Annotated in this window: 53 protein-coding genes (2 of these 53 running past the window's edge); 19 read left to right on the forward strand and 34 right to left on the reverse strand. The window is 69.0% G+C overall.

The window, feature by feature from the left end; all coding sequences use genetic code 11:
- The 3 genes in view from EDF39_RS07065 to EDF39_RS07075 are tightly spaced (each overlapping or abutting the next) and all read left to right on the forward strand, a layout consistent with a single transcriptional unit that may run on beyond the window.
- Positions 1-1,706 carry the end of a PKD domain-containing protein gene (locus tag EDF39_RS07065; RefSeq protein ID WP_123941677.1) on the forward strand. It extends 3,526 nt beyond the left edge of the window, so the window shows 1,706 of its 5,232 coding nt (coding positions 3,527-5,232); its start codon lies off the left edge, out of view; the stop codon is at positions 1,704-1,706.
- The gene (locus EDF39_RS07070) at positions 1,703-2,764 is read left to right on the forward strand and encodes a glycosyltransferase (RefSeq protein WP_233572996.1); all 1,062 of its coding nucleotides are present in this window, start codon (positions 1,703-1,705) and stop codon (positions 2,762-2,764) included. The genes EDF39_RS07065 and EDF39_RS07070 overlap by 4 nt, the downstream gene beginning before the upstream one ends.
- Positions 2,761-4,131, forward strand: coding sequence for a lipopolysaccharide biosynthesis protein (locus tag EDF39_RS07075; protein ID WP_233572997.1), 1,371 nt, complete (start codon positions 2,761-2,763; stop codon positions 4,129-4,131). The genes EDF39_RS07070 and EDF39_RS07075 overlap by 4 nt, the downstream gene beginning before the upstream one ends.
- Here EDF39_RS07075 and EDF39_RS07080 read toward each other — a convergent pair.
- On the reverse strand, positions 4,111-5,040 hold the full coding sequence (locus EDF39_RS07080) for a glycosyltransferase (protein WP_123941679.1): 930 nt from the start codon (positions 5,038-5,040) through the stop codon (positions 4,111-4,113). The genes EDF39_RS07075 and EDF39_RS07080 overlap by 21 nt on opposite strands.
- 35 nt (positions 5,041-5,075) lie before the next feature.
- Between EDF39_RS07080 and EDF39_RS07085 the strand changes: the two genes are divergently transcribed.
- Positions 5,076-6,068 carry a glycosyltransferase family 2 protein gene (locus EDF39_RS07085; protein WP_123941681.1) on the forward strand — a complete coding sequence of 331 codons (993 nt, stop codon included), beginning with the start codon at positions 5,076-5,078 and terminating at the stop codon, positions 6,066-6,068.
- Between the two features lie 31 nt (positions 6,069-6,099).
- On the opposite strand, the gene EDF39_RS07090 is transcribed toward EDF39_RS07085, so the two are convergent.
- Together EDF39_RS07090 and EDF39_RS07095 are read right to left on the reverse strand one after the other, a co-directional pair.
- On the reverse strand, positions 6,100-7,467 hold the full coding sequence (locus EDF39_RS07090) for a polysaccharide biosynthesis tyrosine autokinase (protein ID WP_123941683.1): 1,368 nt from the start codon (positions 7,465-7,467) through the stop codon (positions 6,100-6,102).
- A 196-nt stretch (positions 7,468-7,663) separates the two neighbouring features.
- Complete coding sequence (locus tag EDF39_RS07095) at positions 7,664-8,776, reverse strand: acyltransferase family protein (protein ID WP_123941685.1); 1,113 nt, start codon at positions 8,774-8,776, stop codon at positions 7,664-7,666.
- 116 nt (positions 8,777-8,892) lie between these two features.
- Between EDF39_RS07095 and EDF39_RS07100 the strand changes: the two genes are divergently transcribed.
- Complete coding sequence (locus EDF39_RS07100) at positions 8,893-9,957, forward strand: acyltransferase family protein (RefSeq protein ID WP_123941687.1); 1,065 nt, start codon at positions 8,893-8,895, stop codon at positions 9,955-9,957.
- Here EDF39_RS07100 and EDF39_RS07105 read toward each other — a convergent pair.
- Positions 9,954-10,727: a putative protein N(5)-glutamine methyltransferase gene (locus EDF39_RS07105; RefSeq protein ID WP_123941689.1), complete on the reverse strand. Its 774-nt coding sequence runs from the start codon at positions 10,725-10,727 to the stop codon at positions 9,954-9,956. The genes EDF39_RS07100 and EDF39_RS07105 overlap by 4 nt on opposite strands.
- Before the next feature lie 72 nt (positions 10,728-10,799).
- Between EDF39_RS07105 and EDF39_RS07110 the strand changes: the two genes are divergently transcribed.
- Positions 10,800-11,624: a hypothetical protein gene (locus tag EDF39_RS07110; RefSeq protein ID WP_123941691.1), complete on the forward strand. Its 825-nt coding sequence runs from the start codon at positions 10,800-10,802 to the stop codon at positions 11,622-11,624.
- 5 nt (positions 11,625-11,629) lie between these two features.
- Here the strand turns inward: EDF39_RS07110 and EDF39_RS07115 are convergent, their stop codons facing one another.
- Both EDF39_RS07115 and EDF39_RS07120 read right to left on the reverse strand, forming a co-directional pair.
- The gene (locus EDF39_RS07115) at positions 11,630-12,094 is read right to left on the reverse strand and encodes an SUKH-4 family immunity protein (RefSeq protein ID WP_123941693.1); all 465 of its coding nucleotides are present in this window, start codon (positions 12,092-12,094) and stop codon (positions 11,630-11,632) included.
- Positions 12,095-12,263: 169 nt separating this feature from the next.
- Positions 12,264-12,476 carry a DUF1653 domain-containing protein gene (locus EDF39_RS07120; protein WP_233572999.1) on the reverse strand — a complete coding sequence of 71 codons (213 nt, stop codon included), beginning with the start codon at positions 12,474-12,476 and terminating at the stop codon, positions 12,264-12,266.
- Positions 12,477-12,626: 150 nt separating this feature from the next.
- Between EDF39_RS07120 and EDF39_RS07125 the strand changes: the two genes are divergently transcribed.
- From EDF39_RS07125 to EDF39_RS07145, 5 genes are all read left to right on the forward strand, one after another.
- Positions 12,627-13,652, forward strand: a complete 1,026-nt coding sequence (locus tag EDF39_RS07125; RefSeq protein ID WP_123941695.1) for a substrate-binding domain-containing protein — start codon at positions 12,627-12,629, stop codon at positions 13,650-13,652.
- Between the two features lie 169 nt (positions 13,653-13,821).
- A complete protein-coding gene (locus EDF39_RS07130; protein ID WP_123941697.1) occupies positions 13,822-15,468 on the forward strand; it encodes a xylulokinase in 1,647 nt (548 codons plus the stop codon).
- Complete coding sequence (locus tag EDF39_RS07135) at positions 15,465-16,187, forward strand: L-ribulose-5-phosphate 4-epimerase (RefSeq protein ID WP_055959882.1); 723 nt, start codon at positions 15,465-15,467, stop codon at positions 16,185-16,187. Before EDF39_RS07130 ends, EDF39_RS07135 begins: the two co-directional genes overlap by 4 nt.
- Positions 16,184-17,698: an L-arabinose isomerase gene (araA, locus tag EDF39_RS07140; protein WP_123941699.1), complete on the forward strand. Its 1,515-nt coding sequence runs from the start codon at positions 16,184-16,186 to the stop codon at positions 17,696-17,698. Before EDF39_RS07135 ends, araA begins: the two co-directional genes overlap by 4 nt.
- Positions 17,699-17,768: 70 nt before the next feature.
- A complete protein-coding gene (locus tag EDF39_RS07145; RefSeq protein ID WP_123941701.1) occupies positions 17,769-19,187 on the forward strand; it encodes a glycosyltransferase family 87 protein in 1,419 nt (472 codons plus the stop codon).
- Positions 19,188-19,197: 10 nt separating this feature from the next.
- Here EDF39_RS07145 and EDF39_RS07150 read toward each other — a convergent pair whose 3' ends face one another.
- From EDF39_RS07150 to EDF39_RS07170, 5 genes are all read right to left on the reverse strand, one after another.
- Positions 19,198-20,601 carry an O-acetylhomoserine aminocarboxypropyltransferase/cysteine synthase family protein gene (locus tag EDF39_RS07150; RefSeq protein ID WP_233573000.1) on the reverse strand — a complete coding sequence of 468 codons (1,404 nt, stop codon included), beginning with the start codon at positions 20,599-20,601 and terminating at the stop codon, positions 19,198-19,200.
- A gap of 228 nt (positions 20,602-20,829) precedes the next feature.
- Complete coding sequence (locus tag EDF39_RS07155) at positions 20,830-21,537, reverse strand: GntR family transcriptional regulator (RefSeq protein WP_123941702.1); 708 nt, start codon at positions 21,535-21,537, stop codon at positions 20,830-20,832.
- Positions 21,518-22,219, reverse strand: coding sequence for a GntR family transcriptional regulator (locus tag EDF39_RS07160; protein WP_123941704.1), 702 nt, complete (start codon positions 22,217-22,219; stop codon positions 21,518-21,520). Before EDF39_RS07160 ends, EDF39_RS07155 begins: the two co-directional genes overlap by 20 nt.
- A gap of 273 nt (positions 22,220-22,492) precedes the next feature.
- Complete coding sequence (locus EDF39_RS07165) at positions 22,493-23,179, reverse strand: endonuclease/exonuclease/phosphatase family protein (protein ID WP_228514196.1); 687 nt, start codon at positions 23,177-23,179, stop codon at positions 22,493-22,495.
- Positions 23,180-23,256: 77 nt separating this feature from the next.
- Positions 23,257-23,883 (reverse strand): TetR/AcrR family transcriptional regulator, encoded by a 627-nt coding sequence (locus EDF39_RS07170; RefSeq protein ID WP_123941706.1) that lies wholly within the window; start codon positions 23,881-23,883, stop codon positions 23,257-23,259.
- A 100-nt stretch (positions 23,884-23,983) separates the two neighbouring features.
- Here EDF39_RS07170 and EDF39_RS07175 point away from each other — a divergent pair, with 100 nt between their 5' ends.
- Together EDF39_RS07175 and EDF39_RS07180 are read left to right on the forward strand one after the other, a co-directional pair.
- Entirely contained in the window at positions 23,984-25,429 is a 1,446-nt protein-coding gene (locus tag EDF39_RS07175) for a DHA2 family efflux MFS transporter permease subunit (protein ID WP_233573001.1), read from the forward strand.
- A 107-nt stretch (positions 25,430-25,536) separates the two neighbouring features.
- Entirely contained in the window at positions 25,537-26,064 is a 528-nt protein-coding gene (locus tag EDF39_RS07180; protein WP_055959859.1) for a GNAT family N-acetyltransferase, read from the forward strand.
- Between the two features lie 1,234 nt (positions 26,065-27,298).
- Here EDF39_RS07180 and EDF39_RS07190 read toward each other — a convergent pair.
- From EDF39_RS07190 to EDF39_RS07200, 3 genes are read right to left on the reverse strand one after another with little or no spacing between them, the layout of a single operon-like run.
- On the reverse strand, positions 27,299-28,591 hold the full coding sequence (locus tag EDF39_RS07190; RefSeq protein WP_123941712.1) for a M1 family metallopeptidase: 1,293 nt from the start codon (positions 28,589-28,591) through the stop codon (positions 27,299-27,301).
- Positions 28,588-32,613 carry a Pls/PosA family non-ribosomal peptide synthetase gene (locus EDF39_RS07195; protein WP_123941714.1) on the reverse strand — a complete coding sequence of 1,342 codons (4,026 nt, stop codon included), beginning with the start codon at positions 32,611-32,613 and terminating at the stop codon, positions 28,588-28,590. The genes EDF39_RS07190 and EDF39_RS07195 overlap by 4 nt, the downstream gene beginning before the upstream one ends.
- Positions 32,610-33,218, reverse strand: coding sequence for a 4'-phosphopantetheinyl transferase superfamily protein (locus EDF39_RS07200; protein WP_123941716.1), 609 nt, complete (start codon positions 33,216-33,218; stop codon positions 32,610-32,612). Before EDF39_RS07200 ends, EDF39_RS07195 begins: the two co-directional genes overlap by 4 nt.
- 86 nt (positions 33,219-33,304) lie before the next feature.
- On the opposite strand from EDF39_RS07200, the gene corA reads away from it, so the two are divergent.
- Together corA and EDF39_RS07210 are read left to right on the forward strand one after the other, a co-directional pair.
- Positions 33,305-34,303 (forward strand): magnesium/cobalt transporter CorA, encoded by a 999-nt coding sequence (gene corA / locus EDF39_RS07205; RefSeq protein WP_123941718.1) that lies wholly within the window; start codon positions 33,305-33,307, stop codon positions 34,301-34,303.
- A gap of 176 nt (positions 34,304-34,479) precedes the next feature.
- Positions 34,480-34,842, forward strand: a complete 363-nt coding sequence (locus EDF39_RS07210; protein WP_123941720.1) for a hypothetical protein — start codon at positions 34,480-34,482, stop codon at positions 34,840-34,842.
- 36 nt (positions 34,843-34,878) lie between these two features.
- On the opposite strand, the gene EDF39_RS07215 is transcribed toward EDF39_RS07210, so the two are convergent.
- Positions 34,879-35,208, reverse strand: coding sequence for a hypothetical protein (locus EDF39_RS07215; protein WP_199726156.1), 330 nt, complete (start codon positions 35,206-35,208; stop codon positions 34,879-34,881).
- An 82-nt stretch (positions 35,209-35,290) separates the two neighbouring features.
- Positions 35,291-35,983 carry an SDR family NAD(P)-dependent oxidoreductase gene (locus EDF39_RS07220; RefSeq protein WP_123941722.1) on the reverse strand — a complete coding sequence of 231 codons (693 nt, stop codon included), beginning with the start codon at positions 35,981-35,983 and terminating at the stop codon, positions 35,291-35,293.
- 102 nt (positions 35,984-36,085) lie between these two features.
- Between EDF39_RS07220 and EDF39_RS07225 the strand changes: the two genes are divergently transcribed.
- The gene (locus tag EDF39_RS07225; protein WP_123941724.1) at positions 36,086-36,991 is read left to right on the forward strand and encodes a helix-turn-helix transcriptional regulator; all 906 of its coding nucleotides are present in this window, start codon (positions 36,086-36,088) and stop codon (positions 36,989-36,991) included.
- Positions 36,992-37,030: 39 nt separating this feature from the next.
- Here the strand turns inward: EDF39_RS07225 and EDF39_RS07230 are convergent, their stop codons facing one another.
- The 6 genes from EDF39_RS07230 to EDF39_RS07255 form a co-directional block, all read right to left on the reverse strand.
- Positions 37,031-37,519: a glutathione peroxidase gene (locus tag EDF39_RS07230; RefSeq protein ID WP_123941726.1), complete on the reverse strand. Its 489-nt coding sequence runs from the start codon at positions 37,517-37,519 to the stop codon at positions 37,031-37,033.
- 123 nt (positions 37,520-37,642) lie between these two features.
- Positions 37,643-38,533 (reverse strand): ABC transporter permease subunit, encoded by an 891-nt coding sequence (locus EDF39_RS07235; protein ID WP_123941727.1) that lies wholly within the window; start codon positions 38,531-38,533, stop codon positions 37,643-37,645.
- A complete protein-coding gene (locus tag EDF39_RS07240) occupies positions 38,530-39,477 on the reverse strand; it encodes an ABC transporter ATP-binding protein (RefSeq protein ID WP_123941729.1) in 948 nt (315 codons plus the stop codon). The genes EDF39_RS07235 and EDF39_RS07240 overlap by 4 nt, the downstream gene beginning before the upstream one ends.
- A gap of 223 nt (positions 39,478-39,700) precedes the next feature.
- Positions 39,701-39,901 (reverse strand): hypothetical protein, encoded by a 201-nt coding sequence (locus EDF39_RS07245; RefSeq protein ID WP_123941731.1) that lies wholly within the window; start codon positions 39,899-39,901, stop codon positions 39,701-39,703.
- 152 nt (positions 39,902-40,053) lie between these two features.
- Entirely contained in the window at positions 40,054-41,391 is a 1,338-nt protein-coding gene (locus EDF39_RS07250; RefSeq protein WP_123941733.1) for a M18 family aminopeptidase, read from the reverse strand.
- Between the two features lie 152 nt (positions 41,392-41,543).
- Complete coding sequence (locus EDF39_RS07255) at positions 41,544-42,344, reverse strand: alpha/beta fold hydrolase (RefSeq protein ID WP_158613183.1); 801 nt, start codon at positions 42,342-42,344, stop codon at positions 41,544-41,546.
- Positions 42,345-42,401: 57 nt separating this feature from the next.
- Here EDF39_RS07255 and EDF39_RS07260 point away from each other — a divergent pair, with 57 nt between their 5' ends.
- The gene (locus EDF39_RS07260) at positions 42,402-43,094 is read left to right on the forward strand and encodes an NAD(P)H-hydrate epimerase (RefSeq protein ID WP_123941737.1); all 693 of its coding nucleotides are present in this window, start codon (positions 42,402-42,404) and stop codon (positions 43,092-43,094) included.
- Positions 43,095-43,209: 115 nt separating this feature from the next.
- Here EDF39_RS07260 and EDF39_RS07265 read toward each other — a convergent pair whose 3' ends face one another.
- Together EDF39_RS07265 and EDF39_RS07270 are read right to left on the reverse strand one after the other, a co-directional pair.
- Entirely contained in the window at positions 43,210-44,649 is a 1,440-nt protein-coding gene (locus EDF39_RS07265) for an MFS transporter (RefSeq protein WP_123941739.1), read from the reverse strand.
- A 221-nt stretch (positions 44,650-44,870) separates the two neighbouring features.
- Positions 44,871-45,530, reverse strand: coding sequence for a PadR family transcriptional regulator (locus tag EDF39_RS07270; RefSeq protein ID WP_123941741.1), 660 nt, complete (start codon positions 45,528-45,530; stop codon positions 44,871-44,873).
- A gap of 179 nt (positions 45,531-45,709) precedes the next feature.
- On the opposite strand from EDF39_RS07270, the gene EDF39_RS07275 reads away from it, so the two are divergent.
- Entirely contained in the window at positions 45,710-46,702 is a 993-nt protein-coding gene (locus EDF39_RS07275) for an alpha/beta fold hydrolase (protein WP_123941744.1), read from the forward strand.
- A gap of 62 nt (positions 46,703-46,764) precedes the next feature.
- Here EDF39_RS07275 and EDF39_RS07280 read toward each other — a convergent pair whose 3' ends face one another.
- From EDF39_RS07280 to EDF39_RS07290, 3 genes are all read right to left on the reverse strand, one after another.
- Complete coding sequence (locus tag EDF39_RS07280; protein WP_123941746.1) at positions 46,765-47,382, reverse strand: hypothetical protein; 618 nt, start codon at positions 47,380-47,382, stop codon at positions 46,765-46,767.
- 4 nt (positions 47,383-47,386) lie between these two features.
- Positions 47,387-47,665 carry a hypothetical protein gene (locus EDF39_RS07285; RefSeq protein ID WP_123941748.1) on the reverse strand — a complete coding sequence of 93 codons (279 nt, stop codon included), beginning with the start codon at positions 47,663-47,665 and terminating at the stop codon, positions 47,387-47,389.
- A gap of 98 nt (positions 47,666-47,763) precedes the next feature.
- Positions 47,764-48,621: a CoA ester lyase gene (locus EDF39_RS07290; protein WP_055959803.1), complete on the reverse strand. Its 858-nt coding sequence runs from the start codon at positions 48,619-48,621 to the stop codon at positions 47,764-47,766.
- A gap of 161 nt (positions 48,622-48,782) precedes the next feature.
- On the opposite strand from EDF39_RS07290, the gene EDF39_RS07295 reads away from it, so the two are divergent.
- Entirely contained in the window at positions 48,783-50,177 is a 1,395-nt protein-coding gene (locus tag EDF39_RS07295; protein WP_123941750.1) for a hypothetical protein, read from the forward strand.
- Between the two features lie 97 nt (positions 50,178-50,274).
- Here the strand turns inward: EDF39_RS07295 and EDF39_RS07300 are convergent, their stop codons facing one another.
- The 7 genes from EDF39_RS07300 to EDF39_RS07330 all read right to left on the reverse strand — a co-directional run.
- Positions 50,275-51,063, reverse strand: coding sequence for a hypothetical protein (locus tag EDF39_RS07300; protein ID WP_123941752.1), 789 nt, complete (start codon positions 51,061-51,063; stop codon positions 50,275-50,277).
- A gap of 20 nt (positions 51,064-51,083) precedes the next feature.
- A complete protein-coding gene (locus EDF39_RS07305; protein WP_123941754.1) occupies positions 51,084-51,287 on the reverse strand; it encodes a hypothetical protein in 204 nt (67 codons plus the stop codon).
- A 399-nt stretch (positions 51,288-51,686) separates the two neighbouring features.
- Entirely contained in the window at positions 51,687-52,085 is a 399-nt protein-coding gene (locus EDF39_RS07310; RefSeq protein ID WP_123941756.1) for a DUF2809 domain-containing protein, read from the reverse strand.
- Between the two features lie 64 nt (positions 52,086-52,149).
- Positions 52,150-53,028 (reverse strand): SseB family protein, encoded by an 879-nt coding sequence (locus EDF39_RS07315; protein WP_123941758.1) that lies wholly within the window; start codon positions 53,026-53,028, stop codon positions 52,150-52,152.
- Positions 53,029-53,171: 143 nt separating this feature from the next.
- A complete protein-coding gene (locus EDF39_RS07320) occupies positions 53,172-53,981 on the reverse strand; it encodes an alpha/beta hydrolase (protein WP_158613184.1) in 810 nt (269 codons plus the stop codon).
- A 107-nt stretch (positions 53,982-54,088) separates the two neighbouring features.
- Complete coding sequence (locus EDF39_RS07325) at positions 54,089-54,304, reverse strand: hypothetical protein (RefSeq protein ID WP_055959785.1); 216 nt, start codon at positions 54,302-54,304, stop codon at positions 54,089-54,091.
- 86 nt (positions 54,305-54,390) lie between these two features.
- A protein-coding gene (locus EDF39_RS07330) for an N-acetyltransferase (protein ID WP_123941762.1) crosses the window boundary here: on the reverse strand, positions 54,391-54,967 show its 3' portion. 62 nt of this gene lie beyond the right edge of the window; the window shows 577 of its 639 coding nt (coding positions 63-639); the start codon falls outside the window, past its right edge; the stop codon is at positions 54,391-54,393.

Genomic DNA, 54,967 nt, shown 5'->3' on the forward strand with positions numbered 1-54,967 from the left:
CCTCGGTCACCGTCACGGCTCCGCGCGTCAACGCCCCGCCGACGGCCGCATTCACGGCGACCACGACGAACCTCGGCGTGAGCGTGAGCGGTGCCGCCTCCACCGACTCGGATGGCAGCATCTCGTCGTACGCCTGGGACTTCGGCGACGGATCGTCGGCGACGACCGCGACTGCTAGCCACACGTACATCGCGGCGGGCACCTACACCGTCACCCTGACGGTGAAAGACAACGAGGGCGCCAGCGGAACGACCAGCAAGACCGTCACGGTCGCTCCGCCCGCCAACGTGCCGCCGACCGCTGCGTTCTCCACGAGCTCGAACGCTCTCGTCCTCTCGGCCGATGCCGCGACGTCGAGTGACTCCGACGGCACCGTGGCCTCCTACGCCTGGGACTTCGGCGACACCAAGACCGCCACGGGCAAGACGGTGACGCACACCTACCAGTCGGCCGGCACCTACACGGTGACGCTGACGGTGACCGACAATCAGGGCGCCACCGGCGTCTCGACGAAGACTGTGACTGTGGACAAGGCGCCGAATGTCGCGCCGACAGCCTCGTTCACGTCGTCGGCCTCGGGTCTCGGTCTCAGCGTCGATGGGTCCACGTCGAGCGATCCCGACGGCACGGTCGTCTCGTACGGCTGGAGCTTTGGAGATGGCACGGCGACGTCGACCACCACGACGCCGAATACGAGTCACACGTACACGGCGTCCGGCACGTACGCGGTCAAGCTGACCGTGACGGACGACTCCGGAGCCACTGCCGTGCAGACGCAGAACGTGACGATCACGGCCCCGGCAGTCAACCAGCCGCCGGTCGCGGCCTTCACCTCGACGGTGACCGACCTCAAGGTCGCGCTCGACGGCAGCGGGTCGACCGACGCCGACGGCAGCATCGCTTCGTACGCCTGGAACTTCGGTGACGGCGCGACGGATACCGGGAAGACGACGAGTCACACCTATTCGACGGCCGGTACCTACACGGTCTCGCTCAACGTGACGGACGACAAGGGCGCCACCACCACGAAGACCGCCACGGTCACCGTGACGGCTCCCGCGGCAGTTCCGTTCGCTCTCGATGCCTTCGGCCGCACGGTCAACAACGGCTTCGGCACCGCCGACGTGGGTGGCGCATGGAGCCGGATCGGGTCGGCTTCGGCTCTCTCGGTCTCGGGTGGCGCCGGCAAGGTGTCGCTCAGCGGACCCGGTGCGCAGGCCGGTGCCGAGCTCGCCTCCGTCAAGCAGACCGCCACGGACTACCGACTCCAGTTCAGTCTCGACAAGGCGGCGACCGGCGGCGGAACCTACATCTCGGCCATCGGGCGCAAGATCTCGACGAACAACGAGTACCGGGCGGCAGTGCGACTGCTGAGCAACGGCACGGCGACGGTCGGCCTGAGCGCCTTCCCGAACTCGGCCACGGCAATCGCCCTCACGAAGGACACGCTCGTCCCGGTGACGGTCTCGGCGGGGAGCTCGCTGAGCATGCGGGTGCAGGTCACCGGAACCAGTCCGACCCTGGTCCGCGCCAAAGTGTGGGCCACGGGCACCGCGGAGCCGACCGCCTGGACGGTCAGCGCCACCGACTCGTCGGCGACTCTGCAGACCGCCGGTGACGTCGGGGTCCTCGCCTACGAATCCGGGAGCGCCACGAACGGTGCTCAGGTGGTGAGCTTCCAGCAGCTGAGCGGCTTCAAGCCGTGAGTTCGACCGTCTCCAGTCGCCGTGGCCGGGGGGAGGGCAGCGCGTTCATCGTGCAGCAGTCCTTTCCCCGGCCTCGGCCGACGACGAACCCGTACCTGGTGATGCTCGGGGACGCGGTCTCGGCGCAGCCCGGTGTGACCCTCCGCACCTTCTCCTGGAAGTCGGCCCTGCTGACTCGCAGCGACGTCTTCCACGTGCACTGGCCCGAGATTCTCGTCTCGGGCCAGAGCCCGGTGAAGAAGCTCGTCCGACAGGTGCTCACGGTTGCGCTGGTAGCCAAGCTCGCCGTGACGCGCACGCCCATCGTCCGCACGCTGCACAATCTCGAGCGCCCGTCGGGCATCTCGCGCCGCGAGGTCGCGCTGCTGGCGTTGATCGAGCGGCGGACGACTCTCTGGATCCGCTTGAACGACGAGACCCCGACCCCCTCGGGGCAGGCATCCGAGCTCATCCCGCACGGCCATTACCGCGACTGGTTCGAGCGGTTCGACAAACCGGACGCCCTGCCCGGCCGCATCGGCTTCGTCGGGCTCATCCGCCGCTACAAGGGCGTGGAGCGACTCGTCGAGGTGTTCCGCTCGGTGCCCGGTTCGGCCAGCCTTCACGTGGCCGGCAAGCCCAGCACCGATGAGCTGGCCGACCATCTGCGGGGTCTCGCCGACGACGACACGCGCATCAGCCTCGATCTGCGGTTCCTCAACGAGGCCGATCTGGTCGAGAGCGTGCGCCGCTCCGAGCTCGTCGTCCTGCCCTATCGCGAGATGCACAACTCCGGGGGCGTCCTGACGGCCCTGTCGCTGGACCGCCCCGTGCTCGTGCCGCAGAATTCGGTGACCGAGCGTCTCGCCGCCGAGGTAGGCCCCGGCTGGGTCCACCGCTACGAGGGCGACCTGTCGACGGACGACATCGTCACGGCACTTCAGGATCCGCGCCCGGCCGACGCCCACCCCGATCTCGCCGCGCGGGATTGGCGCGATGCAGGCGAGCGGCACGTCGCGGCGTACCGCCGTGCGGTGGCGGTTCTCCGTTCCGGCCGTCGTTCGGGCGTCGAACAGTGACCAAGACCGACACCCCGGTCCGTTCCGGCGGAATGCGCCAGGTCGGCTCCACCGCGATGATCAAGATCTTCGTGATGGGCCTCTCCGGCGTGCTCGGTATTCTTACGAGCCGGGTCATCCTGCAGTCGTTCGGCACGGAGGCGTACGCCCAGTACGGGCTGCTGTCGAGCTTCCCGACGTTGCTCCCCTTCGCCGACCTGGGAATCGCGGCCGTCGTCATCAACGAGGTGGCCGGCTCGAGGTCGCCTCGAACGGACGACGTGGTCCGGCGGACGATCGTGACCGCGCTCCGGATCCTGATGGTCTCGGGCGGCATCATGATCGTCGTCGCGACCGTCATCACCGTCTTCGGCTGGTGGCCGACCCTGCTCGGCTCGGGCCTGATGCCCGGCGGCAATCTGACGGCCGGCCTCTGTCTCGTGATCTTCGGGATCGCGGTGCCGCTCACGGTCGGTCAGCGGATCCTGGTCGGGTTGAAGAAGACCAACGTGCAGGTGGCGAGCCAGGCGATCGTCGCCCCGTTCATGCTGCTCGTCATCGGCGCCCTCGCCCTGCTGATGATCCCGGCCGGCACGTTTCTATCGGTCGTCTCCTACATCGGCAACGCCCTCCTCTCGGTCCTGTGCCTCTGGATCGCCGCTCGAGCGCTGTCGCCCCAGATCGGGCAGGCGTTCCGTCTGATCTTCCGCGTCCGCGCCTATCGCGGCGTCGCGGTCCTCGGCCTCGCGTGGCCCATGCTCGTGCAGACGCTCGCGCAGCCGATCGCGTTCCAGACCGACCGCATCCTACTGAGCCACGTCGGCACGTCGCAGGATCTCGCCGAGTACAACCTCTCGTCGCAGCTGTTCGGCCTGGTGCTCCAGACCATCGCCGCGGCGGGCGTCGCGCTGTGGCCGATCTATGCGGGCCACCGGGCTGCGGGCCGGATCGCGTCGCCGACGAAGCCGACGTTCTGGTTCTTAGGAGGTGGGCTCGTCGTCGGGGGAGCGCTGGCGCTTCTCTCGCCGTGGCTCGTTCACTTCATCGCGGGCGGCAGAATCCAGCTCTCGCCGATCCTGCTGGTGTCGTTCGTCGCCTACGTCGCCCTGCAGGCCGCGAAGTATCCGATCGGCATGTACATGACCGACAAGGCGGGCCTCAAATTCCAGGTCGTGCCGAGCCTTGCGATGATCCCGCTCAACCTCGGTGTGTCGTGGCTGCTCATCGCGCCGTTCGGCGCTGCCGGGCCCATCATCGGCTCGGCCCTCACCGTGCTGCTGCTGCAGATCATTCCGAACCTCTGGTACGTCTCGAAGGACCTCGCCCGGCGTCGAGCCGAGCAGCGCGCCGCTCCCGTCGACGAGACGTCAGAGGCCGCGACGCGCTAGTTCGGCGTCGACGAGCCGGAGCCCGGCGCGATGCGCCCGCCATCCGACGACGAGAGTCTGCGGCGAGGTGAGGAACTGGCGCCTGCCGCCCTGGAGCAGGATATCCCAGGCGACACGTCGCGAGACCGCCCGCCACGCCCGCAGGTCGGCGTCGGATAGGTGCTTCGTCGCGTAGAGCAGCCGGTTGCGGATGTTGTGGAAGTAGTAGGTGGCGCTCTTGGCTTCGCCCGACTCGACGTGGCCGCCGCCCTTCTGCGTTCCTCCCTCCGCGTGGACGACGGTGACGTCGTCGAGCACGGCGAGGCGCCCGCCCGCGTCGATGACGCGCTGCGACAGGTCGACGTCTTCCCAATAGAGGAAGTAGTCCTCGTCGAAGCCGCCGGCTCGCCGCCAGAGGTCGTCCGAGACCACGAGGCAGGCGCCGCTCAGCCAGGGGCGCAGTCGTGCCTGCGGGTCGGTGCGTCGACGGGACGACCGGATCCTGCCGTCATCGAGGTAGAGGTCGGAGCCCCCGAACCACAGGGACCCGTCGGGGCGCAGGATCCGCGGAGCCGCCATCGTCTCGGGGTCGTCCCGCACCGCAGCGTGCAGCGCCCCGAGTGCGCGCTCGTCGACGACCGCGTCGGGGTTGACGAGCAGATGAAAGCGCGCGCCGAGCTCCGCCGCCCGTGCCACGCCCCGGTTCATCCCTCCGCCGAAGCCGTGGTTGCTCGCGGGTGTCAGGAGGTCCCAGCCCTCCTCCTCGGCGAGTTCGGTCATCACGTCGCGTTCGGCGGACGTCGAGAAGTTGTCGACCACGACGACCCTCACCCCGTCGACCGAGCGACTGAGCGGAGCGAGGTTGACCCGAAGCAGGTCGCTCGAACCGTAGTTGACGACCACGATGGACAGATCCTCGAACGAGCTCATGGCGTTCCTCCGCTGGTGCGGCCGAGACCGCGATAATGGGCAGTGTGACGACCGTTTCCAGCACGCCCTCTTCGAGCACGACCACTCCGACGCTCACGATCGCGGTGCTGACGTTCCGGCGCCCGGACGACCTGGGCGCGATCCTGCCGGCTCTCGTCGAGCAGGCCGCTTCGGTATCGGGGCAGGCGACGGCTCGCGTGCTCGTGGTCGACAACGATCCGGCCGCTTCCGCTCGCGATGCCGTCACGCTGGCTGGGGCCGTTGCCGATCAGCGGGGCGTGCGCATCGACTACGTCTCCGAGACCGAGCCCGGTATCGCCGTCGCTCGCAACCGTGCTCTCGCCGAATCGAGTGAGTTCGACCTGCTGGTGTTCATCGACGACGACGAGCGTCCGTCGGCGACCTGGCTCGCCGATCTCCTCGCGCTTCAGCGAGAGCGCCATGCCGCCGCCGTCGTCGGCCCGGTGGTGTCGGCCTTCGCCCACGAGCCCGATCCGTGGATCACAGCCGGCGAGTTCTTCGTTCGGCGTCGCCTCCCGACCGGGACCGCGGTCGAGGTCGCGGCGACGAACAACCTTCTCCTCAATCTCGCGTTCATCCGGCGCGAAGGTCTCCGGTTCGATGCCGAGCTGGCGGTCCACGGCGGCGAAGACACGCTCTTCACGCGACAGATCGTCGCGCGAGGCGGCCTCATGCTCTGGTGCGCGGAGGCGCTGGTCACCGACGTCGTACCGCCGTCGCGGCTCACTCGGCGCTGGGTGGTACTGCGCGCCTTCTCGAGTGGAAACGGGTGGAGCCTGACGTCGGTGATGTTGGCGCCGGGGGCCCTGGCACGAGGTCGGGTGCGAGCTCGGCTGACGGCGCGCGGGCTCGTCCGGGTTCTCGGTGGAGTGGCGCGGATCCTTCGCGGAGTCCTTCTCCGCTCCGTCGCGCAACGCGCGAGGGGCGTCCGGACCCTCGCTCGCGGGGCTGGCATGCTCGGTGGGGCCTGGGGCTACCGCTACCAGGAGTACAGCCGGGCCGAGTAGCAGGGTCGTTGTCGCTCGGCCACCGGTCTGGTCAGCGAACTGCACCTGATGCCGAGTCGAGTGCCTTCGAACGAGCGCCGGATCGCGCCGAGTTACCACGGCCGTCGAATCGGGCGTCGATGAGCACGATGCCGATCACAGCGGCCCTGACGCCGTCGAGAGCCGCGAGGCCCTCGTGGAGCTGGCGGCGGTTGGTCGCCTGGCTCCGCACCGTGACCAGAGTGCCGTCAGTCAGGTGAGACATCGTGAGGGCGTCCGCGAAGTCGAGCACCGATGCGGCCTTCACGATGACGAAGTCGTAGGTGGTGGTTGCCGTCTGAACGATTTGAGCCATGGTCGTCGAACCGAGCGCGAAGTGCGGGTTGGAATGCCCGCTTCCTGCGACCAGCAGGTCGACGCCGTCCGCCCACGGGCGGGTGGCGTCAGCCAACGAGGCAGACCCTTCGAGGACGTCGGTGAGGCCGAATCCGGCGCCCTCGGCGGTGAGGTGATCGAGCGACGGGGCCCGGAGGTCGGCGTCGATCACGAGCACTCGAAGAGATCGTTCGGCCGTCGCCATGGCGAGGTCCAGGGCGACTTCGGGGCCCTGCTCGCCGTGTGACGCCGCGGTCAGCGTGACCGAGCGGACTGCGCGCCCGTTGCCCGCGAAACGCAGGGTGGCGCCGATGCGGCGGAAGTCTTCGGCCTGGGCGCCCTCCGGGTCGTCGCGAAGCGCGACGCGTCCGCGGGGACCCCGGCGCACGGCGCCGACGACCGGGACTTCCGAGATCGATTCGATGTCGCCGGCCGTGCGGAGTCGGGTATCGAAGAGAAGGCGGCCGATCGAGTAGAGGATGCCGAGCGCGAAACCGATGAGTGCCGCGGTGAGCTGGATGAGGTGGCGGTTGGGGCTCGCGGGGTTCTGCGGCACGAGGGCGGGGGCGACGATGGAGATCGCGATGGGCGACCGTCCTGTCGACGAGGTGGGGGCGAGGTCGGTCGCGACCGTGCGGAGCGAGCGGGCGACGGCGTTGGCGATGTTCGTCGCTTGTTGGGCCGAGCCGTCGGTGACCGAGATGTTGACGAAGACGGTGTTGAGCGGCGTCTGCGCCGTGATCTGCCGAGCGAGGCGGGTCGGTGTCGTGTCGAGGTCGAGCTCGGCGATGACCGGGGTGAGCACGGCCGACGTCGTGGCGAGCCCGGCGTACGACTGCACGACGTTCTGCGCGAATGTAGACCCCTGTGAGAGGTCGCTGCCGTTCGAGTTGGTGCTCGACGCCACGAAGAGGCTCGTCTGGGCCCGGTACGAGTCGGCCAGTGTGGCCGTGTAGCCGATTCCGACGAGGGCGCCGACGATCGTCAGCGCGACGATGACGATCCAGCTCTTGCGGAGTGCTTTCCAGTAGTCGTTCGGGTCCATCGACGCAGATTCCGTTCCTGATCAGGGTGGGCCGACATCAGTGGGCGGAAGATTCGGGCTTCCGGGCCTTCGGCGACCGCGGCGAGTGCGGGCATCAGCACGGACCGCGACGGTTCCGCTCAGCCTACGGGGTGGGAGCTCTCACCAGCGAGCCCGACGCCGGGCCGGACGACACCCCAGTCCGTGGGGTCTGCCCTCAACGCGGCCCTTCGGCGGTGTCGGGGCTCACTGGCGAGGGGGTCCGATGGACGGTTCGGCTCCGGGAAAGTGCGGGCGGAGGTTCGTAGAGGAAGCGAGCGGGTGTCCCCTCGACCCGGCGGTACACGAAAAGCGCGATGACGACGGCCAACCCCGCGATCACGGGCGGCAGGATCGGCGCGAGCGGCAGCAGCGGGCCGAGCAGGGGAGTCTGGTGGATCACGAACGCGATCGCCAGGATGATCGGCGTGTGCGCCAGGTAGATCGGCAGGGTCTGACGACCTATTCGAGCGAGGAACGAGACCGGAGTCAGGAATCTGCTCAGTGCGATCCCGCCGAGCACGCCGGCCAGCGAGTTGACGAAGTAGACCCCCGGCAGATGCGTCAGGCCGAACGCGGCGACAGTGATCGAGATCACCGCCCAGACGGCGAGAGCGCCCACGAGGAGACCGCGCCTCGGGGTGCTGCCGAATCGCAGGATCCCGGCGCGCAGGTAGATGCCCGAGACGAAGAAGAGGTAGTACTTGAAGACCCCCTCCCAGCCGTCGTTGATGCCGCTCCACCCCATCAGGGCCACAAAGGCCGCAATCGCGGCGACGCCGATCTGCAGGCGCACGTCGACTCGTCTGGTTGCCCTGGCGAGGATGAAGAAGAGCGCGAGAGCCCAGATGAACCAGAGCTCGTAGATCGGCATGATGGGCGACAGCACAAGGCCGACGACTGTGTCTCGAACGCCGCAGCACTTGTCTTGCATCACCAGACCGAGCTGGAAGAAGAGGGCGCCGATGGTCTCCCAGATGAGGAACACCCAGACGAACAGGAGCACCTTCGACCGAAGCAGGTCGGACCACGACGCGCGCAGCCACTTGGGGGCGAATAGCCCAGAAAGCGTGAAGAACAGCGGCATGCGCAGCGATGCGAGCGTCTCGTCGATGGTGATCCACCACTGCACGTGAAAACCGGCACCGAGGAGCCAGCTCGTTGAGTGATACAGGGTGACGAGCAGGATCGCGATGCCGCGACCGGTATCGATCCAGGGGACACGATCCGTGGCGGCGCGCGGGCGCGCGGCAGCAAACGACACGATTGCCTTTCGGGTTCGGGCGGACATTCGGGTATCCGACCTTCACAAGAGCGTAGAGGCCCGATCCGGTCCCCGCTAGTCTGAGGCGGGTCGCGTCCCCCGAATGACGCCGCCCTCATTCATCGGCCCGAATCTGGTGACTCATGCCCGCTGCACCCCGAACGACTCCCCGTGAGACGTGGATCGACATCGCCAAGGGCGTGGCGATCATCCTCGTCGCGCTCTTCCACTCGATCATCTTCCCCGCCGAGATCCACCTCGCCGGCCCGTGGGAGACCCCGGCGACCCTCCTCGATACCTTCCGGATGCCGCTCTTCTTCTTCACCGCGGGGATGTTCGCCCAGAAGGCGATCTCGCGCGACTTCTCGACGCTGTTCTGGTCTCGGATCGCCCGGCTCGTCTGGCTGTTCCTGCTCTGGTGCACGATCTGGTTCGCCGCCTTCCAGTTCATCCCCCTCGTCGGCGAGGGCCAGTCCGCTCCGTCGGTCTCGTCGCTGCTGCTGTCGCTGGTCTGGCCGAACGAGAGCACCTGGTTCATCTACGGCCTGGCGATCTACTTCGCCCTGGCCTGGCTGATCAAGCGGCTGCCGCTCGTCGCCCAGCTCGCCATCGCACTCGTGATCGTCGAGCTCTTCGGAACGAAGCTGATCGACTCCCCGAACGGCGCACTCGACAAGATGGGCATGTACTTCCTGTACTTCCTCCTGGCCACGAAGGTGTCGGGGCGAGTTCGAGCGTGGGCTCCACGCGTCACCTGGAAGTTCACCGTCCTGGCTTTCGCCCTCTACGGTCTCACCGCGGTCACGAGTGCCAAGTTCGATTTCCTGACCTTTCCGATCGTGCGAGTCGTCGTCAGCATCCTGGCCATCGCGGCAGGCTGCTCGCTCGCGGTGCTCCTCTCGCGGCTACCGGCCTTCGACTGGCTGCGGCGGCTGGGACAGAACACCCTGCAGGTCTACCTCGTGCACTTCTACCCGATCCTGATCGGGGTTGCTCTGCTGGCGCCGTTCTCGCGGATCCTCAGCCCTCTGGCCCCGATCGTGCCGCTCGTCTTCACCGCGGCGGCGATCCTGGTCTCGCTCGGAGTTCATCGTCTGACCCGGCGTATCACCTGGCTCTGGGGGCTGCCGACGCCGCTGGCACGAGTCGCCGACCGCGTCCGTTCGACGCCGACCGTCGTTCCAGCAGCCCCAACCGCCCAGCCCTAGCCCTCTTCGATGGAGACGCCGGCAACTGCGGTGGCGTCCAGGGAATCGTCACGAAGGATCCGCGGCACCAGACCCGCCCTCTCGAACAGAGCGCACGTGGCGTCGGCCTGCCGAACGCTCGTCTCGACCACGAGGGTTCCGCCCGGTGCGAGCCACCGGGTAGCGCCCTCGGCCACCCGCGCCTGCAGTGCCGTGCCATCGGGTCCGCCGTCGAGGGCGATGGCCGCCTCGTGCAGCCGCGCTTCCTGCGGCATGAACGCGATCTCGCCAGTCGGCACGTACGGGGCATTGGCGACGATCACGTCGAAGCGGCCCGCGTGCTCGGGCGGCACCGCGTCGTAAAGGTCTCCGACGAAGGCTCGGCCCGGGTCGCCGAGGTTGAGCCTCGCGCACTCCACGGCGCGCGGGTCGAGGTCGCTCGCCAGCACGATCGCGTCGGGGCGCGCTCTCTCGAGAGCGGTGGCGAGGGCCGCCGACCCGCAACAGAGCTCGAGGATCCGCGGGGCCGCGATCGATGCCACGGTCTCGAGGGCGGTCTGGAGCAGCAGCACCGTCCGCAGCCGAGGCACGAAGACGCCGTCGGTGACGCGCACGCGGATTCCGGCGAACTCGGCCCAGCCGAGCACGTACTCGATTGGGCGCCCGGCGACGCGCTCGGCGACGAGCAGCCGCAGCTCGGCCTGGTCTGCGGCCGCCTCGACGAGCAGTGCTGCCTCGTCTTCGGCGAAGACGCAGCCCGCCAGACGGAGTTCGTCGACGATGGTCGTCATGGCGACCTCCTTCGTCACGGCAAGACTGCCACTCCCCGGGCCGGTGGCGCGAGGCCCGGTTACGATTCGAGCATGGCTGACGACGACCGGGGCGCTCTCGACGCGAGGGCCTATGGCCGAGCGGCGTCGGGCGACGAGCGCACAGCGGCCCAGCGCGAATGGCTCGAGCGGCGCGCGGCCCGGCGAGAAGCAGCGGAGCGGACGGCTGCTCTGAGCGGGAGTGTCGCGGATCCTTCGGTCTCGGAGGCGCAGGATCCCCCGGGGCCGAGCGAACGCGCCGACGCCCCCTCCGATCTCGACTCGGCGCCTATCGAGGTGTCGCGTCGCCGATTCTCGCGCGGCGTGATCGCGGGCGTCGCGGCCCTCGCGCTGCTCGTCGGTGCGGGTGTCGGGGCGGGTGCCGCGCTGACGTTCGGAAGTGATTCAGCTGCAATCAACGACGACTCGGCCACCGAATCGGGCTCGACGTCCGACCTGCTGCCGGCGACCGGCGATCCGGCCGAGACTTCGCGTCTCGCCGCCGGAGATGCGGCTGTCGGCTACGACAGTCTGCAGACGACGCTGGAGGCCGCCGACGCGCTACTCGCGCGTCGGGCTACCGCGGCCGACAAATACCCGCTGTCATTCGACGCCAACGACGTCTTCGAGACGAAGTCGACTCGTTTGGTCACGGCAGCGGGAACGAGTGCCGACGTCTTCGTGGCCCGCGCCGCACAACCCGACGGAGGGTTCTGCCTCCTCATCTCAGGGAGGGTCCGCTCCGCGCAAGACAGCTCCGCCTCGGCAAGCTGCGCCACCCGGAGCGACTTCGCCCAGGGCGGGCTGACTTACATGATCGATGACTACACGATCTCGTGGTTCGGCGGACAGGTCAGCGTGACAGTCGGCTCGAAGTAGGCGAGTTAGTCGAATTCGGGCCGGGCGAGGATCCGCGCCCACCATGTTCCCGGTGCGACCGCGGGGGCGTCCCTCTCGTCGAGCGCCCGGCGCAGACGACGCACGCGCTCCTCGCGGGGGATCGGCTCGGGAGTGGCCGGCGGCGCGAGAGTCTCACCGCGCTGGAGGGCCTCCAGTCGCGCGCGGGCCTCATCGCGCGTCATCGGGGGAGCCACGGGCGGCCGATCGCCGAGGTAGAACACGCGAAAGGCCTCCAGGAACGCCTCCGTGTCGGCCAGGGAGCGGTTGAGCCCGGTGGCGTTGCGTCCGCTCGGGTCGATGATGAGCACGCGGCCGTCGGGAGTCTCGACAATGCGCTCGGCGTCGGGGCTCCACACGTGGCCGACGATCAGGACGGACGCGCCGTCGACGGTCTGCCGGTCGGTCGGATCCTCGTAGAGTTCGATCCCGAACCGTGCGTCGCTCACCATCTGCGGAGCGTAGCGCGCTCGTGCCCGGCTGCGCTGGGCCGTTCGCCGTTCGCCGTTCGCCGCTCGCGGCTCGCGACTCACGAGATGGCCTGATCGCCGGGCACGGGGCGAGATCGCGGTAGATCGCGCCATCTCGCGGTGGTCGATGGCGGTGGGCGCGGATCCTGCGCTAGTCGATACGGACGAACCTCGGCCCGTCGTAGCCGTCGCGGCTGACCCGTGCGGTGAAGTCGGCGAGCGAGCGCACCCAGTGGGCGCGCTCGCCGTAGAGCGCCTGGTAGACGACGACCGGTTCTTCGGTCTCGGTGTCGCGGGCCACGAGGATCACCTCGTAGTCGTTGCCCTTGAAGTGGCGGTAGCGGCCGGGGTGCACGTCGGTCATCTCACTGAGGGTAGCCGTGTGCCGAGTGCCGCCGAATGCCCTGCGCGGCCGGGTCGAGAGCGCATTCGGCGCCACTCGGCGAGCCAGGCGCTCTGCCAGACGGCGGATTACACGACAGCTGACGGATCCTCCCCTCTAGACTCGGGCGCTGTGGCGAACATCTTCGACGTGGCGACCGAGGCGGGTGTCTCGCACCAGACGGTCTCGCGGGTCGTCAATGGCGATCCGACCGTGCGACCGGCGACGAAAGCCCGCGTCGACGCGGCCGTATCGAAGCTGAACTACCGGCCGAGCGCCGCCGCCCGAGCGCTGGCGAGCCGCAAGACGCGCACGCTCGGGCTCATCTCGACCGGCGGCCCGCTCTTCGGCCCGTCGAGCATCATGCAGGGCTTCGACGGCGCTGCCCGGCAAGCCGGTTACCAGGTGTCGATCGCCAGCCTGCCCACCGACGACGTCACCACGTTCGCGGCCGGGATGCGGAGTGCCGTCGATGCGCTCCTCGGCCAGAACGTCGAGGCGATCGTGCTCATCGCTCCCGACACCGCGGGAATCGACGCCATCCGGGCCGTCGACGTCGGCCGGCCGCTGGTCGCCGCCGACTCGACCGCGAGTGAGGGCCTGGTCTCCGTCTCGCTCGACCAGTACGCCGGAGCCGTTCTCGCCACCCGCCACCTCGTCGAGCTCGGCCACCGTCGCATCGTGCACGTCGGCGGGCTCTCGACCTGGACCGACGCCCGGGAGCGCGAGCGCGGCTGGCGCGATGTCGTCACCGCGGCCGGAGTCGAACCGCTCCCGGTCGTTCGCGGCGACTGGTCGCCCGAGAGTGGCTATCGCATCGGCCTCGATCTCGCCGACCGTGCCGACCGCGGCGAGATCACCGCTGTCTTCTGCGCCAACGACCAGATGGCGCTCGGCATTCTGCACGCTTTCTCGGAGCGCAGGATCCGAGTGCCCGACCAGGTCAGCATTGTCGGCTTCGACGACGTGCCCGAGGCCGCGCACTACATTCCGCCGCTCACCACGGTGCGGCAGGACTTCGCGGCGCTCGGCCGGCAGATCATGTCGACGGTCGAGGCCCTGCTCGTGCCCCAGGGTGCGCCGCCGGTGGTGCAGGCCGCTCCGGCTCCCGCGCCGGCGCTCGTCGTCCGCGAGTCGACCGGCCCCGCTCCGGCCTAGCGTCGTTCCCCCCGTCGCCAGCCCGTCGCGCGCCCGTCGCGAGTGCCGCCAATTGCCGCCGGGCGCGACGCCCGGCCGGCATTTGGCGGCACTCGCGTTTCGGCCTCCCCAAGTGAGCGCTCACATGGCAGAATGGCTGTGCCCCTTTGACGAAGACAAGGATGTCTCCATGACCTCTCCCGCCCCGACCGACTCCGCTCGACTGATCAGCGACGGCCGCGCGACCCTCGGTATCGAGTTCGGCTCGACCCGCATCAAGGCCTGCCTGATCGGCGGCGACTTCGCCACGATCGCCTCGGGCAGCTTCGAATGGGAGAACGAGTTCGTCGACGGTCGCTGGAGCTACTCGATCGAGGCCGTCGGTGCCGGCCTGCAGGCCTCCTACGCCGCCCTCGTCGCCGACGTGCAGGCGAAGTTCGACGTGGTCCCGACGACGTTCGCGGCCATCGGCATCTCGGCCATGATGCACGGCTACATCGCACTCGACGCGGGCGGCGAGCTGCTGGTGCCCTTCCGCACCTGGCGCAACTCGTCGACCGGCCCCGCCGCGGCCGAGCTCAGCGATGCGCTCGGGTTCAACATCCCGTTGCGCTGGTCGATCGCGCACCTGTACCAGGCGGTGCTCGACGACGAGCCCCACGTCTCCGAGATCGCCTCGCTCACCACTCTCGCCGGCTACGTGCACCACCTGCTGACCGGCCGCAACGCGCTCGGCGTCGGCGACGCGTCCGGCATGTTTCCGATCGACCCCGCGACGTCGAGCTACGACGCCTCCATGCGCCAGATCGCCCAGGAGCGTCTCGACGCACACACCTCCGGCCTCGACCTCGCCGCGCTGCTTCCCGAGGTCCTGCCCGCCGGAGCCGACGCCGGCACCCTCACCGACGCGGGCGCCGCCCTGCTCGACCCCACCGGCACGCTTCGGTCGGGCATCCCGTTCTGCCCGCCCGAGGGCGACGCCGGCACCGGCATGGTGGCGACCAATTCGGTCGCAAAGCGCACCGGCAACGTCAGCGTCGGCACGAGCATCTTCGCGATGGTCGTGCTCGACGAGCCGCTCCGGGCCGTGCACGCCGAGCTCGACGTGGTCACGACGCCGGTCGGCGATGCGGTCGCCATGGTCCACTGCAATAACGGTGCCAGCGAGTTGGCGTCGTGGGCGCGGGTGTTCGGGCGATTCAGCGAGGCGTCGGGTGCGGCCACGCCCATGGACGACGTCTATACGACCCTCTTCGCCGAGGCTCTCGAGGGCGACGCCGACGCCGGTGGCCTGCTGTCGTTCAACTACCTCGCCGGTGAGCCCGTGACCGACGTCGAAGACGGCCGACCCCTGTTCGTCCGAACCCCGGGCAGCAGCTTCACTCTCGCCAACCTCATCCGCTCCGAGGTGTTCGGCGCCTTTGCGACGCTCAGCATCGGCATGGAGATCCTCACCGACGAAGACGTGCGGGTCGATCGCCTCCTCGCCCACGGCGGCCTGTTCCGCACCCCCGGTGCCTCCCAGCAGCTGCTGGCCGCGGCCCTCGGCGTGCCGATCACCGTCGAGACCACCGCGAGCGAGGGCGGCGCGTGGGGCATCGCCGTGCTCGCCGCCTACCTCGAGCGCGCGTCCGAGACCACGCTCGCCGAGTTCCTCGACGGCGAGGTCTTCGGCGGCAGCGAGGCCGTGACCGTCGAGCCGACGCCGGCTGACGAGGCGGGCTTCGCCGCCTACCTCGAGCGCTACCGCACCGCGCTTCCGTTGCAGCGAGCAGCAGCGGCCGCCACCCCGACTCGTTCGAACCCGACCACCCCGAAAGAAGGCGCCGCCTCATGACCGAACCCCAAGGATCCTTCTCTCCCGCCGTCGAGCAGGCGATCCAGACGACACGAGAGCAGGTCGCGACGCTGCACTCCGAGCTGACGAAGTACGGCCTCGTCATCTGGACCGGCGGCAACGTCTCCGGCCGGGTGCCGGGCGCCGACCTCTTCGTGATCAAGCCGAGCGGTGTCGACTACGACGACCTAGCCCCCGAGAACCAGATTCTCTGCGATCTCGACGGCAACGTCATCGCAGGAAGCCCCGGCAGCGAGAAGTCGCCGTCGTCCGACACCGCCGCCCACGCCTACGTCTACCGACACATGCCCGAGGTCGGGGGAGTGGTGCACACGCACTCGACCTACGCCACCGCCTGGGCCGCCCGGGGCGAAGAGATCCCCTGCGTGATCACCGCCATGGCCGACGAGTTTGGCGGGCCCATCCCGGTCGGGCCGTTCGCGATCATTGGCGACGAGTCGATCGGCGAGGGCATCGTCGCCACGCTGACCGGCCACCGGTCGCGCGCCGTGCTCATGCAGAACCACGGGGTCTTCACCATCGGCAAAGACGCCCGCGATGCCGTCAAGGCCGCGGTCATGGCCGAAGACGTGGCCCGCACCGTTCATCTCTCCCGCCAGCTCGGTGACCTCATTCCCATCCCGCAGGAGAGCATCGACGCTCTCTTCGATCGCTACCAGAACGTCTACGGCCAAGCGCCTGAAGGAGCCACGAAATGACCCTGAACACCTCTCTCGACCAGTACGAGGTCTGGTTCCTCACCGGGTCGCAGGGCCTCTACGGCGAAGAGACGCTCCGCCAGGTCGCCGACCAGTCGCGCGAGATCGCTGATGCCCTCGGCGCGGCCGCCGGGGTTCCGGTCAAGGTCGTCTGGAAGCCCGTGCTCACCGACTCCGACGCGATCCGCAAGCTCGCCCTCGAGGTCAACGCCCGCGACGAGGTCATCGGCGTCACCGCCTGGATGCACACGTTCAGCCCCGCCAAGATGTGGATCGCCGGCCTCGACGCACTCCGCAAGCCGCTGCTGCACTTCCACACGCAGGCGAACGTCGAGCTGCCGTGGGCCGAGATCGACTTCGACTTCATGAACCTCAACCAGGCCGCGCACGGCGACCGGGAGTTCGGCTACATCCAGTCGCGTCTCGGCGTCGCGCGCAAGACCGTCGTCGGCCACGTCTCGGATCCTCGTGTCGTCGCCCAGATCTCGACCTGGATGCGTGCCGCCGCCGGCTGGGCCGCGACCCGCTCGATGAAGCTCGCCCGCTTCGGCGACAACATGCGCAACGTCGCCGTCACCGAGGGCGACAAGACCGAGGCCGAGCACGTGTTCGGCGTCTCGGTGAACACGTGGGGCGTCAACGAGCTCGCCGCTGCGGTCGACGCCGCCACCGACGCCGACGTCGACGCGCTCGTGCAGGTCTACGTCGACTCGTACGACGTGGTGCCGGCGCTGCTCCCGGGCGGAGAGCGTCACCAGTCCCTCCGCGACGGCGCCGCCATCGAGCTCGGCCTCCGGTCGTTCCTCGAGGCCGGCGACTTCTCGGCCTTCACCACCAACTTCGAAGACCTCGGCTCGCTCAAGCAGCTGCCGGGTCTCGCCGTGCAGCGCCTCATGGCCGAGGGCTACGGTTTCGGCGCCGAGGGCGACTGGAAGACGGCCGTGCTGGTACGCGCCGCCAACGTGATGGGTGCCGGCCTCCCCGGCGGTGCCTCACTGATGGAGGACTACACCTACAACCTCGTGCCCGGCGCCGAGAAGATCCTCGGGGCGCACATGCTCGAGGTCTCGCCGTCGCTCACCTCGTCGAAGCCGTCGCTCGAGATCCACGCCCTCGGCATCGGCGGCAAAGACGACCCGGTGCGCCTGGTCTTCACCGCCGACTCCGGCCCCGCCGTCGTGGTGGCGCTCAGCGACATGCGCGACCGCTTCCGCCTCACCGCGAACGTCGTCGACGTCGTCGCCCCCGACGCCGACCTGCCAAACCTCCCGGTCGGACGCGCCGTCTGGGAGCCCCGCCCCTCGTTCGCGGTCTCGGCCGAGGCCTGGCTCACCGCCGGTGCCGCGCACCACACCGTCATGTCGAACGCCGTCGGGCTTGAAGCCTTCGAAGACTTCGCGCTCATGGCCGGCACCGAGCTGCTGATCATCGACGAGTCGACGACGCTGCGGGAGTTCCGCCGCGAGGTGCAGTGGAACGCGGCGTACTTCCGCCTGGCTCGCGGCCTCTAGCTCGCCTCTGCGCCTGACGCTACCTTTCGGGCGCGGCACCGTCTTTCGGCGGTGTCGTGCCCGTTTTCTGGTGTCGGGCCGATTTGCGGTGTCGGGGCTGCTGCCGGCGCGCGGCGGCCGCGACGCCGACGCCGGGCCCGGCGAGACAGGCCCAGAGCAGCCCGCCCCGAACCCGACCGCAGCCGCAAGCACCTACACTCGGATGGTGCTTCTCGCCCGCGCCTCCCGATCGCCCCTGCTGATCTGGATCGTCTTCGCGGCGGTGCATATCGCCGTGTTCGTCGGCACGCTGCCCTTCACATTCCGGGGCACGGCCGGCGGCGACGTGTCGGTGTATCAGGGCTGGATGCACCACGCGATCTTCACCGGCGACTGGCCTGTCTTCGACCACGACTGGGTGTACCCGGCCGGAGCGCTGGTGCCCATGCTGATCCCGGCTGTGCTTGGATTCGGGCTGTACCAGGTCGTGTGGCTCGTGCTCATGGCGGTCGTCAACGGTGTCGCACTGTGGCTGCTGCTCGACAAGTCGAAGCGGCGCCACGACCTCACTGCTCCATGGTTCTGGGTTGCGACGATCGCGATCCTGGCGCCGGTCGCGCTGATGCGGCTGGAGGGGCTCGTCGGGCCGGCGGTCGTGGTGGCGCTTCTCGTCGTCACAGCTCGGCCTCGGGTGGCAGGCTTTCTGCTGGCCGCGGCCACCTGGATCAAGGTGTGGCCTGCCGCGGTCGTGCTCGCAATGGTCATCGCCTCGTCGAAACGGTGGATCGCTCTCGTCACCGGGATCCTGACCAGTGCGGTCGTCGTCGGTGTGGTCCTCGCCGCGGGAGGAGCCCGCTACCTCACGAGCTTCGTCGGCGAACAGGGCTCGCGCGGCTTGCAGATCGAGGCGCCGTTCGCGGCCCCGTGGCTGTGGATGACGGTTGCCGGCGTTCCCGGCGCGCACATCTATCACGACCACAAGCTGGTCACCGAGGAGGTCACCGGCCCGGGCGACTCCTGGCTCATCTCGAACGGCACGCTCATCATGGTCGTGGTCATGGTGGCCCTGCTCGTCTTGCTCGCGCTTGCCACGCGTCGGCTCTCGGCCTTCGCGAAGCCTCTCGGCCGCGAGCTCGATCTCGTTCTGCTCGGCGCTCTCGGTCTCGCCGCGGCCTTCATCGTCTTCAACAAGGTCGGATCGCCGCAGTACGTCCTGTGGCTCACCCCGATCGTCGCCGTCGGGCTGATGACGAAGCGGTCGGAGTGGCGATTTCCAGGTGCAGTCCTCATCATCGTCTGCGTGCTGACGACGCTCGTCTACCCGGTGCTGTACGACGATCTGCTCGCCGGGGGTGTCGGCACGGCGCTATTACTCACCGTCCGTAACCTGCTGCTGATCGTGATCTTCGTGTGGGCGACGTACCGTCTCGCGCGCGCCGCATTCGTGCCCGTCACCCTGCCGCTGTCGACGCGGCCGTTCGGGTCCGAGGTACGGACCAGGAGCTACTAGACGCTGAGCCTCAGGCGGCGTCAGCCGCCGGATCCTGCTCGTCGTCGACCTGCGAAGCCTTGCCCTGCGAGCCCTGGCCCTGCGAGCCCTGACCCTGCGAAGCCTCACCCTGCCCCGCGACGACCACGCGGACGGCCTCAAGGGCCCGCTCCAGTTCACGTCGCAGGTCGCGCACGCTCTCGAGCCCGACCGACAGCCGGATGGTGCCCGGCGTGATGCCGCGGCCGAGGCGTTCTTCTTCGGTCAGATGCCCATGGATCGTCGACCCGGTGTGGATCGCGAGCGTCCGCACGTCGCCCAGGTGTGTCATCTTGCTGATGAGCTCGAGCGAATCGATGAATGCCTTCGATCCTTCGATGCCGCCCACGAGATCGAACGTGACCACCGCGCCCTGGCCCTGCGGAAGATACCGCTGAGCCCTGGCGTAGTACGGGCTGCCGACGAGACCCGGGTAGTCGACGTTCGTGACGAGATCGTGGTGCTCGAGCCACTGCGCGAGCGCCAGCGAGTTCGCCACGTGGCGGTCCATGCGCAGCGACAGCGTCTCGATGCCCTGCAGCAGCATGAACGCGCTGGTGGCGGGCAGCGTGGGGCCGTAGTCGAGCGCCGTGACGCTGCGGAGGTAGGTCAAGAAAGCCAAGGATCCGAAGCGGTCGACAAACGAGGCGACCCCCCGAGCACTCGGGCTTGCGATCTGCGGAAAGCGCGACGCCTGCGACACCCAGTCGAACGTGCCCGAGTCGACGACGACGCCGCCGAGCACGGCCCCGTGGCCGGACAGCCACTTCGAGGTGGAGTGGATCACGAGGTCGGCGCCGTGTTCGATCGGGCGGTTGAGGTAGGGCGTCGCGACGGTGTTGTCGACGATGAGCGGGAAGCCGCCCTCGTGCGCGATTCGCGCGAGACGCTCCAGGTCGACGACGTCGTTCTTCGGGTTGGGGATCGTCTCGGTGAACAGCGCTTTGGTGGTCGGCCGGATCGCGTTCTGCCAGACCTCGTCGGAAGCGTCGGCGTCGATCAACTCGATCTCGATGCCCTGGCGGGCGAAGCTGTTCGAGAAGAGGGTGCGGGTGCCCTCGTAGAGGCTGGCTGTCGCGAGCACGTGGTCGCCGGAGACGGCAAGGGCGTTGAGCGTGAGGGCGATCGCCGCGGTGCCGCTTGCGGTGAGGAGGGCGCCGGCGCCGCCCTCGAGGTCGGCCAGGCGCCTCGCTACAGCCGCGTTGGTGGGGTTGTCGGTGCGGGCGTAGGCCGCCGCGCGCACCGACCCGTCGAAGCGTCCACGACCGTCGTCGAACGAGTCGAAGACAAACCCGGCCGACTGGTACATCGGGGGGAGCCGAGCGCCGAAGTCGCTGTCGAGTGCGGTGCCCGCGTGGATCTGCCGGGTCTCGAAGTCGAAGGTCGGGCTGGTCATGGGCTACTCGGCTCTCTGGCGTGGGTCGGCGTGCTGGTGGGCTTGTCGCGTCTTGGCAGGCTAGCCGAAGCGCCTCGGGAGCTCACGGGGGGCGTCACACGCGTACACAATCGGCCTCGCGCGGGCCCTGTCTGCAAATTGGAAGGAAAAACCCGCGGCCGGGAGCCTGTTCATGCCGATCGGCGGGGGTCTGCCCTGCGTTTCTCCTTCAAATTCGAAGGAGAGGCGTCAGGCGCCAGCGAACTCGGGGAGCTCGCGGATCCGCCGGTGGAAGTCGCCGAGCGCCTCCTCGAGGAAGAGGTGCACCCCCAGGGTGGCGGCTTCGGGGTCACGGGCGGCGGCACCCTCGACGGCGCGACGGAAGGCGGTGTCGATCGTCTCGGCCGGGAGGAACTCGGAGAACAGCCCGAACATGCGCTCGAGGTGCGGGCGGAGTCGCGCCAGCGTCCGGTCGAGAGGACCGTTGTCTAACGTGTCGAGGAACACCCGGAAGAATCCCTCGAACACGGCGCCGGTGAAGATCGTCTCGCGGTCGATGACCCGGGGGTCGGTGCGGGAGCTGCCGAGTTGCGCGACCCAGGTCTGGAGCCGGCGGATGCTCTCGTCCGAGAGGATGGGCGTGGCGAAGCGGACGGCGAAGAGGTAGAGGGCCGACGCGGTGTCTTGCGTGTCGAGATACCGCCGGAGGTCGAGGGGCGTGACCCGCGTGTAGAGGTTCGGCACCGCCTCGACGAGGCCGACGTGCTTCAGGCGCAAGAGGGCTGTTCGGACGGTCGCGCGCGAGAGGCCGAGCCGGGCCGCGAGCTCCTGGTCGTGCAGGCGCTGGCCGGGTTCGAGCCGGCCCCGCACGATGTCGTCGCGGAGGCGCTCGAAGACGTCATTGGTCAGGAGGCGACGCGGGGACGGCGCGGCGGGGTCAGCGGAGGGTACCGGCATTGCGGTCCTTCTCGTACTCGTCGGCGTCGTCGTACCCGGAGACCCGGGCCATGAAGCTCGTCATCGGCCCGTCGAGGAACACGCGCATGTCTGCCTCGAAGCCCTCGACGTCGTGGTCGCGGCATCGACGGATCAGCCCGACGAAGAAGGCGTGGATCGGGGCGGCGTCCATCGAATCCTTGAAGCGGTTGACCCCGAGTGCGAGCAGGGGATCGTGAGCGCGGATGCTCTCGAGGAGCACCTGGTTGTCGCAGTGCTTCAGTACTGCGGCGACGAAGCGGTCGACCGGGGTCGGGCCGGGCGGGAACTCGGCCGGTACAGCGTGGGCGAGCTCGGCATTGATCGCCTCGACTTCGGGCAGGTGGTCTGCGGGAAATCGGAGAATGCCCCAGTACATTCCACGCGCGACCATGGCTGACCAGACGGCCGCACTCTCGGCGTAAAGGCGCGGTGAAATCACGGCGACCTTCGTGAACCGGTTGGGCGCCATCTCGACCAGGCCGATGTCGGCCAGCTGATCGAGGGCCTCCCGAATGGGTGCGCGGCTGGTGCCGAGCCAAGCGGTCAACTCGTCGTCGCGGAGGCGCTCACCGGGTAGCAGGGTTCCGTCGAGAATGGCGGTGCTGATCGTGACGAGGACCTGCTCGCGCAGCAGAGTCCGCGAGATCTTGTCGTCGGCCATGGCGTCCTTCAATCGAATGCCCTCAAAGCCGACGTCGTCGGGCGTGATGGACGTGGGCGTTGCAGACAGTACACGCGGCGCCGTTCGGCGTGACCTCGGGGCGCCCGGCAGTGCAGACGCGACGGCTTACCGGCTCAAAGAGAAAGGCGGGAGTCTCTTACCCGAATAAAAGAGCTCCCGCCACCGCCGGATCAGTGGCGTCCTCCGATGGTAATCAGATTACCGAACCACTGCAACATACCTGGCTAAAAATTCTGCTTGGTATGTGAGCGCTCACACCTTCTCTGCGACGGTCGCAAGCAGCAGGATCGGCCGGTGATCCGACTTGCCCTGGGGCAGAGAGAGCACGCCGGCGATCTGCATCCCCATCGTCGTGGCGAAGTCGAAGTGGCCGCTGAAGCCCGACCGTGCGTAGGTCGGTTCGTCGGTGATCGAGAGCTCGTACCCGGTCTTCTGGAGATGCTTCCGCAGCCCCTTGCGAAACCAGGGGTAGTTGAAGTCGCCGACCATCACCGTCGGCACGCCGTCGGCGAGCTCCTTGAGCTTCTCGTGAGCCAGGCCGATCTGCTTGCGGCGCAGGCCGTTCGACGCGGTGAGCGGCGCGGCGTGGAAGTCGGCCACCACGATCTCTTCACCGGTGTGCAGATCGCGCAGTCGTGCGGCCAGGAGGCGCTCGTGGGCCGGCGCCATGACGCGGTCGTGCATCGACTTCATCAGGGCGAAGAGACTCGTGCCGAGCAGTTCGAAGCGGCTCTCGCGGTAGTAGAGGGCAAGCCCCAGGCGGTTCGTCTTCGTCGACGCGGCAAGTTTCAGGCCGAGGATCTCGTCGGGGATGTCGGTGCTGTCGCACTCCTGCAGGCAGAGCACATCCATCGAGTGAGCCTCGACGAGTGCTGTCAGCTCACCGATCGCGAGGTGCTCGCGGAGGTTGTAGCTGACGATTCTCAAATCGGGTTCCATTCCGACATTCTCGCCTCTCGCGAGGGGTGTGGCGTTCAGGAACCCGCCGCGTTCACAGGAACGTCATCCGGTGTGACTCACCGTGCCGTGCCCGGACCGGCCATTTCGAGCACGACCCCGCATTTGTCCGCGAAGGCGACCTGCATGAGTTCGTCGGCATCCGAATCCTGCCCGAACGCCGCGGGCAGCTCGATGCCGAGCAGCACGCTGAAGAGCATTCCCTGCGAGAGGAACACCTCGACCTCCGCCGGGGTGAACTTCGCCTCGTCGCGCAGGAAGCGGTAGATGTCGACGAAGCCCCGTCGTGCGGCGGCACCGATCACGGGATCGTTGCCCGACACGAACGCGTGCAGCAGAGTGCGGTGGACCCCGCGCGTTCCGAGGAGGTCGACGTAGCCGCTGCCGAGTCGTGCCTGCATCGGGCGATCGTCGTCGCCGGCGGGGGACTCCAGGATCCGGCGGAACGTCTGCAGCAGCAGCCCGAGGGCGCGGTCGAGCACCTCGAGGAACAGCTTCTCTTTCGTGCCGAACATGCGCACGACGTAGGGCTGGCTGATGCCGGCGGCCTGCGCGACCTGGTCGGTGGTCGTGCCATGGAAGCCGCGATCGCCGAAGAGCCCGGTTGCGACGTCGAGAATCTGCTCGCGGCGATCCGCGGCAGACATGCGCGTCTCGGTCGTGGGGGCTGCCGACGTCGAATTCATACTTGACAGGTTATCAGTCGATTACTTAGTGTCTAGGCATCAGCCGATTAGTAATCATCCGATTACAACCTCCCGGCCCGTAGCTCCCCAGGAGAACATCGTGACCACTCTGCCCGGCACCCGCCGCATTTCCCTTTGGCTCGCGCTCGTCGCCGCCTCCCTGCCGATGTTCATGGCGACCCTCGACAACCTCGTGGTGACCAGCGCCCTGCCCGCCATTCACGAAAAGCTCGGATCCTCGGTCGAGAGCCTGCAGTGGATCACGAACGCCTACACGCTCTCGTTCGCCGCTCTCATGCTCCTGGCCGTCAGCCTCGGCGACCGGTTCGGTCGACGGCACCTCTTCGTCGGGGGCATCGTCGTCTTCACCGTGGCGTCGGCGCTCGCCGCTCTCAGCACCTCCTCCGAAATGCTCATCGCGTGGCGCGCCCTCGAAGGGGCCGGAGCCGCCGCCGTCATGCCGCTCTCGCTCACCCTCCTCGTCGGTTCCGTGTCTGACAAGGCGCGGCCGGTGGCCATCGGCATCTGGAGCGGCGTCTCGGGCCTCGGAGTCGCCCTCGGCCCGTTGATCGGCGGTGCCGTGGTCGAGAGCTGGAGCTGGGAGTCGATCTTCTGGCTGAACGTGCCGATCGGCATCATCGCCGTGCCACTCGCCCTCTACGCGCTGCCGAACACGCTGGGGGAGCGGGTTCGAGCCGACGTCGTGGGTGTGCTGCTCGCGGGTGCCGGGATCCTCGGGGTCGTCTACGGGGTCGTCCGCGGCAACGACGCGGGTTGGTCGAGCACCGAGGTGCTGGCAGCCCTCATCGCTGGCGCCGCATTGCTCATCGCCTTCGTGGTGTGGGAGTCGAGGGTCGAGGCTCCGCTGCTTCCGCTCCGCCTCTTCCGCGACCGTAGCTTCACCTTCGCGAACCTCGTGGCCATGACCTTCAGCTTCGGAGCCTTCGGCGCGGTCTTCATCCTGATCCAGTTCTTGCAGGTGGTGCAGGGCAAGTCGCCGCTCGAGGCCGGAATCGCGACGATGCCCTGGACCCTGGCGCCGATGGTGGTCGCCCCGCTGACCGGGATCATCGCACCGCGCGTCGGCACGCGGCTCTTAATCGTGGTGGGGCTGCTGTTCCTCTCGGCCGGCCTCTTCGAGATCGGCCTCACGATGAACGCCGACGTCGCCTACCTCACTCTCTTGCCCGGATTCGTGCTCGCCGGAATCGGCATGGGCCTCGTCTTCGCGCCGATCTCGACGGCCGTGCTCGTCAACATGGCCCCGGCCGATCACGCCAAGGCCACCGGAACGAACTCGACACTGCGCGAGATCGGCGTGGCGCTCGGCATCGCGGTGCTCACCGCGGTGTTCGTCGGGGCGGGTGGCGAGCTCACCCCGACCGGCTACGTGTCGGCGGCGGTGCCGGCCGTGCTGGTCGGAGCGAGCGTGCTGCTCGGATCGGCGCTGCTGGCGGGGCTGCTGCCATCGGGCATCGTGCGTCGGGAGCAGGCGTCGGTCGAGGTCGGGGTGGCCGCGGATCCTGAGTTGGTCTCTGCCCGCTAGGGCCTACCCACCCCGAACGGACTACCGGGCCTGCCGCGGCGGGTCGGGTAGTTCGTTGGGCGTCTGCGTGGGAGGAGCGCCTCGACCGGACGCGGCAGAATAGTCGGGTGAGTACTGCCGCACAGAACCCCGCCCCCACCGCCTCTGGCTCGTCGCTTCGGGTCGAGCACGTCGAGTGGAACGATCCCCGCGCCGAACGCCTCCGCGCCGACATGGACGCCGAGATGAGCATCCGGTACGCCGGCCGTGACGCCGGGAAAACGCCCGAGCAGGAGGCCGCGCTGCACCGGGCGCTGTCGGTCGATCCGGCCGGCGTCTTCGTCACCGTCCTGATCAGCGACGCCGACGGTGTTCCTGTCGGGCACGCTGCGCTTCGTGATCTTCGCGGCGACTGGGAGATGAAGCGAGTCATCGTCGACTCGTCACGCCGCGGCTCCGGCATCGGCGCGCGCCTCATGGCCGAACTCGAGGCGGCCGCGCGGGCCGGTGGGGCGTCGCGCATCATCCTGCAGACCGGCGACATGCAGCCCGAAGCCGTGCGGCTGTACGAGCGCTCCGGGTACACGCCGATCCCAACCTACGACCCCTACATCACGACGATCCCGTTCAGCATCTGCTTCGAGAAGGTGCTGTAGCTCCGCTCTCTCTTCCCTCTTGCAAATTTGAAGGAGATCCTCGTTCGCAACCCCGCCGGATCCTTGATTCTGTGTCTCTGCGTGCGTGTTTCTCCTTCGAATTTGCAGCCGCAGCCGCAGCAGTAGCAGGGGCTCAGGATCCGCGCCCGGCGTTCGCGCATCAGGAGTTCAGTCGCGGGTGCTCCACACTCTCGCCCCGGCGCGCTCGCCCTTCGCCTGCATGCCTGATGTGTGAGCGGCGTTCGCGCGTCAGGAGTCTGGGCGCGTGCGCCACGTACTTCCGCGTGAGCGTGCGGGCTCGCGCCTGCATGCCTGATGTGCGAGCGGCGTTCGCGCGACAGGAGCCTGGGCGCGTGCGCCTCGTACTTCCACGTGAGCGTGCGGGCTCCTCGCCTGCATGCCTGATGTGTGCGCGGCGTTCGCGTGTCAGGAGTGTGGGCGCGTGCGCCTCGTACTTCCGCGTGAGCGTGCGGGCTCCTCGCCTGCATGCCTGAAAACCGGGCAGGCCACGAGGATCCGCGCCCGGCGTTCGCGCATCAGGAGTTCAGTCGCGGGTGCTATACACTCTCGCCCCGGCGCGCTCGCCCCGCGCCTGCATGCCTGATGTGTGCGCGGCGTTCGCGTGTCAGGAGTCTGGGCGCGTGCGCCGCGTATTTCTGCGTGAGCGCGCTCGCCCTGCGCTTGCATGCCTGAAGGATGAGCGGCGTCCGCGTGTCAGGAGTCTGGGCGCGTGCGCCGCGTATTTCTGCGTGAGCGTGCCGGCTTCTCGCCTGCATGCCTGAAAACCGGGCAGGCCACGAGGATCCGCGCCCGGCGTTCGCGTATCAGGAGTTGAGTCGCGGGTGCTCCACACTCTCGCCCCGGCGCGCTCGCCCTGCGCCTGCATGCCTGAGGTGTGCGCGGCGTTCGCGCGTCAGGAGTGTGAGCGCGTGCGCCACCTACTTCCGCGTGAGCGCGCTCGCGCTGCGCCTGCATGCCTGAACTGTGAGCGGCGTCCGCGAGTCAGGAGTGTGGGCGCGTGCGCCACGTACTTCCGCGTGAGCGTGCGGGCCCGCGCCTGCATGCCTGAAAACGGGCAGGCCACGAGGATCCGCGCCCGACGTTCGCGCATCAGGAGTGTGGGCGCGCATCCCACGCAGTGCCGCACCGCCACGCACGCCCGCGCCTGCATGCCTGAAAACCGCACACGCACCCGCACCCGCACCCGCACCCGCACGCACCCACACGCACACCCCTACCCCAGCGCCGGCAACGCCTCCCGCGCCAACCACGCGTCGAACAGCCCTGCGAGCGGCTCGCCCGCCGTAGCCGACGCCAGCGCCACGAAGTCGCTCGTGGTCGCGGTGCCGTGGCGGTGCGTGTCTGTCCAGGCTCGCAGGATCGCGAAGAAACGAGAGTCGCCGACGACCCCGCGCAGAGCGGCGAGCGTCAGGGCACCGCGCTTGTAGACGCGGTCGTCGAACATGAGCGCGGGGCCGGGGTCGCCCACCACGATGTCCTGGGGCAGGCGCGACAGGCGCGCGTGAGTGGAGGCCGCGAGCGACGCCGCCGTCGCGCGCCCCGACTCCTCCGACCAGAGCCACTCGGCGTAGCAGGCGAATCCCTCATTGAGCCAGATCTCGCCCCAGGAGGCGACACCGACACTGTTGCCGAACCACTGGTGGGCGAGCTCGTGCGCGATGAGGCGGTCGGAGCCGGAGCGGCCGTCGGCGTGGTTCGCGCCGAAGATGGCGAGGCCCTGGGCTTCGAGCGGGATCTCGAGTTCGTCGTCGGTGACCACGACCGTGTAGGAGGGGAACGGATACGGCCCGAAGCGCGATGCGAAGAGCGTCATCATGTCGCCTACGGGGCCGAAGTCGTGGCCGATCCGCGAGCGGAGGGCGGGCGGCCCGGCGAGCACGCCGGGAACTCCGCCCCACGTGACCGGCACGAGCTCGTAGCGACCGATCTGCACGGTCGCGAGGTAGGTGGAGGTGGGTTCGTCTTGCCGGTACTCCCACGTGGTCTTGCCGGAGCGCGTCGTGCGCCCCTGCAGTTCGCCGTTGCAGACGGCGATGTACGACTGCTCGGTGGCGATCCGGATCCTGAAGCTGGCTTTGTCGGCGGGGTCGTCGTTGCAGGGGAACCAGGTGGGCGCGCCGCTCGGCTGCGACGCCACGATGACGCCGTCGGTGAGCTCCTCCCAGCCGACGGTGCCCCAGGTGCTCGAGCGGGGCGCGGGGGCTCCGGCGTAGTCGACGGTGACCACGAACTCTTCCCCCGCGGCAATAGGCGAGGCGGGCATGACGGCGAGCTTCGCGGTGGTCTGCGAGTGGCGAGCCCGCGAGCCGTCGATCTTGACCTTGGAGGCGCGCAGGCGCACGAAGTCGAAGGTGACGCGACGCAGGTCGGCCAGGGCCACGGCGCGAATGGTGGCTGTTGCCTCGAGCCGGTTCGTAGCGACCCTGTACGACAGGTCGAGGTCGTACGAGATCGTGCGATACCCCGGGTTTCCGCTGTCAGGAAGGTAGGTGTGCGAAAGGCTCACTGGGTGACGGCGTGGTAGTCGGCGAAGCGGACCTCGCGCCACGGGCCGATCGGGTTGCCCGACCAGCGGCTGCCCACGGGCACGCCCTCGCCGCGCATCACGAGGGAGGCCGGGCCGACGGTGGCGTCGGCTCCGATGCGGGCGGCGGGGAGCACGACGCTGTGCGGCCCGAGGGTCGCTCCGGCGTCGAGGGTGACGGTGTCCATGCTCATGATTCGATCATGAAAGAGGTGCGTCTGCACAACGCAGCCGCGATTCACGGTGCTTCCGTCGCCGAGGCGCACGAGGTCGGCCTCGGGAAGCCAGTAGCTGTCGGTCCAGACGCCCTTGCCGATCGAGGCTCCGAGAGATCGCAGCCACCAGACGAGAGCGGGTGTGCCCGCGGCGGGCTGGGCGAACCAGGGGGCGGCGCACAGCTCGACGAACACGTCGGCCACCTCGCTCCGCCACACGAAACTCGACCAGAGCGGCTTCTCCGAGACGTGGATGCGGCCAACGAGAGCCCATTTCGCCGCGGTCGCGATCAGAGCGGCGCCGGCCCCGGTCGCGAGCATGACGGCACCCGAGAGCGCGACCGTCCAGCCGACCCCGAGGGCGTTGACCAGGCCGAGCAGCGCGAAGAGGAGGGCCAGGCCGACGAGGCAGGTGACGATCACGGGAACCACACGCCCGAGCTCCCACAGCACGCGCGCGGCCCGGATGCGAGCGGGCGGCCGGAACGTGCGCGCCTCGTCGACGACGGCGACGGTGCGGCGGAGGCGGACAGCGGGCGAGCCGAGCCACGACGACCCGGCCTTCGACTTGCGGGGCGCCGCCGAGAGCACGGCGACCAGGCCGTCTTTCGGCACCTTGTGGCCCGGGCCGGTCATGCCCGAGTTGCCGAGGAACGCGCGCTCGCCGATCTCGGCGCGGGCGACCCGCAGGTAGCCGCCGCCGAGTTCGTACGAGGCGACGAGGGTGTCGTCGGCCAAGAAGGCCCCGTCGCGGATCGTCGTCATCGCGGGCAGCAGCAGCACGGTCGAGGCTTCGACGTCGCGGCCGACCCGGGCACCGAGCAGGCGCAGCCAGACGGGCGTGAACAGGCTCGAATAGAGCGGGAAGAGGAACGTGCGGGCGAGGTCGAGCAGCCGCTCGGTGCTCCAGACCTGCCAGCCGACGCGCGAGCGCACCGGGAACGACCCCTCCGAGATGCCGAGACCGAGCAGCCGCACGAGCCCGACGACGAGCACCGCGGCCGTGAAGCCGGCGAGCAGCGTGGCTGGCACGAGCCAGGCGAGAGCGCGCCAGAAGGCATCGGAGAGAGACGAGGATCCGGCGACACCGACTGCCAGCACAGCCCCGCCGGCCGCGAGCGACGCCACCGGCAATAGCGACAGCACGAGTGATGACAGCCCGTACGCGGCGAACCAGCGCTTGGGCGCGGACGGCCGGTCGGCGGGCCACCAGGCCCGGTTCTTGCCGACCCGGGCTGCGGGGGAGCCGGCCCACTCCTGGCCGGAGGGCACGCGGCCGAAGACGGCGGAACCGGGCGCGACCGAGGCGTTCTTGCCGATGCGCGTGCCGGGCAGCAGGGTGGAGCGCATTCCGACGGTCGACCCGGCGCCGATCCTGATGGCGCCGATCCGCACGACGTCGCCGTCGATCCAGTAGCCCGAGAGGTCGACCTCGGGTTCGATGGAGGCGCCCCGGCCGACCCGCAACAGGCCGGTGACGGGTGGCAGGGCGTGCAGGTCGACGTCGGGCGCGATCCTCGCGCCGAGGGCTCTCGCGTAGTAGCTGATCCATGGCGCTCCGGCGAGGCCGACGGCGCCGATCTGATGCGCGACCTGCTCGGCCAGCCGTAGCCGCAGGTGTACGCCGCCGCCGCGCGGGTGATCGCCCGCCTGCACTCCGCGCAGCAGCAGACGCGCCGCGACGACCGAGATCGCCATGCGGCCGAGCGGGGTGACGAACACGAGCAGCAGCACCGCGACGACGATCCAGCTCACGCTCGGAAGCCAGGCGAATCCGGCGGGATCGGCCGAGCGCAGCACGGTCGATGCGGTCAGCGCATACGTGAGCCAGCGGATGCCGCTCAGAATGTGCAGCGGAAGGCCGAGCACCGTCTGCACCCACTGCATGCGCAGGGGCGTCGGCGCGGGCCGGTGGTAGTCGTCGTTCGCGGCCGCGCTCCCGCCGCGCTGAGCGAGCTCGTCGGCCATCGCACCGAACCGAGGCAGCGCGTAGATCTCGGCGACGGTGAACTCCGGATCGCGCTCGCGAATGCGGGCGACGAGCTGCGCGGCAGCCAAGGATCCGCCCCCGAGGTCGAAGAAGTTCCCGTCACGGTCGGTCACGGCGAGCCCCAGCACGGCCTGCCAGTCGGCGGCCAGCAGCTGCTCGTCGGGCGTCAACCCCGCGCTCGACCCGTCGGCGGCTCCGGCCGCGCCCGTGGCCGTCGTGCCCGTCGCCGGCAGCGGCCACGGCAGCGCGTCGCGGTCGATCTTGCCCGACGTCTTGGTCGGGAGGTCACCCTCGACCAGGGCGAGCAACGGCACGAGGGCCGCGGGCAGCTCGTCGCGCAGGCGGTCGAGAGCTGCCGTGCGGTCGAACCCCGTGGGATCCTGAACCGCGAGATACCCGACGAGGATCCGATTACCGGCGTCGGTGGTGCGCACGGCCGCGGCCGCTCCGCCCACACCCGAAAGGGCAAGGAGTGCGGCTTCGATCTCGCCGAGCTCGATGCGGCGACCGCCGACCTTGACCTGATCGTCGGCGCGGCCCTGGAACACCAGACCCGCTCGCTCGAAGCGGACGAGGTCGCCGGAGCGGTAGGCGCGCTCCCAGTCGAGCGCCTCGTGCCGGGCGTACTTCTCGGCGTCTTTCGCCGGGTCGAGGTAACGAGCGAGCCCGACTCCGCCGATGATCAACTCGCCGACCTCGCCCTCCGCGACGGGCCTGCCGTCGGTGTCGACGACCGCGGCATCCCAGCCATCCAGGGGCAGGCCGATGCGCACGACCTCACCCGGCAGCACGAGCGAGCCGGTCGTGACGACGGTGGCCTCGGTCGGGCCGTAGGTGTTCCAGACCTCGCGACCGTCGCCGGCGACCCGGTCCACGATGTCGGGCGGCAACGCCTCGCCGCCGAAGATCAGCAGCCGCACGCTCTCGAGCGCCTCGGCGGGCCAGAGCCCGGCGAGCGTCGGCACGGTCGAGACGACGGTGATTCCGTGCAGCACGAGCCAGGGCCCGAGGTCGGCGCCGGTGCGGACCAGCGAGCGCGGCGCGGGCACGAGGCAGGCGCCGCTCCGCCAGGCCAGCCACATCTCTTCGCAGGAGGCGTCGAAGGCGACGCTCAATCCGGCGAGCACACGGTCGCCCGGTCCGAGCGGGTCGACGCCGTCGCCCGCGAGGAACATGCGGGCCTCGGCGTCCGCGAACGCGGCGGCCGACCGGTGGCTCGCGGCGACGCCTTTGGGGGTTCCGGTCGAGCCCGAGGTGAAGATGATCCAGGCGTCGTCGTCGGGCGTCGGTGCCTGCGCGGCCAGCGCCGGATCGGTCACGTCGGCCGTGCTGCGGTGCGGGGCGTCCTGCGCGAAGATCGCCGCGGGGCGAGCTCGTCCCGGTGTCTCCGTGCCCTGACCGGTCGGTTCGAACCGGCCCCCGGCGCCGATCACTCCGACCACGCCGGCCTCGCCGAAGACGAGAGTCGCGCGTTCCTCGGGGTCGTCGGCGTCGACCGGCACGTAGGCGGCACCGGCCGTCAGCACCGCGAGGATCGCGATGTACAGAAAGCGGTCGCCCGACGGCATGCGCACGCCGACCCGGTCGCCTCGCACGACTCCGGCCGCCGTCAGCACGCCGGCCGCGGCCCGCACCTGGGCCGCGAGCTCGCGGTAGCTCAGAGCGCCGCGGTCGTCTTCGAGCGCCGACGCCTCGGGAAAAGCGGCGACGGTCTGCCGCAGCACGGCGATCAGGGTGCGGGTCGGTGGGGTGCGCGCGGTGCCCAGCAGAAGACCCGGGCCGCCTTCGAAGGTGTTCATCGGTGTCGCACCCTAGTGGTCGCGGGTGTCTCGCTCGTGAACCAGACCGCGCCCACCAACCCGTGCGGCAACACGAGGTCGACCACACGGGGGTCGACCGAGAACGACGCCATCGACTGTGTGAGACCGTCTCCGGACGCCTTGAGCTGCGCCTCCTTCCGCACCCAGACGCGCAGCAGATCGTCGGGGGTGCCGCTCGTCGTCTCACCCGGCGCAAGGACGTCGGCTCGGATCGCGTCGAGGCGCCCCGGATCCTGCGGTTCTTCGACATCGACGCCGACCGGCTCGTCGGCGATAGCGATCAGCGCCCACCGACCCGATCGCGACAGGTTGAAGTAGGGGCCGCCGTCGACGAACGGTTTGCCGTGGTCCTGCTCGAGGCAGACGACGCAGGGCGCGCGCAGGATCCGAACGCTCGCCGGGTTGCACCCTCTCGCCTCGCCGAGAAGCTCTCGCAGAGCGATGTGCGCCGCGATGTACCGCCGTCGGTCGCGCTCGTCGCGGAATCGCCCCGCTCGTTCTCGTTCTGCCGCGTCGAGCGGGGTCGGCGCACCCTCCGGTGGCGCGCTCGCGGCGTCGAGGTCGATCACGTACACGTCCGCCATGGCTCGACGCTACCCAGTCGCCGCAGCCGCCCACCCGCGGCGCGCCACCCACGCGCCGTTCACCCGCAGGGGGCATCCTGGTCGGCATGCCACTGATCGACAACGGCGTGTACGTCGCCGGGAAACGTACCCACACCCCCGCGAGCCTCGAAGAGACCTACCGGCTTATGCACGAGGGCGGCGGCATGGGCTGGATTGGTCTCTATCGGCCGAGTCCGCAGGAGATCCGCTCGGTTGCGGCCGAGTTCGACCTGCACCCGCTGGCCGTCGAGGATGCCCTGCTCGGCCATCAGCGCGCGAAGCTCGAGCGGTACGACGACATCCTCTTCGCCGTGCTCCGCCCCGCCCGCTACATCGACAGCGAAGAGACCGTCGAGTTCGGCGAGCTGCACATCTTCCTCGGCCCGGAGTTCGTGGTCACGATCCGTCACGCCGAGTCGCCCGACCTGATGAAGGTGCGCCACCGCATGGAGGCGTCGCCCGATCTGCTGGCCCTCGGCCCCGAAGCGGTGCTCTACGCGATCCTCGACCAGGTGGTCGACGAGTACGAGCCCGTCATCGCAGGCCTCGAGAACGACATAGACGAGATCGAGAACGACCTCTTCAACGAAGAGAGCACCGGCCTCTCGGAGCGCATCTACAACCTGTCGCGCGAGGTCATCAACTTTCAGCGCGCCGTCGTTCCGCTCGTGAAGATGCTCGACGGGCTGCAGCGCGGCAGCGAGAAGTACGGCGTCGACGTCGAGCTGCAGCGCTCGCTCCGCGACGTGCAAGACCACACGCTGCTCATCGTCGAGCGGGTCTCGTCGTTCCGGGCGATCCTCGACAACGCGCTGACCGTGCACGCGACCATCGTCACGCGTCGGCAGACCGATCAGAGCATCCAGCAGAACGAGGAGGTCAAGAAGATCTCGTCGTGGGCGGCCATCCTGTTCACGCCGACGCTGATCGCCTCGATCTACGGCATGAACTTCACGCACATGCCTGAGCTGAGCTGGCGCTTCGGCTACCCGTTCGCGCTGCTGCTGATGGTCGCCGCCGGGTTCGGCCTCTTCTGGGTGTTCCGGTCGCGGCGCTGGCTCTGAGGCTGGGCCCGGGCGGTCTCGTCCGAATTTGAAGGAGAAACCGCGGCCTGCTGACGAGAACATGCGGATCGGCGGCCCTCGCCGGCAGGTTTCTCCTTCAAATTCGGCAGCAGGGTCGCGCCGTGCCACCTGCCGCAACAGCAGATCGCAGACACTCACCCGCCTAGAGTGGTCGGATGCCCACACGCCGCGACGCCGCCCTCCGCCTCGACATCCCCCTCGAGATGGCGACGCGCCACGGCATCCCGGCTCGCCTCAGCGAGACCGAGCTCGCAGCCATCGAGCAGGATCCGCCGGCGTGGCTCGTGCAGTCCCGCGCCAACCGCACGGGTAAGAAGCCCGTCTGGGCCCACCTCGAGTGCGTCGTCTGCGGCTTCTCCGAAGACGTGCGCCCCAAGAAGTGGTGGCCGGAGTGGACGTACCTCTCGTGCGACTTCCACGGGGCCGACGAGGTTCCGGAGCCGGCCGAGGGGTATTCGCGCACCGAGGTCGACGACATCGGCAGCCGCTTCGTCGCGCTGGTCGACTGGACGCTGTAGCGACGCAGCCGCGCCCCAGCCGACGCCGACTAGGCGCTACTCGCCGTCGGCGGCTTTCGCCTCAACGGTGTCGGACTTCTTCTCCGACTTCTTCTGCGCATCGTCTTCGGCGGCCTTGTGGGCGACGATGAGCTCGCGCTCTTTCGACAGCGAGTCGATCGTCGCCGGGTCGAGGAAGTCGATGAACGGGTTCGTCTGGCCGGTCTTCGCCTCGACGATGTTCGCGTAGGTTGCTGCCGCGCTGCGCAGTTCGGCGGCGGCTCGGCCGGCCTTCTTGCGCGGGACGGGCTTGAGGCCGACGATCTGCGCGTGCTTCTCGAGGGCCTTGGTCAGATCTTTCAGGGCTGTGTCGATCTTCTTGGTCACGAGCACATTGTGGCCTACGAAGGTGAACACGCAACTCCGGGCTGTCGGCGGCACCTGTTGTGCTTCCGACAGCCCGCAACCCCTAGAAGGCGGCCACTCCGTCGCGGTCGATGAACGTGCCGCTCGGCGCGCCGGCACCCCGGGTGGCGAGCTCGACGATGGCGTCGGTGCCCTCGGTGACGGTCTGGTGCCCCGAGTTGCCGTTGAGATCGGTCGCCGTATAGCCGGGGTCGGCTGCGTTCACCGCGATTCCGGGCAGCGCCTTGGCGTACTGCACCGTCAGCATCGTGACGGCCGACTTCGAGGCCGTGTAGAGCGGCGCGACGACGGTCGATTCGATGCGGTCGGGGTCGTGCACCGACGCGAAGGATCCGAGACCGCTGGTCACGTTCACGATGGTCGGCGCCGCGGAGGCCGTCAGCAGCGGGAGGAAAGCGTGCGTCAGCCGCACGATCCCGACGACGTTCGTTCCGAAGACGAGAGCGGCGTCGTCGCCGGCGATGTCGGCAGCGTCTTTCTGCGGGCCGGTGATGCCGGCGTTGTTGATGAGTACGTCGAGACCGCCGACGGCCTTCACCGTCTCGACGGCCGCATCGACCGAGGCGTCGGAGGTGACGTCAAGCTGCACGAAGTGCGCGCCGAGAGCATCGGCGGCGGCCTGTCCGCGGGCGGTGTCGCGGGCGCCGATCCAGACGGTGTGGCCGGCCTCGATGAGGCGGCGGGCGGTCTCGTAGCCGAGACCCTTGTTGGCTCCTGAGATGAGTGTCGTTGTCATGGTTCGAGTCTGCGCCCCGCACCGAGCGTCGCCCAGGCTCCGGTCAGGGGACGGACCGGCGGTACCACCCTGTCGGAGCCGGGCGGGGAGACAATGGTGACCATGTCGGATCCTCACGGCGATCTCGCCGGCCTGCTCAAGTCGTGGCGCGATCGACTCTCACCGGCCGACGTCGGGCTGCCGGCGGGCCCCAACCGCCGGGCCGCCGGTCTGCGCCGCGAGGAGCTCGCGGCCCTCGCCGGGCTGAGCGTCGACTACGTCGTGCGGCTGGAGCAGGGGCGGTCTCGCAATCCGTCCGATCAGGTCGTCGCATCGATCGCCCGTGTCCTGCAGCTGACCAGCGAGGAGCGCGATCACCTCTTCGTCGTCGCCGGTCTGCTGCCGCCGTCGCGGGGCGAGTTGCCGCGACACATCCCGCCCGGGGTGCAGCGCCTCGTCGCCCGCCTCGGAGCCACCCCCGTGGCGGTCTTCACCGCGTCGTGGGAGCTACTCACCTGGAGTCCGCTCTGGGCGGCCCTGCTCGGTAACCCCTCCACCCTGGCGGCGGGCGAGCGCAACCTGCTGCGCGCGTCGTTCGGCGGCACTCTCCTGGCCGGGCCGGAGGGACATCCCGTGCGGTCGGCGAGCGGCGACCCCGAGCATCTGCAACGCTCGCTGGTGGCCGACCTGCGCGGGGTGCACGGGCGGTACCCGAACGACCAGTCGGTGCGACGACTGGTCGACGACCTGCTCGCCTCGAGCCCCCGCTTCGCCGCGATGTGGGCGACCGCCGCCGTCTCCGAGCACCAGTCGGAGCGCAAGACGATCCTGCACCCGCTCGTCGGCGACATCGAGCTCGACTGCGACGTGTTCAGCGCCGCCGGGTCAGACCTCCGGATCGTGGCGTACACGGCCGCGGTGGGGTCGTCCGCGGCCGACAAGCTCGACTTCCTGCGGGTGTCGGCGGTGGCAGCGGTGTCGGCGCTCGAGGCGCAGCCCTCTGCATCGGCCGGGTCGGGGTCGGTGTAGCGGATCCTGCGCCCTCGTCGCGGCTTCGCTTCGCTGGAGTCAGGCGGGGAGGTTCGCCTCGACCAGAGCAACGAACTCGTCGGCCGCGGGGCTCTCTTGCGGGCGAACACGGGCGACGACACGGCCGCCGGGGGCGACGAGGTACTTCTCGAAGTTCCAGGCCACGTCGCCGGCCTCGCCCGTCGCGTCTGCGACCTGCGTCAGCTCGCCGTAGACCGGGTGCTGATCGGCGCCGTTGACGTCGACCTTCGCGAAGACCGGAAAATCGACGCCGTACGTCGCGACGCAGAACTCCTGGATCTCGGCGTTCGTGCCGGGCTCCTGGCCATTGAACTGGTTGCTCGGAAACCCGACCACCTGCAGGCCGCGCTCGCGATACTTCTCCTGGAGCTGCTGGAGGTCTCCGTATTGCGGGGTCAGCCCGCAGCGGCTGGCGACGTTGACGACCAGCAGCAGTTTGTCGTCGTAGGCGCCGAGCGTCGTGGTGTCGCCGGTCGCGGTGTCGACGGGGATGTCGTAGAGGCTCATACGTCCAGCCTACGACCGACACCTGTCGCGCCCACCGCGTGCCTTAGCGCCGAGATCGCACTTGTCGTCGGGTGTCCCCGACCACAAGTGCGATCTCGATACTCAGCCCGGAGGCGTCAGCGGTTAGGCGTCGCGGCGCTTCACCAGGATCACGGCGAGGATGCCCGTGAGAATCACCCAGCCGACCATCACCACGAACCCGAAGAACTGATCGAGGGTGACGATCCCGTCGACGACCTTCGCCTCGCCGGCGCTGTAGCCGAACATGAGTCCGCCCGCATTCGACGGCAGGAACGACGCGATGTTCGCCGCCCACTTCGCATTCGTCAGGCCGGTGAAGATCTGGAGCACGATCGGCATGACGAACAGGAGTCCGATGCCCGCCGCGATACCGCCGGCGCTCGCCCGGATGATCGCCCCGAGGAACAGCGAGATCAGCCCTGCGAGAGCCAAGAACCCGGCCCCGCCGACGAGGGCGAGCCAGAAGCTGCCGTCAGACCAATCGATCGAGATGTTGCTCTCCGAGTCGAGCAGGGGAGTGGCGACGAGTGTCGCGATGACGAGCGACACGAGGCCGACGACGAAGGTCACGACGCCGAACACGATCGCCTTGCCGAAGAGCGCACCGAGGCGACGCGGGTCGGCGGCGAAAGTCGACTTGATCATGCCGGTGCCGTATTCGCCGGTGATCATGAGCGCGCCGAGCACGGCAGCGATGAGCACAGTGAAGTTGATTCCGAGAGTGACCGCGACCGTGGCGTTGGCCATGCCGGATCCTGCCGCCGTCGACGTCGTCGAGCCGTCACCCGGCCCGCCGCCGCTTCCCACACCGACCGACGCCACTAGCGCGGCGAAGCCGATGTTCAGCACCAGGATCAGCAGGTAGCACCAGAAGGTGGAGCGCAGCGAGCGGAGCTTGATCCACTCGGAGCGGAGGATCCCGCCGAACGTCAATCGAGACAGCGTCGAGTGCGTCGACGAGCGGCTGGGTGCAGGAGCGGTAGCGGTGCTCATCGCACGACCTCCGGGTTCTTGGTGGCGGTCGAGGGGGCGGCCGCGGTGTCGCGGTACTCCACCTCGTCGGCGGTGAGCGCCATGTAGGCGTCTTCGAGGGAGCCGGCGAGCGGCGTGAGTTCGTGCAGCACGAGGCCCTGCGAGGCGGCGATCTCGCCGATGCGCGACGACGGGAGGCCGTGCACCTCGAGGAGGTCTGCGGCGGTTCCCGTCACGGTGACCCCTGCCGTGTTGAGGAGGGGAGTGAGTTCGGCGACCTGGGGCGTGCGGACGCGGACGCCGTCGCCCTTGGCACGGGCGAGCACCTTGTCGACCGACTCGTCGGCGATGACGCGGCCGCGACCGAGCACGATGATGTGGTCGGCGGTCTGAGCCATCTCGCTCATGAGGTGCGACGACAGGAACACCGTGCGACCCTCGCGAGCGAGGTGCTTGGCGAGGTTACGCACCCAGACGACGCCCTCGGGGTCGAGACCGTTGACCGGTTCGTCGAGGATCAGCGTCGCCGGATCGCCGAGCAGGGCTGCCGCGATGCCGAGGCGCTGCCCCATGCCGAGCGAGAACCCGCCGACACGCTTCTTGGCGACCGACTCGAGGCCGGTCAGCGCGATGACCTCGTCGACGCGCTTCTTGCCGATGCCGTGGGTGGCACCCATTGCGAGAAGGTGGTCGAAGGCGCTGCGCCCGCGGTGGACGGCCTTCGCGTCGAGCAGGACGCCGACCTCGCGAAGAGGGGCGCGGTGCTCCGAGTAGTGCTTGCCGTTGACGGTCACGTCTCCTTCGGAGGCGCGGTCGAGGCCGACGATCAGGCGCATCGTGGTCGACTTGCCGGCGCCGTTCGGCCCGAGGAACCCGGTGACCATACCGGGCTTCACGTCGAACGACACGTGGTCGAGTGCGACCCGGTCGCCGTAGCGCTTGGTGAGATTCTGTGCGTGAATCATGCTGTTTGCTCCATGGCTCTGACGCTATTGGCGATCGGTCGCGGCCACATCGTCCTGCGGTACCACGGCCTGTGGCACTGTGCGCCCGAAGCGTGAGGCACCCCCGGGCGGCCAAAGAACCCCCGGCTGCCAGCCCTCAAATGGCCAGACGGGGGTGCGTCAGCGGCGTTGCGACGCGGCGCGGCGGCTCGCGGGCGCGGCGCCAAGGGGGAGGAAGTGCGAGCTAGCTGGCCTGGGTGGGGATCTCGTCGGTGCCGGGCTCGGACTCGAGCTCGAGGAAATCCTCGTACGACGGGCCCTGATCCGCCGACGGCCTCACGGGCGGGACCTCTTCTGCCGCCTGCGGAGAAGGCCTGCGGCGCTTGCCGAGATGCTCGACGTGCACCGGCGGCACGCGCGGATCACTCGAGTAGCTACTGGTCATGCCAGCACCGCCGGTCGCGCACTCCGATCGGACCCCCGCTGGCTCCTGTAGAGCTCCATGCCAATGAATATGGCAGACGGTTCGGTCTACATCAAGGGGGTACGGGCGGGGTTGACGCGCGCGGTTGCGGACGGCTAGAAGACCTCGCTTCGTCAGTCGCGGCCGCGGAAGAACGCGCCGGCCGCAGCAGCCAGCGACACGAGATCCTCGACCCCCGCGAGTTCGCGGGCTGAGTGCATCGACAGCAGGGGCACACCGACGTCGATGGTGCGGATGCCGAGGCGCGTCGCGGTCAGCGGTCCGATCGTCGAGCCGCAGGGAACGGCGTTGTTCGACACGAACGGCTGGAACGGCACCCCGGCGCGCTCGCACGCGGCGGCGAACTCGGCGCTGCCCGGGCCGTCGGTGGCATACCGCTGCTTGGCGTTGATCTTGAGCAGCGGGCCGCCGTTCGCCACGGGTCGGTTGCCGGCGTCGTGGCGCTCCGGATAGTTCGGGTGCACGGCATGGCCGGCGTCCGACGAGAGACACCAGGATCCGGCGAGAGCGCGAATCCGGTCGGCCTCATCGGCGCCGAGTCCCGCCGATACCCGAGCCACCACGTTCGCGAGGAACGGCCCGCTGGCACCCGAGGTGCTCTCCGAGCCGACCTCCTCGTGGTCGAACGCCGCGAAGACGGCGATCGAATCGGAGTCGGCGAGGGCGTCGGCGTCGCGCAGCAGCGCGGTGAGCCCGGCGTGGACGCTGGTCAGGTTGTCCATGCGGCCCGCGGCGAGGAGCTCGCCGCCGAATCCGAGGCGGGCGGGAGCCGCGGTGTCGGCGACGAGCACGTCGTGCCCGCGAACGTCGGAGGCCGAGATGCCGGCGAGAGCTGCGAGTTCGGCGAGGATGTCGGATCCTCGTCCCGTGCCACCGGCCACGCCGACGATCGGGTGCAGGTGCCGCTGGGGGTCGAGGGTCAGTGCGTCGTTCACTCCGCGGTCAAGGTGGATCGCGAGTTGGGGGATCCTGAGCACCGGACCGGAACGCACGAGGTGTACCGAGCCGTCACGGGTGACGAGACGACCCGCGAACTCGAGATCGCGGTCGAGCCAGGAGTTGTACAGAGGCCCGCCGTAGACCTCGACGCCCGCCTGCAACCAGCCGTGGCTGCCCGTGTCGGGGTTCGGCTTGAGCTTGAACGAGGGGGAGTCGGTGTGCGCGCCGACGATGCGGAACGGGGTGGTCGGTGTTGCGCCGGCCGGCTGGATCCACGCGATGACGGCGCCGTCGCGCACGACGAAGCGGCGGCCAGGGCTTGCCGACCAGGCGTCGCGCTCATCGAGCCTGTCGAAGCCGGCCTCGGTTAGGCGCCGGGCGGCCTCAGCTGCAGCGTGGTACGACGACGGCGAGGCCTGGATGAACGAGGCGAAGTCGGCGACGTGGGCATCGAGGGCGTGGGTGTCGTGCGAGGTGTTGCCGTGATTGGAGGTGTCGGGCGCGGTAGTCACGCCGTCAAGACTGCCTCAGATGCGCCCCTCCGCCGAATTTGAAGGAGAAACACCCTCGGCTGAACGCAGTCATGCCGATCGGCAGGGGTCGCCGGGCGATTTCTCCTTCAAATTTGCACGCACGCAGCACGCAGCACGCACGCACGCACGGGCTACGCGGCGCCCTGCAGTTCGACGTAGGTGCGGATCAGGTCGCACACCTCGTCGACGGGCAGCAGTGACGAACTGTGATCCTGGCCGATCAGCTCGAAGAAGCTGGCGGTCGCCATGCGCTTGGCGGCCTCGCGCGATTGTCGGAAACGGTCGGGGTCGTCGGTGCCGGCCAGCAGCAGGGTCGGCACGGTGATCGCCGCAGCCCCGTCGAGGCCGAGCGGCTCGGCGGCCTCGATGCCGTCGAAGTACGCGCGCAACGCCACGGGGTCGTTCTGCCGAAAGGCGAGAGCTGTCGAAGCGTCGATCACCTGGCCTCGGTGGGCGCCCCACGCGTCGACGAAGGCGTCCATGCCCCCGGTGTCGAGCGCCTCGCGCCAGGTCGGAAAGAAGGTCAGCGCGATTTTGTCGGTCATCGCCTCGAACGATCCGCCGATCGTCGTGAGGGTACGGAGGCGCTCAGGGTTCGCGGCGGCGATCCGGAGGCCGATGCGGGCACCGATCGAATAGCCGACGAAGTGCACCGGGCCGAGGCCGGTGGCGTCGAGTACCGCGAACACGTCGGCGATAAATGCCTCCGGCTGGTACGACGCCGCGTCGTGCGGCTTGCCACTGCGCCCGTGGCCGCGGAGGTCGACGGCGATGACCGTGAAATCACGTTCGAGGTCGCGGAGGTAGCCGAGGCCGCGCCAGGTTCCCTTTGACAGGCCCGAGCCGTGCACGAGGAGCAGCGGGTCGCCGGATCCTGACACTTCGTAGGCGATTCCGGTGCCGTCGGTCGGGTTTCGGGTGGTCGCACGCATCAGACCATTCTGGCGTGCGGCGGAGCGCTGTAGCGACCGCGGTGCCAGCATGGCGGGATGACTTTTGGATACTCGTCCGACCAGATCCGCGCCGCTGAGAAACCTCTGCTCGACCGCGGCGAGCCGCTGATGGCGCGCGCCGCCGCCGGCCTTGCGGCCGAGATCGAACGGGTGCTCGCCACGCGAGGAACGACACCGGGCGTGGTGCTGGTGATCGCAGGATCCGGCGACAACGGCGGAGACGCGCTCTACGCCGGGGCCGCGCTCGCCGAAGCGGGGCACGACGTGCGGATTCTCACCACCGGCTCGCGCGTCCACGACGCGGGGCTCGCCGCCGCGGTTGCTGCGGGCGCGTCGGCTTCCGCGCGCGACGCCTCGGTCGATTCGGACGCCTTCGCGGCCGTGCTGAGCGGCGTGGATGTGGTGGTGGACGGGATCCTTGGGATCGGCGCAGCCCCGGATCCTTCGCTTCGTGGTCGCGCCCGCGACGTCGTCGAGGCCGTTCGCCCGCGGGTGCTGATGCGGATGGCCGGTGCGCCCGTGGTGGTGGCGGTCGACGTGCCCTCGGGAGTGGGGCCGGACGACGGCAGCGTGCCCCATCGGCTGGTGCTGCCGGCCCTCGTGACCGTGACGTTCGGCGCCGTCAAGGCCGGGCTGCTGCTGCCGCCGGCTTCCGGTCTCGCTGGTCGGGTGCATCTCGTCGAGATCGGGCTCGACCTGTCTGGCGTGGAGCCCGCTGTCGTGGCGTAGCCGCCCAACACCACAAGGCCGCCCAACACCACAAGGCGGCCCTACACCACAAATCGGGCATGACACCGCCCATCGACGGTGACATGCCCGAAATGTGGTGCCAGGCGCTCCGGCCCTAGGGCTTCACGACACTCAGCGGCTGCGTGATCGACTCCAGGCCCCTGCGCTCGGCGTCGACGCCGAAGATCGCGGCGACAACGGCTCCGACGATCATGATGCCCGCGCCGAGGAAGTAGCCGATGGTCAGCGGGCCGCGGTCGGTGCCTTCGCCCACGAGCGCGCCGTAGACGACGGGTGCGATAGCCCCGAAGATCTGCGCGATCGCGAAGAAGTATGAGATGGCCTGGCTGCGGATCTCGAGCGGGAAGATCTCCGACACGGTGAGGTAGGCACTCGACGCACCGGCCGAGGCGAAGAAGAACGCGACACACCAGAAAATCGTCTGCGTGGTGGCGGTCAGCAGGTCGGCACTGAACAGCGCGGCCGAGACCGCGAGCACGGCACCCGAGACGAAGTAGGTGCTGAAGATCATCTTGCGGCGGCCGATCGTGTCGAACAGCGGCCCGAGCACGAGCGGCCCAACCAGGTTGCCGATGGCGAAGGGGAAGAAGTACAGCTGAGCGTTGCTGTCGCTCAGACCGTAGAAGTTCGTGAGCACGAGCGCGTACGTGAAGAAGATCGCGTTATAGAGGAACGACTGCGTGATCATCATCGTGGCACCCACGAGGGTCCGCTTCGGGTACACCTTGAACAGCACGTGCATGATCGTCGTGAACGGGATGCTGTCGGTCGACTTGACCTCCATGGCGAGCTTGTCGTCGACCGGCTCGAGGTGGCCGCCCTCGCGCGTCACCCGTGCCTCGATGTCGTCGACGGTGGCCTCGGCCTCTTTCTCGTAGCCGTGGGTCATCAGCCACCGCGGGCTTTCCGGGATGTTGCGGCGCAGGAAGATGATCAGGATCCCGAGCACCGGCCCGATGAAGAACGCCAGCCGCCAACCGACATTGACGTCGAAGATCGCGCGGTTCAGGAAGAAGTAGTTGGTGGCCGCACCGAGGGCAGCGCCGCCCCAGTAGGTGCCGTTGATGGCGATGTCGACCCGGCCGCGGTACTTCGCGGGGATCAGTTCGTCGATGGCCGAGTTGATCGCGGCGTACTCGCCGCCGATGCCGAGACCCGCGACGAACCGCATCGCGAACAGGAACCAGACGGCGGGGGAGAGGCCGGCGAGACCGGAGCCGACGAGGTAGATCACGAGCGTGAGGATGAAGAGCTTCTTGCGGCCGAGCTTGTCGGAGCGGCGGCCGAAGACGATGGCGCCGACCACTTGGCCGAGGAGGTAGGTGGTGCCGAGGGCGCCGATCTGCCCGGACGTCATGTTGAACTCGTCGGAGAACCCGTTCGAGGCGACGATCTGGATCTCGAGCCCGTCGAGCACCCATGAGATACCGAGGCCCACGATGATCGACCAGTGGAATCGTGTCCAGGGCAGGCGGTCCATCCGGGCCGGAACGAGGCTCCTCACCGGCCCTCCGGTGTTCGTCGCAGTCGACATCCGTCTCTCCCTCTCGCGGTGGGCGCACCGCCGATGGGTGGTGCAACTCGAGGTGACGATAGTCGCGGGGCAAGCTGCTGTCCGGAAAATCCTGCGGGGTGTGCAAAAGCCTTTGGAGCGACGAAAACCCTCGCGGGCGGCCGTCGAGGTGGTCGTAGGACCACCTCGCAGGCCTTCCCGCGAGGGTTTAGGCGCGGTTGACGAGCTCAGCCCGCCAGGGCTCAGTCGGCGAGGATCGTGTAGAGCGCGCGACGCAGCTCGTCGATCTTCTCCTTGCCGGCGGTGCGCTGCTCCGGCGTGGCATCGAAGGCGAACTGCTTGATGACTCCGGCGAGCTTGACGGCAGAACCGATGAACTCGTCGTGGTGGGCGTCGGTCTCGGTCGCGTCGCCCCAGGCCTTGGCGATCTCGTCGCCGTGCTGGCCGACATAGACATGGCCCTCGTCGGTGAGCTCGTAGACCGACTGGCGGCCCTCGCCCGAGACCGTGATGAGGCCCTCGTCGACGAGCTGCTGCAGAGTCGGGTAGACCGAGCCGGGGCTCGGGCGCCACGCGCCGTCGGTGCGCTCGCCGATGGCCTTCATGAGGCCGTAGCCGTTGGCCGGAGCGTCGGCGAGCAGCGACAGGATCGCGAGACGCACGTCGCCCTTGCGGGCCCGACCGCGGCCACCGCGACCGGGGCCGCCGAAGCCGAAACCGGGGCCGCCGGGGCCGAAACCGAAGCCGGGGCCCATGCCCATCGCGCCGCCGCCGAAGCCGCGACCACGGCCGCGGAAGGGCCCGAAATCGCTGCGGCCGGTGGGGCGGTCGTCGTGGTGGCGGCGCTGGGGGCCGTCGTGGCTGTCGTTGTGATTGCTGTGGTTTTCGTAGTGGGTACCCATGGGGTACTCCTTTCGTGAGGAGTAAAAAAGTGGGGGGCGGGGCGAATGATCGGGCCGCTCGCGCCGGTTCGTTCCGGCGATAGCTCAAAGATATATCGCGATAGTTCGTTAAGTCAACACCACGGGTGAGAAAAGCCAGGATCCGACGGCTCGCCGCACCGCCCTGCCAGACTGGGCCGATGGCTCACCGCAATTCCACCGACGTCACCGTGTCTCGCGTCGAGGCGACGCTGAACGGCGGCGACGAGGTCTACGTCCGGGTGTCGACGATCGGCGACTCCGGCACCAGGCCCTTCGTGCTCGTGCCGGGAATCGGCGTCGCCAGCAACTACTTCGAACGCCTCGCCCCGAACCTGAACCAGTTCGGCCCCGTGCACGCGCTCGACCTGCCCGGCTTCGCCGGTGTGCCGCACCCCGACAGCGCCCTCACCATCCGCCAGTACGCCGACCTGGTCGGTCGCGTCATCGACGAGATGCAGCTCGACGACCCGGTCGTCGTCGGCCACTCGATGGGAACGCAGGTCGTCACCGACCTCGTCGCCCGCCGGCCCGATCTCTCGACCGTCGTGCTAATCGGCCCCGTCATCAACCCGAACGAGCGACGCCTCCTGACGCAGGCGATCCGGTTCGTGCAGGCGGCCTTGCACGAGCCCGGCCGAGTGAAAGCGCTGGCTTTCTCTGCCTACCTCTTCTGCGGGGTGAAGTGGTTCTCGCGGATCCTGCCCAAGATGATGACCTTCCCGCTCGAACGAGCCCTGCCTCACGTCAAGGCCGACACCCTCGTGATTCGCGGCGAGTTCGACGCCGTCGCCCCGAGCGACTGGGTCAAGCGGGTCGGCGAGCTGCTGCCGTCGTCGCGGCTCTGGGAGATCCCGGGGGCGGCGCACTCGGTGATGCACGCCAACGCCGAGGAGGTCGCTCGGCTCTGCGTCGAGCACGCTCAGCAGCCGATCGAATACGACGAGGGCGGCACCCTGCGCGTGTTCGACCACAAGGCCGCCGGAATCCAGCGGCCGTCGATCGACGAATCCCCGGCGACGTTCGTGAAAGGGGTGCGCGGGCGGATTCTCGAGGCCCTCGGGATGCTCAAGCGCGACGATGCGCTGATCGCCGAGGGTAAGACGGAGCACGCCGAGGCGACGCACGAGGCGCACGAGCGCGCCGAAGAATAAGGCATCGGGTGTCGTGGCACGGGGCGAGTCGCGGCCGGGGCGAGTTGCGGCTCGGGGCGCGACTAGCGGTAGTTGCCGGGCCAGTCGAACGCCGGCGTGGGGCGGGCCGTCGTGCCGGCGGGAGCCACCACGAGATCGATGCTGTCGAGATTGTGCAGCACGATCGACGCCGGGTTGCCGGCGCGACGCTGACCGTCGACGAAGACCGTGAGCACCTCGCCGATGTCGCCGCCCCGGGCGCCGACGTGCCGCGCGTCGAGCCGCACATTCCACTCGGTGAAGAACTGCCCGAGCGTGAAGTCGCGCCGGTCGGGCGACTCGACGTGAATGATGCCGGAGGTGTCGTGCGTGTGCAGGGCCGTCGCGTAACGGTTGTCTTCGTCGAGTCCGATCTGCCCGGGCACCGTCGCGGCGACCCCGTCGATCGTGATCGACAGGTGCGTGTGGATGTGCTGCTGGAGCTTCACGCCGTAGACGTTTGGCAGGTCGGCGGCTGCCGCGCGCTCGCGCCGCTCGCTGACCGGGGGAGCGGGCCAGGGCGGCTGGGTCGATTCGCCGTGAGCGAGGCTCGTCGACGTTGCTCGGTCGTGCGCGACGCCGATGCCGGCGATCAGGCCGACGACCGCGAGGGCGGCGACCAGAGCAAGAGGGGAGCTGAGGATCCGAGGGCGGGTCGCCATGGAGTCACTCCCCGGCCATGATCAGAGGTGCGAGCAACCCGACGATCCAGACGCCCAGGAGCGCCCCGGACAGGAGGAACACGACGACCGTGCGCTTCCGCGCGGGATTGCCCGGCGCCGAGCCCCACATCGAGCTGCGCTGGACGACCACGTGGGCTTCGCGGACGATGCGCTCGACGCTCTCGTCGGAGCGATCGAGCGCGCCGTCGTGCGCGAGGGCGACGATGCGCTCCGCCTCGGGCAGCGTCATGCGCGTCACGCTACGGCGGGGGTGACCAGGCATGAGCCCAGCGTGCCACGTCGGGCTGTGACGCGCTCGGCCGTGCGTCTCGGTACGGCCCCGGGGTGCCGCAGTCGACGCGGCAGCCCGTCTGGCCGCGGTTAGTTCGGGAGCACGCCGAACGCGCGAGCGAGACGATCGATCTTCTGTGCCCGGCCGAGACGCGGCAGGTCGCTCCCGTCGCGAATCTCTCGGCCCCGGCTCTCGAAGTCGGCGAGGAAGTCGCGCGCCCACGCCGTGTCTGACGACGTCGGGCTGATGACCTCGTTGATCACCGGCAGCTGATCGACGTCGAGACAGAGCTTGCCGGTCAGGCCGAGAGCCACAGCGATCGACGACTGCTCGCGGAGCACGGGGTGGCTCGATCCGACCGTGGGGCCGTCGATCGGGCCGGGCAGCTCGCCGATGCGTGACGCGACGACCAGCCGGGAGCGCGGGTAGGCCATCGCCATGTCGTCCGCACTGGTGCCGGTGTCGCGGCGGTAGTCGCCCGAGCCGAACGCCAGGCGGAACGCACCGCGCGCGCTCGCGATCGACGGAGAGAGCTCGATACCGACCGCCGACTCGACCAGGGCCAGCACCCGCTTCACGCCGTGCAGGCGGTCAAAGGTCTCGGTGACGTGCTCGGCGGCCTCGGTCTTCGCGAGCATGACCCCGAGAAGCCCGGGGAGGCCGACCAGGGCGTCGACGTCGTCCGACCAGAAATCACTGGAGCGGTCGTTGATGCGCACCCACGCCTCGCCGCCGCCTTCGAGCCAGGCGACCACGTCGTCGCGGGCCGCGGGCTTGCGCTTCGGGTCGACGGCGTCTTCGATGTCGAGCACGATCTGATCGGCTCGCGACTTCGCTGCCGAGTCGAAGCGCTCCGGCTTGGTGCCCGGAACGAGCAGCCACGATCGGGCGATCTCGGCATCGGGTCGCTGGCGGGCCGGCGCGGGGCTGGCGGAAGTCTCGTTCATGGCACCTCGTGATGTTCGTCGTCGATACGTCGATAACACGCTACCGGGCTGTGGCAGAGGCTCGCCTGGACGCGCCGGTTCGGTCGGGAGCGGCGGGGGAGCCGCTTCGAGAGCTCCACTCGGGGTACTGTCCGCGTGACTACCGATCACGAGGAGCAATCATGACGGATCCGAACACGCCCGCCCCGAAGGGTGAGCACGACGGCGACGAGCCCGTGACAGCACAGTCCGAAGCCGTTCCGAACCACCAGACCGAGACCGGCCAGACCACCGAGCACGACGCGCCGCGGGAGCCCGCGGTGGCACCGGAAGACCGCGTGCCCGCGACCGAGCCTGAGGTGCACGAGACAGCAGCTCCGGAAACAGCGCAGGATCCGGCAGCCGCCGCTGACTCCGCCGCCGCCACGCCCGCGGAGCCCGCTGGTGCCGAACCCGCCGCCGAGCACTCCGCAGTCGCTGCGCAGTCCGAGCCAGCCGAGCCCGCCGTCGCACCCGAAGACCGCCCGGTACCGCCGCTGAGCGAGCCGACCAGCCAGGTGTCGACGGGTGCCCCCGCGACGGGAGTCCTTCACGACGACAGTGCTCTGCGTGCAGCGGAGGCCGCTCGCTCGGACGAGCCGTCGGATCCTTCGCCTTCTGCCCCGGTTGCACCGGGCTCCGCTCCGGCCCCCGAGTCGGACGACCTCGGCGACACGCGCCTGACCGCCGCCGGTGCCGGCGCGGGTGCCGCAGCGACCAGCTCGACCGCCGCGTGGACCCCGCCCCCGGCCCCGGCCTCGCCGAGCGAGTACGCGGCGCCGACATCGGTCATCACGCCGACTCCGTACGCGCCTCCCACGCAGGCCATGCCCGCGCAGACGAGCACGACGCCCATCTCGAACCTCGGCACCTCGCCCGCCGAGAGCCTCGGATTCACCGACGGCATCGCCGGCGACAACGGATTCACGCCCGAGGAGATCGCGCAGCGTCGGCAGTTCCGCGACGAGTTGGCGTTCCAGCAGAAGCAGGAATTCGGTGGCATTAACTTCGGCGCCGGCTTCTTCGGCTGGCTCGCCGCCGTGGGCCTAGCCGGTCTGCTCTATGTCATCGTCGGTGGCATCGCCGGCGTCTCGGGCTTCGCGCAGCCCTCTCTGCTGACGGGGGAGCAGGCGACGGTCAAGTCGTTCGGCTCCGAGCTCAGCGCGCAGACGCTGCAGATCACCGCGCTGGTGATCGTGCTGGTCGTGCTGTTCCTGTCGTACTTCGTCGGCGGGTTCGTGGCCGGGCGGATGGCACGGTTCTCCGGGGTCAAGCAGGGTCTCGCCGTCTGGCTGTGGGGCGTCTTCATGACGGTCATCGCCGCGGTCGTGCTGATCGTCGTCGCCAGCCAGAGCACCACGGTCTCGACGCTGCAAGACCAGATGGATCCCGTCACCCTGCAGACCTTCACCTCGGTCGAGGCCCTCATCGCCGAAGGGCTGATCGTCGTCCTGTCGATCGGCGGTGCCCTGCTCGGTGGTCTCGCGGGCATGAGATTCCACAAGAAGGTCGATCGCTTCGCCGTCGAAGAGGCCTAGCTAGACCTGACGCTGCCGCCCCCGCCCGCGCCGAGAGTGCACAAATCGCCCTCTGCGTGGTCGGTAGGCGGCAGTTTCTGCAGTCTCGGCGCGAGCGTCAGCTGAAGTAGACCACGTCGGCCGGCGCCTCGAGCCCGGCCAGCAGGTGCACGCACACCTGCCACACGTCGTCGAACAGCACCTCACGCACGATGTGCTCGTCGTACCAGTCAGCGAGGTCGTCTCTCGTGACGCCGTCGGCCAGCGGCTCGAATGCCGACTCGGCGTCGTCGTGGGCGGTGAGGCGGCGCCCCAGCTCGGTGCCGGTTGCCCGGTCGACGAACCGGAGTTCACGAACCGAAGGATCCGACGGCGCACCGACCGGGCCCGTCACGTCGACGATCGGGTACCGCGCGCTTGGCGTCGGGCCCGCTGCCCTGGTGCCGACGTGCGCCGACACCACGTGCCCAGTCGCGTCGCCGGCTCCGACCGTGCTCGGTTCGCTCCGGTCGAGGCCGCTCGACGCATCGCGGACGGCTCGCTCGGCCGTCGCGCGAACCCGATCGCGGTGAGCGTGGCAGACCGAGGCGACGTCGCGCATCCACGTCTCGAGGCGTGCGATCTCGGCGGTGGTGAACGTATCGGCTGGCCACGACGTCGCCGAGAAGATGCCGATCTCAGGCAGGGTCTCCCATTCGAGCACCAGGCGCGAGAACGTGCCGAGTCTCGGCATCAGCACGAGTCGGCTGGTGGGGGCGCCGGTGGCGAAGTGCAGGTCGGGTTCACTCAGCAGGTCGTCGACGTCGACGGCGGCCCCGAATGCGGCTGCGGGCAGCTCGACCGCGACGGTGAGGTCGCGCCACCGGGACGCTGAGCCCCCCGGAGACGCTGGGCCCCCCGGAGGCACTGGACTCTCGGGCGACGCACTCACTTCTTGAGCACGAGGGGCAGCACGAACACGGCGAACAGGAAGAAGGCGGCAGCGAGGCCGAAGACGATCCAGGTGCTGCGCGGCAGGGTGGTCTGGCCCGCTTCTTCGCGCCGAACGAGACGGCGGTGGCGGGAGACTCCCTGCACGACGAGCAGCAGTACGAGGGCTGCCCCGAGCACGGACACGATCAGGATGGTCACGCTCTCCACTATCGCAGGTGAGACCGGGTGGTCGCTCTCGACGTCGAGCGAGTTCGCCGGTCTGGCTATACGTGTTGCGCAACGGGCTCCCTCTTGCCGGAGGGATTCGCTACTGTATACGAGCGAGCCGGCTGGTTACCGGTCGCCCGTGTCGATGACGACAAGTTCCCGTTCTTCTCCTGATCCGAGTTGCGGGTGGCTTGGCGTTCCTCTCGACACCCGCATGCCCCCGGCTTCGGCCGGGGGCATGTCGCGTGTCGGCCTGTTTGCACTGTGTGCAATTTCGGCAGGAGGACCGTCCTGCTGACACGGATACTGCTAACGTGAGAGTGTCTCGCGTAGTCGGATCAGGTATGCGAGCCAGACGAGCGGGTCACTTGCTGGGGGTGAGCCGCTTTGTCATGTCGGCCTCCTCGTGCCGGGCCGCCGTGATCGCTGCCAGGCGGTGTCGATCGTCAATGCCACGAGGGCACCCACCGCGTAGCCCAGCAGGTCGGTCGCGACGAACGTGCCGCCGAGCACCCACCGAGACAGGGGCGCCACTCGCGCTACGGCGTCGGGCAGGCCGGTGAGCTGCAGCACCTCGACGACTGCCGATACGACGAACGCGAAAACTGCGAGGCCGACGCCGGGTGATCGCGGCAGCAGCAGTGCCGCCAACACGAAGAGGAGGGCGGTGTAACAGGCCGACCCGAGCAGATCCCCGGGCAACCCCGGCACGATCAGCTTCGCGAAAACCCCGACAATCACGACGAGGATCCCTGCCGCCACCACCACCAGCCGCGATCGAGATGTCATACCCCTATCGTCCCGTCCCGCCGCGCCGGTTCGCGTCGTGCGCCGGGTTGATAGATGACCGCCGTCAGTATCGATCGGCAATCGCTGCGATCGGCACCACGGCAGGTTTGCCCGCGGGATTGAAGACGATACCGGCCTGACCGTCCTCCCGCGCAGACCGGGCGATGTTTGCAAAACCGGTCGGTTGAGCGTCGAGGTCGGGCGCCCAAGCCCAGACCTCCGCGGGGGATGTGAACGCTGGGTGGTACATGCTGCCGTCAGGCCCCTTCAGGGCCGGGACCATGATGCTCTCGACCTCTCCCTTGTCATCTCTGCGTGCGGAGAGACCGACGAAGACCACCGGGGCGGCTTCAGCGCGGTCGATGATCTCTTCGACCGGGCTACCCGCCACAATGGCTGTCTTCAAGATCTCGTTGACGCCGGCCTCATCGGTGAGTCCGCGGCGGATCTCGTCGGCATATGCGATGAAGACCGTATCGGGCGAGCCTGGATCGATTGCGATCCCGTCGTACGTGGTCGCAGCCATCTGGAGTGTGGCCGATGCGGGCTGACCGAGCGAGAGCGGAGGGGTGGTTGCTCCTCCGTTCTGCCGGTACACCGCCAAGCGGTCGTTATCCGTGAACGCCACGAGGAGCCGCTTGCCCGCGTTGTCGACCTGCGTTCCGATGGCGAGGGTGTCGCCTTTCGCGAACGGGGCTGCCTTATCGGCGATCTCCGACCCCGAGGCGTCGAGGAGTAGATCGCCAGTGGCGCACTGACGCAACACGGCGTACATGGTCTGTGCATTTTGGCTGGAACTCCATGGTTGGAGCGCGTCTTGCACCAAGCGGTTGACGACCAAGGTGCTTCCCCCGGAAGTCACGCTCGGCTGCGTGCTGTCCGCCGCCCCCGCGTCGTTCAGTGTTACGTCGTCCTTCTTGCTTTTCCTCGAAAAGATCCCCATATTTTGACGCTACCAGCGGGTGTTCACTCTGACGCTCGACGTGCGTCTGTTTCGTGTGCCTGACCTGTGGCCCTTGACTGGGCGAACGCAGCGGCGTGGCTAAGTGCTCATTCCACGGCTGGTCGTCCGTGCCGAAACGCCGGTCACTGACGTTGCTGGGTAGGAGGGCTCCAGGCGGCGATCAGAGCAATCGCGGACGCGAAGGCGTCGAGGTGCGGTCGATTGAGAAACGCGTGGTGCGTGCCCGGAAGTACGTGGTGCTCGACGTCGACTCCGGTGCTGCTGAGTTCGCGAGCAAAGAGGTCGCCTGATGCGCGCATGTTGTCGTGTTCCGCGTTGATCGCAAGGGTTGGCGGAAAGCCGGTCAGGTCATGGCCACCCGCGAAAGCCAGTCGGTTCGCCAGCGCATCCCTCGAGCCGGCGTAGTTGCGGTTCATGAGGTCCAACGCCCACGGCGCATGTGTGATCCGGCGGTGCCCCTGAGATCGCGCCCGGTCATCTTGTGGGCGCTGATGGGTGGCGTGGAAGAAACCGTAGGCGAAGACGGCGCCTGCCGGACGAAACCCCTCATCGAGGGCCTGGAGGGTTGCAGCCGCCGCGAGGCAGGCGCCCGCACTAGCTCCACCGAGGATCACCCCCGACGGCGACGCAGAAGCCACTGCGCGGTAGGCGGTGACGACATCGTTGAGAGCGTCGGGGAATCGGCCGCGTGCCCGCCCAGCACCCGAACTCGCCCACGTCATCCCGGGAGGCGGCGAGAGGCGGTACCCCGTGGTGGCGACAGTCAGCCCGTGTCTCGCGAGCGAGTCCGCGACGTCGTGGGCCTCCGGTTGCGCGGGGCCTCCTCGAAAGAATCCGCCGCCGTGCAGCCAGAGCAAGGTGGGTCCATCTTTAGCGTCGCCGTCCGACGGCGCGTACCAGCGGAGCGAGGTGGCGTCAGGTCGCTTGGTCACACCAGACCGTGATGCATGGGGGCAGCGCCGCGCGTCCATCTAGAGGGTGAACCGTAAGGCGGTTCACGTAGGCATCCGGGCGGGGCTCTTGCTCGCGCCGACCCCGTCTAGAAGTTCAGACCCGTGTTCGCTCCGCGACCGCGCGCGACATCTGCGGACTCCTCCGTCTTGGCCGATTCATCCCCGGCGCGGCGCCCACGCCCGGGGTCTGCTGCGAGCTCGATCTGCGTCTGCCGGCGTCGGCGCATGCCGAGGAGGAGAACCGCGACGATGGCTGCGGCGAGGATCACGAGGACAGCCAGAACGATGAGTGCAGAGAGCATTCTCTGACAGTAGAACCGACCCGGTAGTTGCGAAAGATCATGAGTGTCCGTTTGTCAGAAATTCACCCACGTCGCCACAAACTAGCTCAGAGAGCGTGGGCGACGGCCGGTCGCCACATTGCCATCGGCCGACCCGTGGGGAGCCCTCGAATGGTGCCGAACTCGACAAAGCCGAACCGGCGGTAGAGAGCACGGTTCCTCTCCGTCGATGACTCGAGGTACGCGCCCTCTCTGGCCGCATCGACGAGCCCGAGTCGGTGCGCGAGGAGAAGAGAGCCCACCCCGAGGCCTCGCGCCTCGGGGGAGACACCGATCTCGGCGAGGTACCAGTGCGGCAGTACCGGCCTCGGGCGCTGGAGTACTGCTCGGTATCGAAGAGCGGAGAAAGCCCCTCGGAGTCCCAACGCGTCGAGATAGGCCGGAATCTGCCCGAGAAACGGTCGCGAACGCTCCCGCCCCCGGCGGGGTTCCTCCCAGACCGCGGTTCCGAGGATCGATCCGTTCTCATCCACCGCGACGTCGACCGTTCGTGCCGCCAGGGGCCCCGATCGGAGCATTGCCCAGAACAGCTTCTCGAGGCGACCCCGCCGGTCACTGCCAGCAGAGACAAACGTGGCCATCACCGGATCCTTCGCGAATGCGTCGGCCAGCGGCTTCGTGGCG

The organism is Frondihabitans sp. PhB161 (genome assembly GCF_003814635.1).
GTDB lineage: Bacteria > Actinomycetota > Actinomycetes > Actinomycetales > Microbacteriaceae > Frondihabitans.

Bases quoted from the DNA above. Each gene is read 5' to 3' on its own strand.
- EDF39_RS07080 (WP_123941679.1), bottom strand. From the start codon at position 5,040: ATGAGCTCGTTCGAGGATCTGTCCATCGTGGTCGTCAACTACGGTTCG.
- EDF39_RS07085 (WP_123941681.1), top strand. From the start codon at position 5,076: ATGGGCAGTGTGACGACCGTTTCCAGCACGCCCTCTTCGAGCACGACC.
- EDF39_RS07090 (WP_123941683.1), bottom strand. From the start codon at position 7,467: ATGGACCCGAACGACTACTGGAAAGCACTCCGCAAGAGCTGGATCGTC.
- EDF39_RS07095 (WP_123941685.1), bottom strand. From the start codon at position 8,776: ATGTCCGCCCGAACCCGAAAGGCAATCGTGTCGTTTGCTGCCGCGCGC.
- EDF39_RS07100 (WP_123941687.1), top strand. From the start codon at position 8,893: ATGCCCGCTGCACCCCGAACGACTCCCCGTGAGACGTGGATCGACATC.
- EDF39_RS07105 (WP_123941689.1), bottom strand. From the start codon at position 10,727: ATGACGACCATCGTCGACGAACTCCGTCTGGCGGGCTGCGTCTTCGCC.
- EDF39_RS07110 (WP_123941691.1), top strand. From the start codon at position 10,800: ATGGCTGACGACGACCGGGGCGCTCTCGACGCGAGGGCCTATGGCCGA.
- EDF39_RS07115 (WP_123941693.1), bottom strand. From the start codon at position 12,094: ATGGTGAGCGACGCACGGTTCGGGATCGAACTCTACGAGGATCCGACC.
- EDF39_RS07120 (WP_233572999.1), bottom strand. From the start codon at position 12,476: ATGACCGACGTGCACCCCGGCCGCTACCGCCACTTCAAGGGCAACGAC.
- EDF39_RS07130 (WP_123941697.1), top strand. From the start codon at position 13,822: ATGACCTCTCCCGCCCCGACCGACTCCGCTCGACTGATCAGCGACGGC.
- EDF39_RS07135 (WP_055959882.1), top strand. From the start codon at position 15,465: ATGACCGAACCCCAAGGATCCTTCTCTCCCGCCGTCGAGCAGGCGATC.
- araA (WP_123941699.1), top strand. From the start codon at position 16,184: ATGACCCTGAACACCTCTCTCGACCAGTACGAGGTCTGGTTCCTCACC.
- EDF39_RS07150 (WP_233573000.1), bottom strand. From the start codon at position 20,601: ATGACCAGCCCGACCTTCGACTTCGAGACCCGGCAGATCCACGCGGGC.
- EDF39_RS07155 (WP_123941702.1), bottom strand. From the start codon at position 21,537: ATGCCGGTACCCTCCGCTGACCCCGCCGCGCCGTCCCCGCGTCGCCTC.
- EDF39_RS07160 (WP_123941704.1), bottom strand. From the start codon at position 22,219: ATGGCCGACGACAAGATCTCGCGGACTCTGCTGCGCGAGCAGGTCCTC.
- EDF39_RS07165 (WP_228514196.1), bottom strand. From the start codon at position 23,179: ATGGAACCCGATTTGAGAATCGTCAGCTACAACCTCCGCGAGCACCTC.
- EDF39_RS07170 (WP_123941706.1), bottom strand. From the start codon at position 23,883: ATGAATTCGACGTCGGCAGCCCCCACGACCGAGACGCGCATGTCTGCC.
- EDF39_RS07195 (WP_123941714.1), bottom strand. From the start codon at position 32,613: ATGAACACCTTCGAAGGCGGCCCGGGTCTTCTGCTGGGCACCGCGCGC.
- EDF39_RS07200 (WP_123941716.1), bottom strand. From the start codon at position 33,218: ATGGCGGACGTGTACGTGATCGACCTCGACGCCGCGAGCGCGCCACCG.
- corA (WP_123941718.1), top strand. From the start codon at position 33,305: ATGCCACTGATCGACAACGGCGTGTACGTCGCCGGGAAACGTACCCAC.
- EDF39_RS07210 (WP_123941720.1), top strand. From the start codon at position 34,480: ATGCCCACACGCCGCGACGCCGCCCTCCGCCTCGACATCCCCCTCGAG.
- EDF39_RS07220 (WP_123941722.1), bottom strand. From the start codon at position 35,983: ATGACAACGACACTCATCTCAGGAGCCAACAAGGGTCTCGGCTACGAG.
- EDF39_RS07225 (WP_123941724.1), top strand. From the start codon at position 36,086: ATGTCGGATCCTCACGGCGATCTCGCCGGCCTGCTCAAGTCGTGGCGC.
- EDF39_RS07230 (WP_123941726.1), bottom strand. From the start codon at position 37,519: ATGAGCCTCTACGACATCCCCGTCGACACCGCGACCGGCGACACCACG.
- EDF39_RS07235 (WP_123941727.1), bottom strand. From the start codon at position 38,533: ATGAGCACCGCTACCGCTCCTGCACCCAGCCGCTCGTCGACGCACTCG.
- EDF39_RS07240 (WP_123941729.1), bottom strand. From the start codon at position 39,477: ATGATTCACGCACAGAATCTCACCAAGCGCTACGGCGACCGGGTCGCA.
- EDF39_RS07245 (WP_123941731.1), bottom strand. From the start codon at position 39,901: ATGACCAGTAGCTACTCGAGTGATCCGCGCGTGCCGCCGGTGCACGTC.
- EDF39_RS07255 (WP_158613183.1), bottom strand. From the start codon at position 42,344: ATGCGTGCGACCACCCGAAACCCGACCGACGGCACCGGAATCGCCTAC.
- EDF39_RS07260 (WP_123941737.1), top strand. From the start codon at position 42,402: ATGACTTTTGGATACTCGTCCGACCAGATCCGCGCCGCTGAGAAACCT.
- EDF39_RS07265 (WP_123941739.1), bottom strand. From the start codon at position 44,649: ATGTCGACTGCGACGAACACCGGAGGGCCGGTGAGGAGCCTCGTTCCG.
- EDF39_RS07270 (WP_123941741.1), bottom strand. From the start codon at position 45,530: ATGGGTACCCACTACGAAAACCACAGCAATCACAACGACAGCCACGAC.
- EDF39_RS07275 (WP_123941744.1), top strand. From the start codon at position 45,710: ATGGCTCACCGCAATTCCACCGACGTCACCGTGTCTCGCGTCGAGGCG.
- EDF39_RS07280 (WP_123941746.1), bottom strand. From the start codon at position 47,382: ATGGCGACCCGCCCTCGGATCCTCAGCTCCCCTCTTGCTCTGGTCGCC.
- EDF39_RS07285 (WP_123941748.1), bottom strand. From the start codon at position 47,665: ATGCCTGGTCACCCCCGCCGTAGCGTGACGCGCATGACGCTGCCCGAG.
- EDF39_RS07290 (WP_055959803.1), bottom strand. From the start codon at position 48,621: ATGAACGAGACTTCCGCCAGCCCCGCGCCGGCCCGCCAGCGACCCGAT.
- EDF39_RS07295 (WP_123941750.1), top strand. From the start codon at position 48,783: ATGACGGATCCGAACACGCCCGCCCCGAAGGGTGAGCACGACGGCGAC.
- EDF39_RS07310 (WP_123941756.1), bottom strand. From the start codon at position 52,085: ATGACATCTCGATCGCGGCTGGTGGTGGTGGCGGCAGGGATCCTCGTC.
- EDF39_RS07315 (WP_123941758.1), bottom strand. From the start codon at position 53,028: ATGGGGATCTTTTCGAGGAAAAGCAAGAAGGACGACGTAACACTGAAC.
- EDF39_RS07325 (WP_055959785.1), bottom strand. From the start codon at position 54,304: ATGCTCTCTGCACTCATCGTTCTGGCTGTCCTCGTGATCCTCGCCGCA.